At 73.4% G+C, this 52,919-nt stretch carries 51 protein-coding genes; 34 read left to right on the top strand and 17 right to left on the bottom strand.

Annotated elements, in window-relative coordinates:
* Positions 1-265 precede the first annotated feature (265 nt).
* Positions 266-958, bottom strand: a complete 693-nt coding sequence (locus tag ACFYL4_RS13055) for a winged helix-turn-helix domain-containing protein (RefSeq protein WP_387518465.1) — start codon at positions 956-958, stop codon at positions 266-268.
* Positions 959-1,136: 178 nt separating this feature from the next.
* Between ACFYL4_RS13055 and ACFYL4_RS13050 the strand changes: the two genes are divergently transcribed.
* The 4 genes from ACFYL4_RS13050 to ACFYL4_RS13035 all read left to right on the top strand — a co-directional run bounded on the left by ACFYL4_RS13050 (position 1,137) and on the right by ACFYL4_RS13035 (position 5,168).
* On the top strand, positions 1,137-1,484 hold the full coding sequence (locus ACFYL4_RS13050) for a hypothetical protein (RefSeq protein ID WP_357761612.1): 348 nt from the start codon (positions 1,137-1,139) through the stop codon (positions 1,482-1,484).
* 181 nt (positions 1,485-1,665) lie between these two features.
* On the top strand, positions 1,666-2,157 hold the full coding sequence (locus ACFYL4_RS13045) for an SRPBCC family protein (RefSeq protein WP_387518464.1): 492 nt from the start codon (positions 1,666-1,668) through the stop codon (positions 2,155-2,157).
* A gap of 247 nt (positions 2,158-2,404) precedes the next feature.
* Positions 2,405-4,828, top strand: coding sequence for a Tex family protein (locus ACFYL4_RS13040; protein ID WP_387518463.1), 2,424 nt, complete (start codon positions 2,405-2,407; stop codon positions 4,826-4,828).
* 43 nt (positions 4,829-4,871) lie between these two features.
* Complete coding sequence (locus ACFYL4_RS13035; RefSeq protein ID WP_387518462.1) at positions 4,872-5,168, top strand: hypothetical protein; 297 nt, start codon at positions 4,872-4,874, stop codon at positions 5,166-5,168.
* Positions 5,169-5,187: 19 nt separating this feature from the next.
* On the opposite strand, the gene ACFYL4_RS13030 is transcribed toward ACFYL4_RS13035, so the two are convergent.
* Positions 5,188-5,928 carry a GTP pyrophosphokinase family protein gene (locus ACFYL4_RS13030; RefSeq protein ID WP_387518624.1) on the bottom strand — a complete coding sequence of 247 codons (741 nt, stop codon included), beginning with the start codon at positions 5,926-5,928 and terminating at the stop codon, positions 5,188-5,190.
* An 80-nt stretch (positions 5,929-6,008) separates the two neighbouring features.
* Positions 6,009-7,523: a carboxylesterase/lipase family protein gene (locus tag ACFYL4_RS13025; protein ID WP_387518461.1), complete on the bottom strand. Its 1,515-nt coding sequence runs from the start codon at positions 7,521-7,523 to the stop codon at positions 6,009-6,011.
* 275 nt (positions 7,524-7,798) lie between these two features.
* Between ACFYL4_RS13025 and ACFYL4_RS13020 the strand changes: the two genes are divergently transcribed.
* Positions 7,799-9,214 carry a phospholipid scramblase-related protein gene (locus tag ACFYL4_RS13020; RefSeq protein ID WP_387518460.1) on the top strand — a complete coding sequence of 472 codons (1,416 nt, stop codon included), beginning with the start codon at positions 7,799-7,801 and terminating at the stop codon, positions 9,212-9,214.
* Positions 9,215-9,381: 167 nt separating this feature from the next.
* The gene (locus ACFYL4_RS13015; protein ID WP_387518459.1) at positions 9,382-10,341 is read left to right on the top strand and encodes a zinc-binding alcohol dehydrogenase family protein; all 960 of its coding nucleotides are present in this window, start codon (positions 9,382-9,384) and stop codon (positions 10,339-10,341) included.
* A gap of 103 nt (positions 10,342-10,444) precedes the next feature.
* On the opposite strand, the gene ACFYL4_RS13010 is transcribed toward ACFYL4_RS13015, so the two are convergent.
* Positions 10,445-11,359 (bottom strand): LLM class flavin-dependent oxidoreductase, encoded by a 915-nt coding sequence (locus ACFYL4_RS13010; RefSeq protein ID WP_387518458.1) that lies wholly within the window; start codon positions 11,357-11,359, stop codon positions 10,445-10,447.
* 27 nt (positions 11,360-11,386) lie between these two features.
* Complete coding sequence (locus ACFYL4_RS13005; protein ID WP_357761635.1) at positions 11,387-11,668, bottom strand: GNAT family N-acetyltransferase; 282 nt, start codon at positions 11,666-11,668, stop codon at positions 11,387-11,389.
* Between the two features lie 150 nt (positions 11,669-11,818).
* Here ACFYL4_RS13005 and ACFYL4_RS13000 point away from each other — a divergent pair, with 150 nt between their 5' ends.
* The 4 genes from ACFYL4_RS13000 to ACFYL4_RS12985 are packed head-to-tail and all read left to right on the top strand — an operon-like array spanning position 11,819 to position 15,590.
* On the top strand, positions 11,819-12,574 hold the full coding sequence (locus tag ACFYL4_RS13000) for an SDR family oxidoreductase (protein WP_387518457.1): 756 nt from the start codon (positions 11,819-11,821) through the stop codon (positions 12,572-12,574).
* Between the two features lie 5 nt (positions 12,575-12,579).
* On the top strand, positions 12,580-13,362 hold the full coding sequence (locus ACFYL4_RS12995; protein ID WP_357761815.1) for an SDR family oxidoreductase: 783 nt from the start codon (positions 12,580-12,582) through the stop codon (positions 13,360-13,362).
* Positions 13,359-14,372 carry a phosphotransferase family protein gene (locus ACFYL4_RS12990; RefSeq protein ID WP_387518456.1) on the top strand — a complete coding sequence of 338 codons (1,014 nt, stop codon included), beginning with the start codon at positions 13,359-13,361 and terminating at the stop codon, positions 14,370-14,372. The genes ACFYL4_RS12995 and ACFYL4_RS12990 overlap by 4 nt, the downstream gene beginning before the upstream one ends.
* Before the next feature lie 6 nt (positions 14,373-14,378).
* Entirely contained in the window at positions 14,379-15,590 is a 1,212-nt protein-coding gene (locus ACFYL4_RS12985; protein ID WP_387518455.1) for an acyl-CoA dehydrogenase family protein, read from the top strand.
* Between the two features lie 124 nt (positions 15,591-15,714).
* Here the strand turns inward: ACFYL4_RS12985 and ACFYL4_RS12980 are convergent, their stop codons facing one another.
* A complete protein-coding gene (locus ACFYL4_RS12980) occupies positions 15,715-16,329 on the bottom strand; it encodes a TetR/AcrR family transcriptional regulator (protein ID WP_387518454.1) in 615 nt (204 codons plus the stop codon).
* 138 nt (positions 16,330-16,467) lie between these two features.
* Entirely contained in the window at positions 16,468-16,884 is a 417-nt protein-coding gene (locus ACFYL4_RS12975) for a VOC family protein (protein ID WP_387518453.1), read from the bottom strand.
* 75 nt (positions 16,885-16,959) lie between these two features.
* Between ACFYL4_RS12975 and ACFYL4_RS12970 the strand changes: the two genes are divergently transcribed.
* Positions 16,960-17,604 (top strand): TetR/AcrR family transcriptional regulator, encoded by a 645-nt coding sequence (locus ACFYL4_RS12970; RefSeq protein ID WP_387518452.1) that lies wholly within the window; start codon positions 16,960-16,962, stop codon positions 17,602-17,604.
* A gap of 9 nt (positions 17,605-17,613) precedes the next feature.
* Positions 17,614-18,198 carry a GbsR/MarR family transcriptional regulator gene (locus tag ACFYL4_RS12965; protein WP_387518451.1) on the top strand — a complete coding sequence of 195 codons (585 nt, stop codon included), beginning with the start codon at positions 17,614-17,616 and terminating at the stop codon, positions 18,196-18,198.
* Between the two features lie 2 nt (positions 18,199-18,200).
* Here the strand turns inward: ACFYL4_RS12965 and ACFYL4_RS12960 are convergent, their stop codons facing one another.
* From ACFYL4_RS12960 to ACFYL4_RS12935, 6 genes are all read right to left on the bottom strand, one after another.
* Positions 18,201-19,025 carry an ABC transporter ATP-binding protein gene (locus ACFYL4_RS12960; RefSeq protein WP_387518450.1) on the bottom strand — a complete coding sequence of 275 codons (825 nt, stop codon included), beginning with the start codon at positions 19,023-19,025 and terminating at the stop codon, positions 18,201-18,203.
* Positions 19,004-20,098: a FecCD family ABC transporter permease gene (locus tag ACFYL4_RS12955; RefSeq protein ID WP_387518449.1), complete on the bottom strand. Its 1,095-nt coding sequence runs from the start codon at positions 20,096-20,098 to the stop codon at positions 19,004-19,006. Before ACFYL4_RS12955 ends, ACFYL4_RS12960 begins: the two co-directional genes overlap by 22 nt.
* Positions 20,095-21,117, bottom strand: a complete 1,023-nt coding sequence (locus ACFYL4_RS12950; RefSeq protein ID WP_387518448.1) for a FecCD family ABC transporter permease — start codon at positions 21,115-21,117, stop codon at positions 20,095-20,097. Before ACFYL4_RS12950 ends, ACFYL4_RS12955 begins: the two co-directional genes overlap by 4 nt.
* 14 nt (positions 21,118-21,131) lie before the next feature.
* Positions 21,132-22,157: an iron-siderophore ABC transporter substrate-binding protein gene (locus tag ACFYL4_RS12945; protein ID WP_387518447.1), complete on the bottom strand. Its 1,026-nt coding sequence runs from the start codon at positions 22,155-22,157 to the stop codon at positions 21,132-21,134.
* A 302-nt stretch (positions 22,158-22,459) separates the two neighbouring features.
* Positions 22,460-23,611: an FAD-dependent oxidoreductase gene (locus ACFYL4_RS12940; protein ID WP_387518446.1), complete on the bottom strand. Its 1,152-nt coding sequence runs from the start codon at positions 23,609-23,611 to the stop codon at positions 22,460-22,462.
* Positions 23,612-23,693: 82 nt separating this feature from the next.
* Complete coding sequence (locus ACFYL4_RS12935) at positions 23,694-25,367, bottom strand: alpha-glucosidase (RefSeq protein WP_387518444.1); 1,674 nt, start codon at positions 25,365-25,367, stop codon at positions 23,694-23,696.
* 181 nt (positions 25,368-25,548) lie between these two features.
* On the opposite strand from ACFYL4_RS12935, the gene ACFYL4_RS12930 reads away from it, so the two are divergent.
* Positions 25,549-26,844, top strand: coding sequence for an MFS transporter (locus ACFYL4_RS12930; protein ID WP_387518443.1), 1,296 nt, complete (start codon positions 25,549-25,551; stop codon positions 26,842-26,844).
* A gap of 118 nt (positions 26,845-26,962) precedes the next feature.
* Positions 26,963-27,772 (top strand): cyclase family protein, encoded by an 810-nt coding sequence (locus tag ACFYL4_RS12925; protein WP_387518442.1) that lies wholly within the window; start codon positions 26,963-26,965, stop codon positions 27,770-27,772.
* Between the two features lie 18 nt (positions 27,773-27,790).
* Here the strand turns inward: ACFYL4_RS12925 and ACFYL4_RS12920 are convergent, their stop codons facing one another.
* Both ACFYL4_RS12920 and ACFYL4_RS12915 read right to left on the bottom strand, forming a co-directional pair.
* On the bottom strand, positions 27,791-29,005 hold the full coding sequence (locus ACFYL4_RS12920; RefSeq protein WP_387518441.1) for a PP2C family protein-serine/threonine phosphatase: 1,215 nt from the start codon (positions 29,003-29,005) through the stop codon (positions 27,791-27,793).
* Between the two features lie 354 nt (positions 29,006-29,359).
* Positions 29,360-30,460, bottom strand: a complete 1,101-nt coding sequence (locus ACFYL4_RS12915; RefSeq protein WP_387518440.1) for a TetR/AcrR family transcriptional regulator — start codon at positions 30,458-30,460, stop codon at positions 29,360-29,362.
* Between the two features lie 113 nt (positions 30,461-30,573).
* On the opposite strand from ACFYL4_RS12915, the gene ACFYL4_RS12910 reads away from it, so the two are divergent.
* The 20 genes from ACFYL4_RS12910 to ACFYL4_RS12815 all read left to right on the top strand — a co-directional run bounded on the left by ACFYL4_RS12910 (position 30,574) and on the right by ACFYL4_RS12815 (position 51,519).
* A complete protein-coding gene (locus ACFYL4_RS12910; RefSeq protein ID WP_387518439.1) occupies positions 30,574-31,584 on the top strand; it encodes an ATP-binding cassette domain-containing protein in 1,011 nt (336 codons plus the stop codon).
* Positions 31,581-32,378 (top strand): ABC transporter permease, encoded by a 798-nt coding sequence (locus ACFYL4_RS12905; protein WP_387518438.1) that lies wholly within the window; start codon positions 31,581-31,583, stop codon positions 32,376-32,378. The genes ACFYL4_RS12910 and ACFYL4_RS12905 overlap by 4 nt, the downstream gene beginning before the upstream one ends.
* A 313-nt stretch (positions 32,379-32,691) precedes the next feature.
* Entirely contained in the window at positions 32,692-33,738 is a 1,047-nt protein-coding gene (locus tag ACFYL4_RS12900) for an ABC transporter substrate-binding protein (protein WP_387518437.1), read from the top strand.
* Entirely contained in the window at positions 33,735-34,754 is a 1,020-nt protein-coding gene (locus ACFYL4_RS12895; protein WP_387518436.1) for a FecCD family ABC transporter permease, read from the top strand. Before ACFYL4_RS12900 ends, ACFYL4_RS12895 begins: the two co-directional genes overlap by 4 nt.
* A complete protein-coding gene (locus tag ACFYL4_RS12890; RefSeq protein ID WP_357761699.1) occupies positions 34,751-35,818 on the top strand; it encodes an iron ABC transporter permease in 1,068 nt (355 codons plus the stop codon). Before ACFYL4_RS12895 ends, ACFYL4_RS12890 begins: the two co-directional genes overlap by 4 nt.
* Positions 35,815-36,636, top strand: coding sequence for an ABC transporter ATP-binding protein (locus tag ACFYL4_RS12885; RefSeq protein ID WP_387518435.1), 822 nt, complete (start codon positions 35,815-35,817; stop codon positions 36,634-36,636). The genes ACFYL4_RS12890 and ACFYL4_RS12885 overlap by 4 nt, the downstream gene beginning before the upstream one ends.
* A gap of 137 nt (positions 36,637-36,773) precedes the next feature.
* Positions 36,774-37,727: an alpha/beta fold hydrolase gene (locus tag ACFYL4_RS12880; protein WP_387518434.1), complete on the top strand. Its 954-nt coding sequence runs from the start codon at positions 36,774-36,776 to the stop codon at positions 37,725-37,727.
* 180 nt (positions 37,728-37,907) lie between these two features.
* A complete protein-coding gene (locus ACFYL4_RS12875; RefSeq protein WP_357761707.1) occupies positions 37,908-38,882 on the top strand; it encodes a bile acid:sodium symporter in 975 nt (324 codons plus the stop codon).
* 231 nt (positions 38,883-39,113) lie between these two features.
* A complete protein-coding gene (locus tag ACFYL4_RS12870) occupies positions 39,114-39,839 on the top strand; it encodes an AraC family transcriptional regulator (protein WP_387518433.1) in 726 nt (241 codons plus the stop codon).
* A 279-nt stretch (positions 39,840-40,118) separates the two neighbouring features.
* The gene (locus ACFYL4_RS12865) at positions 40,119-40,934 is read left to right on the top strand and encodes an ABC transporter ATP-binding protein (RefSeq protein ID WP_387518432.1); all 816 of its coding nucleotides are present in this window, start codon (positions 40,119-40,121) and stop codon (positions 40,932-40,934) included.
* Between the two features lie 107 nt (positions 40,935-41,041).
* Positions 41,042-42,097: an iron-siderophore ABC transporter substrate-binding protein gene (locus ACFYL4_RS12860; protein WP_357761713.1), complete on the top strand. Its 1,056-nt coding sequence runs from the start codon at positions 41,042-41,044 to the stop codon at positions 42,095-42,097.
* Entirely contained in the window at positions 42,094-44,196 is a 2,103-nt protein-coding gene (locus tag ACFYL4_RS12855; protein ID WP_387518431.1) for an iron ABC transporter permease, read from the top strand. The genes ACFYL4_RS12860 and ACFYL4_RS12855 overlap by 4 nt, the downstream gene beginning before the upstream one ends.
* Before the next feature lie 51 nt (positions 44,197-44,247).
* Complete coding sequence (locus ACFYL4_RS12850) at positions 44,248-45,363, top strand: peptidase C39 family protein (protein ID WP_387518430.1); 1,116 nt, start codon at positions 44,248-44,250, stop codon at positions 45,361-45,363.
* Between the two features lie 140 nt (positions 45,364-45,503).
* Positions 45,504-46,751, top strand: coding sequence for an aminoglycoside phosphotransferase family protein (locus ACFYL4_RS12845; RefSeq protein ID WP_387518429.1), 1,248 nt, complete (start codon positions 45,504-45,506; stop codon positions 46,749-46,751).
* Positions 46,752-46,753: 2 nt separating this feature from the next.
* A complete protein-coding gene (locus ACFYL4_RS12840) occupies positions 46,754-48,085 on the top strand; it encodes a cytochrome P450 (protein ID WP_387518428.1) in 1,332 nt (443 codons plus the stop codon).
* Entirely contained in the window at positions 48,067-49,167 is a 1,101-nt protein-coding gene (locus tag ACFYL4_RS12835; protein WP_357761728.1) for a cytochrome P450, read from the top strand. Before ACFYL4_RS12840 ends, ACFYL4_RS12835 begins: the two co-directional genes overlap by 19 nt.
* A 109-nt stretch (positions 49,168-49,276) precedes the next feature.
* On the top strand, positions 49,277-49,612 hold the full coding sequence (locus ACFYL4_RS12830; RefSeq protein WP_387518427.1) for an ArsR/SmtB family transcription factor: 336 nt from the start codon (positions 49,277-49,279) through the stop codon (positions 49,610-49,612).
* A 2-nt stretch (positions 49,613-49,614) separates the two neighbouring features.
* Complete coding sequence (locus ACFYL4_RS12825; RefSeq protein WP_387518426.1) at positions 49,615-50,277, top strand: SRPBCC family protein; 663 nt, start codon at positions 49,615-49,617, stop codon at positions 50,275-50,277.
* A 260-nt stretch (positions 50,278-50,537) separates the two neighbouring features.
* Positions 50,538-51,101, top strand: coding sequence for a dihydrofolate reductase family protein (locus ACFYL4_RS12820; RefSeq protein WP_387518425.1), 564 nt, complete (start codon positions 50,538-50,540; stop codon positions 51,099-51,101).
* Positions 51,102-51,315: 214 nt separating this feature from the next.
* Positions 51,316-51,519, top strand: coding sequence for a hypothetical protein (locus tag ACFYL4_RS12815; RefSeq protein WP_387518424.1), 204 nt, complete (start codon positions 51,316-51,318; stop codon positions 51,517-51,519).
* Between the two features lie 130 nt (positions 51,520-51,649).
* On the opposite strand, the gene ACFYL4_RS12810 is transcribed toward ACFYL4_RS12815, so the two are convergent.
* A complete protein-coding gene (locus ACFYL4_RS12810; protein WP_387518423.1) occupies positions 51,650-52,573 on the bottom strand; it encodes a Clp protease N-terminal domain-containing protein in 924 nt (307 codons plus the stop codon).
* Positions 52,570-52,815, bottom strand: coding sequence for a hypothetical protein (locus tag ACFYL4_RS12805; protein WP_357761746.1), 246 nt, complete (start codon positions 52,813-52,815; stop codon positions 52,570-52,572). The genes ACFYL4_RS12810 and ACFYL4_RS12805 overlap by 4 nt, the downstream gene beginning before the upstream one ends.
* Positions 52,816-52,919: the final 104 nt, after the last annotated feature.

Below are 52,919 nucleotides of genomic sequence, written 5' to 3'. Positions count from 1 at the left end.
ATCGGGTCGCTGAGGCCGGGGAGGTGCGTGGGGCCTGCAGGGTGGTAGAGGTCCACGAAACGGGCACGACGGCGGGGCAGACGGGGCCCATGTGACCCACGATGCAAACAGGACCCGTGGTGCTGACGGGGCCCGTGGTCACCGGGGGCCGGGAGCGAAAGCCCCGTCAGCGCTGTGCGGCGACCCTGGAGCGGCCCCGGCCGCGTCCCCCCGGAAGACTGGGGGGACGGGATTCGCCGGTGGGGGCGGCGCGGGGCGCTTCCGGTCAGGCCTGGCCGGGCCGGTCGCCCGCAGGGCCGCCGCCCGGAGTCCCCTCCCCCGTGGCGGCGGGCGGATCGGCGAGGTGGGGGAACAGGTCGGTGTGCAGTTCCACCGCCTCGGTGTCGGGGTGGCTCGCGGCGGACCTCCCGTCGAACCGGCTGCTCCACATCTGGACGAGGTCCTGGAGTTCCTTGGCGAACTCCTCGGTCTCCTCCGGGGTCATTCGCAGGTGGGCCAGGGAGTCCTGCATGGCTTCCTTCCAGCGGAGCACCTGGGGGTCGTCGGGCCTGGTCCGCACCCGGTTCCGCCACCGTTCGAGCCGCTCCCGGCGCCCGTCGTAGTAGCGGTCCAGGACGATCTCCGCGGCCTCCCGGGTGGCGGGGTTGGCCAGGTGCCCGACTCCGCTCATGTGCCATCCGCCCCGGCGGGGCCGCCACCAGCGGTCACGGCGCCCGGTGCGCTCGGGGTCGATCTCGACGAATCCGAAGCGGGCGAGTTGGCGCAGGTGGTAGCTGGTGGAGCCGCTGCTCTCCCCCAACAGTCCCGCCAGGATGGTCGCGGTGGCGGCTCCCTGGGCGGTGAGCTCGTCCAGGATGCGGGCGCGCAGGGGGTGGGCCAGTCCGCGCAGTGCGTCCGCGCCGACCTCCATGGACGTGGGGGCCGCGTACGCCCCGTCGGCGTTCTCCTCGTCGTTCATGCTCGAACCCTACTCCAAAGATTTCTTTGCAAAAAGACCTTTGCAGAACTTCCTTTGGAGAAATTTCGGCGGGTCGCGGACATCCGGGGGCACGCCGCCCTCCGGAAAGCCGAAGCGATGGGAGACAATGGGCGGGGGCTCGTGACTGGACCCGGGATTCGAGGAGGGTGTTCACCCCATGGAACCGTTCTTCATGGTCATCGGCGCGGCCATCGCCGCCGCCGGGTACCTGGCCGGGCGGCGCACCGCCCGTCGCGAGGCCCAGCGCGAACTCCAGCGCCACCACGGCACCCCGCAGATCCCCGACCGGAGCCCGCGCTCCCCCCAGCCGGTCTGCGGGTGCGGCCACAACCTGGTCTTCCACGACCAGGAGACCAAGCGGTGCCAGACCCGGGTGGTCATCCCCGGCCGCTGGACCGGGCAGTCCGACTCCAGTTACCGCCAGTGCATGTGCCAGGGATACCGGGGCCCGCTCCCCGTCGACGAGTACTACGCCCCCGACTACCTCGACGGCACCGGCCCCTGATCCCCGGTCGCACCGCACTCCGGGAGCCCTCCGCGCGGGGGCGACCCCGAACCGACCCCGTCGGCGCCACCGGGAGACGGCACGAACGCGCAGGTCACCGCTGTCCTTTCACGACGGTCCGCCTAACATGGGGCGAGGCGGCACGCGCGTGCCGCACCTCGCACACCCGGAGCCCACCGCCATGAAGTACACCGTCTCGATCGAGGTCGCCCTCCCAAGGGAGAGGGTGGCGCGGCTACTGGCCGACCCGGCACACGTGGAGAAGTGGCTACGCGGCCTCGTCCTGCACGAGCCGGTCGACGGCGAGCACGGGCAGGTCGGCACCACGTCCCGGGTCGTGTTCCAGACGGGGAACCAGCGGATGGAGTGCACCGAGACCGTCACGCGCCGGGAGCCGGCGGACCTGCGCCACATCCCCGAGGGGGGCGTGGTCCGCTTCGACCGCGAGATCGTCGGCGCGGGCATGTGGAGCGTCGTGCGCGACCGGCTGACCCAGGCCGGGCCGGAGGCGACGCTCTGGGCGAGCGAGAGCGAATACCGGTTCGACGGCCTGTTCATGCGGCTCGTGGGGTTCCTGGCACCAGGGGCCTTCCGTAAGCAGTCGCTCCGGCACATGCTGGACTTCAAGGCCTTCGCGGAGCGGGGAACGGACGTCCGCGAGGCGCACGGCTGACCGACGCCCGGCGCGCCCTCCCCGGGACCTGCGGCTGTCGACACGACGGCGGACCGAGTACGGGGACCTCTCCCACGAAAGGTGCGAAACCGGACTCCTCCCCCTCCGCCCGGACACGCCCCCGGTCCGGACACGACCGGCGGTGCGGCAACCTGGGAGGGCGGACGGCGACGCGCCGGGATGACAACGACCCCGCGCACCGCGAGAATGTCCGCGCACCGAACAGCCAGAGAGTGGACGTTTACTCGTGACGACCCCTGTGACACCCACGATCGACCAGCGCATCGCCGAGGAGCTCGGCGTGGGCGCGCATCAGGTCAGTGCCGCCGTCGACATGCTCGACGCCGGGTCGACCGTGCCCTTCATCGCCCGGTACCGCAAGGAGGCCACCGGAGCGCTGGACGACGCCCAGCTGCGCGCCCTGGAGGAGCGCCTGCGCTACCTGCGTGAACTGGCCGAACGCCGGAGCGCGATCCTGGAGTCGATCCGTTCCCAGGGCAAGTTGGACGACGCGCTGGAGGCGCGGATCAACGAGGCCGACTCCAAGGCCCGCCTGGAGGACATCTACCTCCCCTTCAAGCCCAAGCGCCGCACCAAGGCGCAGACCGCCCGCGAGGCCGGTCTGGCACCGCTGGCCGAAGGCCTGCTCGGCGACCCGGAACAGGACCCCCAGGAGGCCGCGGCCGCCTACGTGGACGCCGACAAGGGCGTGGCCGACGTCAAGGCCGCCCTGGACGGGGCCCGGGCGATCCTGGTGGAGACCTTCGCCGAGGACGCCGACCTCACCGGCACCCTGCGCGAACGCCTGTGGGCGAAGGGGCGCCTCGGTTCGTCGGTCCGTGAGGGCAAGGAGGAGGCCGGGGCCAAGTTCGCCGACTACTTCGACTTCTCCGAGCCCCTCACCGCGCTGCCCTCGCACCGCGTCCTGGCGATGTACCGGGGTGAGAAGGAGGAGGTCCTCACCCTCAACCTGGAGCCGGAGGAGGTCCCCGAGGCGAACGCGGACGGCGGTGTCCCGCGCAGCTCCTACGAGAACGCCATCGCCTCCCACTTCGGGATCGTCGACCGGGGCCGCCCCGCCGACCGCTGGCTCCAGGACACCGTGCGCTGGGCCTGGCGCACCCGTGTCCTGGTCCGCCTCGACATCGACGTGCGCATGCGCCTGTGGCAGCAGGCCGAGGACGACGGCGTCAACGTGTTCGCCGCCAACCTGCGCGACCTGCTGCTGGCCGCCCCCGCAGGAAGCCGTTCCACCCTGGGCCTGGACCCGGGTCTGCGCACCGGCGTGAAGGTCGCCGTCACCGACCCCACGGGCAAGGTGGTCGCCACCGACACGGTCTTCCCGCACGCCCCCCGCCGGGACTGGGACGGATCGATCGACCGGCTGGCCAAGCTGTGCTCCGCGCACGACGTGGAGCTGGTGGCGATCGGCAACGGCACCGCCTCGCGTGAGACGGACAAGCTCGCGGGCGACCTCATCAAGCTCCACCCCGAGCTGAAGCTGACCAAGGTGATGGTGTCGGAGGCGGGCGCCTCGGTGTACTCGGCCTCGGCCTACGCCTCCGAGGAACTGCCGGACCTGGACGTGTCCCTGCGCGGGGCCGCCTCGATCGCCCGGCGCCTCCAGGACCCGTTGGCCGAGCTGGTCAAGATCGACCCGAAGTCCATCGGCGTGGGCCAGTACCAGCACGACCTCGCCGAGGCGAAGCTGTCGCGCTCCCTGGACGCCGTCGTCGAGGACTGCGTGAACGGCGTGGGCGTGGACGTCAACACCGCGTCCGTACCGCTGCTCACCCGGGTGTCGGGGGTGACCTCGACCCTGGCCCGCAACATCGTCTCGCACCGCGACGCCAACGGACCGTTCCGGACCCGTGAGGCACTGCGGTCCGTGCCCCGGCTGGGCCCCAAGGCGTTCGAGCAGTGCGCGGGCTTCCTGCGGGTACCGGGCGGCGACGACCCGCTGGACGCGTCGGCGGTGCACCCCGAGGCGTACCCGGTGGTGCGGCGCATCCTGGACCGCTCCGGCACCGACCTCGCGTCGTTGATCGGCGACAAGAAGGCACTGGCGGCCGTGCGCCCCCAGGACTTCGTGGACGAGAAGTTCGGGCTCCCGACCGTCACCGACATCCTCAGCGAACTGGAGAAGCCCGGCCGCGACCCGCGTCCCGCCTTCACCACCGCCACCTTCAAGGAGGGCGTGGAGAAGCTGGACGACCTGGAGCAGGGCATGATCCTGGAGGGCGTGGTCACCAACGTGGCCGCCTTCGGGGCGTTCGTGGACGTGGGCGTGCACCAGGACGGACTCGTGCACGTGTCGGCGCTGTCCCACAAGTTCGTGGAAGATCCGCGCGACGTCGTCAAGCCGGGTGACATCGTCAAGGTGAAGGTGCGCGAGGTCGACATCCCGCGCAAGCGCATCTCGCTCACCATGCGTCTGGACGACGAGGCGCCCGCGCCCGGCGGCCAGGGCGGCGAGCGCGGCGAGCGCGGCACCCGCTCGGGCGGCGGGAACGGCGGCGGCCAGGGCCGAGGCGGTTCCGGCGGACGCCAGGGCGGACGCGGCGGCGAGCAGCGCCGTGGCGGCGGTCGCGGCAACGGCGGACGGGACTCCGCTCCGGCGCCCTCGGGCGCCATGGCCGACGCGCTGCGCCGCGCCGGTCTGGGCACGTAGCCCGTAACCCGTTGCCCGCCGGACCACGGGTCCGACAGGGTCGGTGAGGTGTGGGGTTCCCGACTGGTCGGGGACCCCTTCTCCCTGTGGGGCGACCGGCGCGGGCCGGATCACCCTGTGGCTCCTGGCGTTCTTCGTCCCCCTGGTCGCGGTCCTGTTGGGAGCGGCCGTCGTCGACGAGGTGTGGGTGCCCGAGGAACGCGTCGAGCTCCGGGACGAGGTGGTGTACGCCTACGTCGTCCAGAACGGCAGCCAGTTCCTCACCGTGCTCACCGCCGACACCCGGGAGAAGCGCGTCCTGCTCTCCAGCGAGGTCGTCTCCCGCACGGAGGCGTCCTGACCTCGGGTTCCACCCGCCGTCAGTCGGAGCGTTCGGAGTTGACCCGGTCGGCCAGCGCCCGCAGCAGTTCGTCGGCCAACGGCAGCTTGCGCAGCTCCTCCGGGCCGGGCAGCGGCGCCCTGGAGCGGTCGCCCTGCTCCCGGACCTCCCCGTGCAGGCGCTCCATGGTCACGTCCAGCTGGTTGGCGGTCTCGGCCGCCTCACGGATCTCGTCCAGCAGCCGGTCCGGGACCGATTTGGCGTACTTGTAGTAGATCTTGTGTTCCAGGCTGGCCCAGAAGTCCATCGCGATCGTGCGGATCTGGATCTCCACCGGCACGTCCTCGGTACGGTCCGACATCCGCACCTGGGTCTCCACCAGCAGGTGCAGACTCCGGTACCCGTTGGGCTTGGGCGAACGGATGTAGTCGCGCTCCTCCATCACCCGGATGTCCTCGTGCCCGGCCAGCATGTCCCGGATGGCGTAGGTGTCCGAGACGAAACTGCACGTCACCCGGATACCGGCGATGTCGAGGATGGACCCGCGGATCTCGTTGAGGTCGTAGGGCACCCCCCGCCGCCGCGCCTTCTCCATGATGCTGGCCGGGGTCTTGAGCCGTGAGCTCACGTGTTCGATCGGGTTGTGGTCGTGGGTGTAGCGGAACTCCTCGTTGAGGATGTTGACCTTGGCCATCACGGTGTCGATCGCGAACTTGTACGACAGGAGGAAGCGCGCGACGTCGTCGCGTGCGGCCAGCAGCGCCTCCGGAACGTCATCCACCACGCATCGACCCCCGTCGCACCAGTACGCGTCCCCGTGTCCGATGTTATCGACCACCGGGGCCCCCGGGGGCACGGGAACTACTTCGGGGCGAACGCCACCCCGGCCCACAGGTCCCTCAGCGGGGACCTCCCGTCGGTCACCAGGGAGTCCTCCAGGTCCCACACCCGGGCCGTGGTCGCACCCGGCCGGACCGGCTCCCAGCCGGGGTCCCCGACGGCCGCGAAACCGGTCCAGGCCGCCCTCATCCGCTCGGACAGGGCCAGGTACTCGGGGCCCGGGTCGCCCTCGCACAGGAACCGCGCCAGGTCGCAGTCCGTGTTCCCGAAGGCCAAGGGCAGCTCGAACGCGTGACAGGCGCCCAGGGCTCCGCCCAGGACCCGGCTGCGCGCCGCGAACCGGAAGAAGTGCGCGCTCGCGCCCGCCGCCGCGTGCGCCTCGGCGACACGGGTGGAGTACTCGCAGAACATGGCGTCGCCGCGGATCTCGTCGTAGAGACGGGTGAGGGAGGCCCCGGGGTGGGCCGCGCGGTAGACCTCCACCGCGTCCTCCCCCAGGCCGAGACGACTCGCGGCCACTGCCAGCGCCGCCTCACCGTCGATCTCCACCCGCTGCCCGAGGCCGGTGAAGAGCGTGAACTCGTCGGTGTTGTGTCCCACCAGCAGGTCCACGTCGGCGGCGGCGCCCCGGGCGATCGCCTCCAGGGGCGGTTCGGGCAGCTCGGGACCGCCGACCACGGGCCCGTAACAGGTGAACGCCCTGGTCCGCACACCCTTGCTGGTCCTGCCGGTACCGGCCAGCACGGTGTCGGTGGCGGCCAGGAGCCTCTCGGGGGGAACCCCGGCCAGGGCGTCGGCCTCCAGGGGCACCCCGATGACCCCGGCGATCCCCTCGGCCAGCAACCGGGCGGTGCCCACGGTGAGCATGTCGCCGGGAACGCTGTGCGCGACGGCGCGGCGGAACAGGCCGCGCGCCGCGGGCGAGGCCATCAGGCAGACCACGGAACCGGCGCCCGCGGACTCCCCCGCGACGGTGACGTTGCCCGGATCGCCGCCGAACGCGGCGATGTTGTCGCGGACCCAGCGCAGGGCGGCGATCTGGTCGAGCAGGCCACGGTTGTCGGGACGGCCCGGGACGTGGCCGAAGCCCTCGAAGCCCAGGCGGTAGTTGACGGTGACCACGACCGTCCCGGCCTCGGCGAGTCGGGTCCCGTCGTAGGTGGCCTCGGCCCCGGAGCCGACGATGTAGGCGCCGCCGTGAATCCACACCATGACCGGGGAGCCCGCGCCGTCGCCGCCGGTCGCCGGTCCCGGGGACCACACGTTGAGGACGAGGCAGTCCAGGGAGGTCTCGGAGTCCCAGGGTTCGGTACCGATGAACCGGGCGCTCTGGGGCGCGGGCGGTCCGGCCTCGACGCAGTCGCGGACACCGTTCCAGGCGGGCGGGGGCGCGGGGGCGGCGAAGCGGCGTTCGCCGAAGGGGGCCGCCGCGTACGGGATGCCCAGGTGGGCCGTGATCCGCCCGTCCTCGGACCGTGGGGACGGGGCGCCGCGCACCGGTCCGTTCCGGGTGTCGACGATGTACTGGGCGTTCACGGGTGCCTCCTGGGGGGATCGGTCGGGGCACCCCTACCTAACAACGTTAGGTAGGGCGGCGCAAGGCCGGACCGGGCCCGACCGCCGCGAGGGGCCCGGGGCCGGTGCCCACGGGAGCGTCCCCCACGCCGGGGAACCCGGAGGAGTGCGCCTCCGTCGAAACCAGACGATAGGTTTTCTGCTGGATTCTCCCGAATTCTCCCCGCTGCGCAACCAGCCGACTGGCACCCAACCGACCCGCCGCCCCAGGGCGACAGCGCCGGAAAGGCCCCCACATGCACGCACCCCTGTTCACCGCGCCCGTGTTGCTGGTCGAGCAACCCCGCCGCCTGTTCTCGGCCGAAGGACACTACGAGGTCCTCAGCGAGCACGGACAGCCGCTCGCGTACGTGAACGAGCACATGACCGCGTGGACGCACTCGCACCGGCGCAGCTCCCAACTGCCCCACCGGTTCACGATCTACGCGCCCGACGGGCACCCGCTCCTGAGCCTGGACAAGCCCTGGGACCGGGGCCGCCCCTACATCCACGTGAGCGGCCCGCACAACGAGCCCTACGGCAGCATCGTCCAGGACCGCTCCTTCATGGGATCGCGGTTCCGGCTCAACGACCCCCGGGGCCACACCGTCGCCGAGATCCGCGGCGACTGGAGCGGCTGGGACTTCACCGTCCTGGACCACGCCGGGATCGAGATCGCCCGGATCGGCAAGGAGCACCCCGGGCTGGGCGGCCAGTTCTTCACCACCGAGGACCGCTACGCGCTGGAGTTCGCCTACGACCTGCCCTGGCCGCTGCGCCGCCTGGTGATCGGCGCCGCGATCACCATCGACGTGCTGCTGCACGAGCGCGAGCCGGAGTTCTACCACTCCCACTACGCGGACTTTCGGCGCTACCCCGAGTACGGCTACGAACCGCGCCACCACTGGCACCACCCCCGGCGCGGGTACGTGGTCAGCCGGCGCCAGCGCCCGCCCCTGGTGGTGCACACCTTCCGGCCGGTACGCCGTCGGAGCACGGCCCCCCGTGACCGCGTGGGCGGTTCACGGGGCTCCTACCGCCCGCTCTCCAGCCGCTCCGAGGCACCCGCACCTCGGGCCACCCGCACGCCGCGCGTGGAGCGCCGGGGCGGAGGCGGGTTCGCCTCGCGTTCGGAGGCCCCCTCCAGCGGGTCGACCTCCCGCCGCGAACGCCAGGGGCGCTCCCAGAGCGGCGGCACCTCGCGGGCGGCCGGGTCCCGGCGCGACTCGTCGCAGAACCGGACGGCCCGACCCGCGCGGGACGGGACGACCGGGAGCCCGGGAGCCGCGTCCTCGGGTCTACCCATGGCGAGCGGACGTCCCCCGGCCAAGGGAGCGTCCACCTCACGCGGGGCCTCGGCGGCCCGGGGAACCTCCTCCCGGGGGAGCGCGTCGTCCTCGCGCGGCACCTCGTCCTCGCGCCGGTCCTCCTCCGGGGGCTTCTCGTCCCGGAGCGACTCCGGCCGGAACGGGTCCGGGAGCGCTTCGGGAGGCTTCCGCAGCTCCGGCGGCAGCGCTTCCGGTCGCTCCTCCAGCGGCCGTTCCAGCGCTTCCGGACGCTCTTCCAGTAGCCGTTCCAGCAGTTCGGGCCGCTCCTCCAGCAGCCGTTCGAGCGGTTCGGGCCGCTCGGGCGGTTCCCGGCGCTCCGGCGGCGGTTCCTCGCGTCGCAGGTAGGTCCTGCGCTTCCGTACACGGGCCCCTCGACCCCGGCGCACCGCCGCGGCGAGGGGCCCGTCCGCTTCGCGGCGCCACACGCCCGTGGGACAGCGGGTCCACCACACATACCATCTGGTCGGTATGATGTCCGCCCGACACCGCTCCACCACCGGGAAGGGCCCACCATGCGCGCCATCCAGATCACCGAGTTCGGCGGACCCGAGGTCCTCGTACCCACGGACCTGCCGGAACCGGAGCCCGGCCCCGGCCAGATCGTGGTCGACGTGGCCCTGAGCGGGGTGAACTTCGCCGACACCCACCAGGCGGAGAACAGCTACCTCTCCCCCTCGTCCCTGCCGCTGGTTCCCGGCAGCGAGGTCGCGGGGCGCACCCCGGACGGTCGCCGGGTCGTGGCCCTGCTCAACGGCGGCGGCGGGTACGCGCAGCGGGCGGCGGTCGACCCCAACCTGGCCTACGACATCCCCGACGACGTGACCGACGCGGCCGCGCTGTCCCTGGTCGTACAGGGCGCCTCGGCCTGGATGCTGCTGCGCAAGACGACCCGGGTCGAGCCCGGGGAGTCGGTCGTGGTGCACGCGGCGGGCGGCGGGGTCGGCACGTTGGCCGTGCAGCTCGCCAAGCGGTTCGGCGCGGGCCGGGTGATCGCCGTGGCCAGCACCGGTGACAAGCGCGACCTGGCCCTGGGGCTGGGCGCGGACGCCGTGGTGGACTCCGCCGCACCCGACATGACCGCCGCCCTCATCGAGGCCAACGAGGGCCGGCGGGTCGACGTCGTCCTCGACATGGTGGGCGGCCGGGTCACCGACGAGAGCGTGCGGGCGCTGGCCCCCTTCGGCCGCCTGGGCTTCTACGGCATGGCCTCGCGTGAGCTCCCCGCCCCCGTGAAGCTGCCCAACCTCATGCGCCACTCCACCATCGTCGGCGGCATGTGGCTCCCTCACGCGTTCCTACTGCCGGGCGACGTGGTGAGGCAGGCGATGAACGAACTGTTCGCGCTGGTCTCCGAGGGCGCGCTGCGGCCGGTGCTCGGGACCATCTACCCCCTGTCCGAGGCGCACCGCGCCCACGAGGATCTGCGCTCGCGCGGCACCGTGGGCAAACTGACCCTGGACCCTTCGGCGTAACCCGTACCGGACACGCCAGGAGCATCACCTTGACGATGTAGATTCACATTTGTCTGATTCCTCCGTTCCGGACCCTTTCGCCCGGAACGGAGGAAGACCCGCCTCAGGCCCGGGCCGCCTCCACCGCCGCCCGGACCGCGGGCACCACCTCGGCGGCGAACACCTCCACCTGGGACGCCGCCCCCTCCGCCGGACCGAGCACGAACGTGTCCATGCCGTGCTCCAGCACGAACCCCGTGACCGCCTCCACCCACGCCTCCACCGGACCGCGCAACGCCTCCCCGGAGTCACCGCCGACCCCGTGGCCGGTGATGGTGCCCCACAGGTTGTAGACGCGTCGCACGTGCGCCGGTTCCCGGCCCGCCTCCGCGGCGCCCTCGTCGATGCGCGCGTGCATCCCCGGCAGCGCCTCCGTGCCCAGGTAGGGATGGGAGACCACCCACCCGTCGGCGGCGCGCCCCACCGCCCCCAGCAGCCGCGGACCGCTCACTCCGAGCCAGATCCCCATGTCGTGCGCCGGGGCGGGACCGGGTTTGACCCCTGCCAGCCGGTAGTGGTCGCCCTCGAAACGGACCGACCGCTGGTCCGACCACATCAGACGGATCACCTCCATCGCCTCCAGGAGGGCGTCGGCGGCCTCACGCGGCGTGCGGCGCCGACCGCCCATGGCCTCGATCGCCTCCCAGAACGCCCCGGCGCCCAGGCCCAGCTCGAACCGGCCGCCGGAGAGCACGTCGAGCGTGGCCGCCTGTTTGGCCATGACCGCCGGGGACCTCAGGGGGAGGTGGGCGACGTCGGGAAAGACCCGCAGCCGCTCGGTGCGGGCCAGCACCGTGGCCATCAGGCTCCAGGCGTCCAGGTGGCGGCGCTGGTAGGGGTGGTCCTGGAACCCCGCGAGGTCGAGCCCGCCGCGTTCGGCCGCCTCGACCACCGCCCAGGTGCGCCGCAGGGCGTCCGGGGCGGCGTCCGGCGAGGGGAAGACCCCGAAGGCGATGTCGCGCCCGTAGTCGGTACCCACTCTGCTGTCTCCTTTCGGTGCGGGGTCTCAGCGGTACACGAGGTCGGCGTACTCGCGGTGGCGCCCGATCCACTCCTTGACGAAGGGGCACAGGGGGAGGACGGCCAGCTCGCGCCCGCGCACGTCGTCCAGGGCCTCCCGCACGAGGGTGCCGCCCAGCCCGCGCCCCTCGTAGGCGGGGTCGATCTCGGTGTGCGTGAAGGTGATGAGCCCGTCGGTGAGGATGTACTCGGCGAACCCGGCGACCTCACCGTCGGCTCTGACCTCGTAGCGGCGGCGGTCGGGGACGTCGGTGACCTCGGTGGCCATGGTGGAACCTCCTGCGTCGGGGGCGCGGACGGTCGTGCCCGCGCCCGGGCCGCCATTCTCCCCCGGCCCGCGCCTGGTCCCCTTGCGGCACGCGCCCTCGCGGACGTAGAGTCTCCGTGACATACCGACCAGTCGGTCTAGGGAGTACGCATGACATCGCGGTTCATCGGGCGCACCGCCATCATCACCGGCGCCAGTCGCGGCATCGGCCTGGCCATCGCCCAGCGGCTCGTCTCCGAGGGCGCCCGCGTGTGCGTCACCGCGCGCGGGGCCGAACCCCTCCGTGAGGCCGTCGAGGCGCTGGGCGGCCCCGAGCACGCCATCGGCGTACCCGGTCGGGCCGACGACCCCGAGCACCAGGACGCCGCGATCGCCGCCACCCTGGAGGCCTTCGGCGGTCTCGACCTGCTCGTCAACAACACCGGCATCAACCCCGTCTACGGCCGTATGGTCGACCTCGACCTGGACGCCGCCCGCAAGATCTTCGAGGTCAACGCGCTCTCGGCCATCGCCTGGGTCCAGAAGGCCTACCGCGCGCGGCTCGCCGAACACGGCGGCGCCATCGTCAACGTGTCCTCCGTGGCCGGAACCAAACCCGCCCCCGGCATCGGCTTCTACGGTGCCACCAAGGCCATGCTCACCCACGTCACCGAGGAACTCGCGGTCGAACTCGGCCCGGGCGTCCGCGTCAACGGGGTCGCCCCCGCCGTCGTCAAGACCCGCTTCGCCGAGGCCCTGTACGAGGGGCGGGAGGAGAAGGTCGCCGCACAGTACCCGCTGGGCCGACTCGGCGTCCCCGAGGACGTCGCCGGAGCGGTGGCCTTCCTCCTCTCCGAGGACGCGGCGTGGATCACCGGCCGCACCCTGGTGCTGGACGGCGGGGTCACCCTCACCGGAGGGATGTGAGCACCATGGACCCCAACGGGATCGGCGCCGTCGTCACCGGCGGCGGCAACGGGATCGGCGCGGCCCTTGCACGAGGCCTGGCCCGGGGCGGTGCACGGGTCGTGGTCAACGACCTGGACGCGGACGCCGCGCACGCGGTGGCCCGGGAGGTCGGCGGCACCGCCGTTCCCGGCGACGCCGCGACCGAGGAGGGCGTGGCCCACCTGGTCGCCCGGGCCCGGGAGCACCTGGACGAAATCGACCTCTACGTGGCCAACGCCGGGGTCGGCGTCCACGGAGGCCCTGAGGCGCCGGAGTCCGACTGGGACCTGTCCTGGCAGGTCAACGTGATGGCTCACGTGCGTGCGGCCCGCCTGTTGCTTCCCGGATGGCTCGAACGCGGCCGTGGACACCTGCTCACCACCGTGTCGGCCGCCGGGCTGCTCAGCATGCTGGGCAGCGCTCCGTACTCGGTGACCAAGCACGCGGCTCTGGCCTTCGGCGAGTGGATGTCGGCCACCTACGGGGACCGGGGCGTCACCACCCAGTGCCTGTGCCCGCTGGGCGTGCGCACCGACATGCTCGACTCCACCGGACCGGAGGGCAGGGCCATCCTGGAAGGGGAGGCCATCAGCCCCGAGGAGGTCGCCGAGGCGGCGCTCGCCGGACTGGCCGACGGACGCTTCCTCATCCTGCCGCACCCCCGCGTCGCCGACTACTACGCGGCCAGGGCCACCGACACCGACGCCTGGCTGGCCGGGATGCGCCGCATCCAGGCCCGGGTGTTCACGACCGAGGAGCGGACATGAGCGAGGCGCTGCCCGGCCTGGACCTCGAACGGCTGCGCGCGTACCTGGACCGCGCGGCGCCCGGCCTGGTCGCGGGGCCGCTCGGGGGCCGGATGATCACGGGCGGCAAGTCCAACCTCACCTACACCGTCACCGACGGCACCGGTTCGTGGGTGGTGCGCCGCCCGCCCCTGGGGCACGTTCTGGCCACCGCCCACGACATGCCCCGCGAGTACCGGGTCATGAGCGCGCTGCGCGGGACGGACGTCCCGGTGCCGCGCACGCACGTCCTGTGCGAGGACCCCGACGTCCTGGGCGCGCCGTTCTACGTCATGGAGCACGTGGCGGGCACCCCGCTGCGCACCCTGGACGAGATCGCCCCGTTCGGCGCCGAGGGCGTCCGCTCGATCGCCAGCGCGCTGATCGCCACGCTCGGCGCGCTGCACGCCGTGGACCCCGAGGCGGTGGGCCTGGGCGACTTCGGCCGCCCGGACGGGTTCCTGGAACGCCAGGTGCGCCGGTGGAGCCGACAGCTGGAGGCCTCGCGCAGCCGTGACATCCCCGGCGTCGACGAACTCCGCGACCGGCTCGCCGCCACGCTCCCCGAGCAGGGAGCGCCCGCGATCGTGCACGGCGACTACCGGCTGGACAACGTGCTGGTCACCGGGGACGGGCGCCTCACCGCCGTCCTGGACTGGGAGATGGCCACCCTCGGCGACCCGCTCGTCGACCTCGGCCTGATGCTGGTCTACCGGGAACAGCCCGTCATCGGCGGGGCCCGGCCGGCCACCTCCGCCGAGGGGTTCCCCGACTCCGCCGAACTGGCGCGGGCGTACGCGGCCGCGACCGGACGGGACGTGTCCCGGATCGGCTGGTACGTGGCCTTCGGCTGCTTCAAGCTCGCGGTGATCGCCGAGGGCATCCACTACCGGCACACGCGCGGACTGACCGTGGGGGCGGGCTTCGACGGGATCGGGGACGTCGTCGCCCCCCTGGTCCGTCGGGCGCGTTCCGTTCTTGAGGAGGACTGAGGAGCGATGGACTTCGCGTACGACGCCCGGACCGAGGAGCTGCGGTCCCGGCTGCTGGACTTCATGGACGAGCACGTCTATCCCGCCGAACCCGTGTTCGCCGCCCAGCTGGCCGAGCGCGCCAGCCCCTGGTCGGCGCCGCCGGTCGTCGCGGAGCTGCGGGCCGAGGCCCGCCGCCGGGGGCTGTGGAACCTCTTCCTGGCCGGGCACCCCGAGCACGGCGGGCTGCCCAACCTCCAGTACGCGCCGCTGGCCGAGATCACCGGGCGCAGCCCCCAGCTGGCCCCGGTGGCGCTCAACTGCTCCGCCCCGGACACCGGCAACATGGAGGTGCTGGCGATGTTCGGCACCCCGGAACAGAAGCGGCGGTGGCTGGAGCCGCTGCTGGACGGGCGCGTCCGCTCCGCCTTCGCCATGACCGAACCGGAGGTGGCCTCCTCCGACGCCACCAACATCACCACCCGGATCGTCCGTGAGGGCGACGAGTACGTGGTCAACGGCCACAAGTGGTTCATCACCGGCGCGCTCGACCCCGCCTGTGAGGTCCTCATCGTGATGGGCAAGACCGACCCCGGGGCCGAGCGGCACCGGCAGCAGAGCATGGTTCTGGTACCCCGTGGCACCCCGGGGCTGCGGATCGAGCGCGGCATGCGGGTGTTCGGCTACGACGACAGCGACCACGGCGGCCACGCGGAGGTGTTCCTCGACGACGTCCGCGTACCCGCGGACCACCTCGTGGGCGGGGAGGGCGACGGGTTCGCCATCGCCCAGGCCCGGCTGGGACCGGGCCGCATCCACCACTGCATGCGCTCCATCGGCATGGCCGAGCGCGCCCTGGAGCTGACGTGCCGACGGGTGTTGGACCGGGTGGCGTTCGGCCGTCCGCTGGCCGAGCAGGGCGTGGTCCGCGAGTGGATCGCCGAGGCCCGGGTGGCGATCGAACAGCTGCGTCTGCTGGTGCTCAAGACCGCGTACCTGATGGACACGGTGGGTAACAAGGGGGCGCACACCGAGATCCAGGCCATCAAGATCGCCACGCCGCGCACGGTGGAGTGGATTCTGGACCGGTGCGTGCAGGCGCACGGCGCCGCCGGAGTCAGCCAGGACACCCCGTTGGCCGGATGGCAGGCGGGGGTGCGCTCACTGCGGTTGGCGGACGGCCCGGACGAGGTGCACCTGCGCTCGCTGGCCCGCGCCGAGCTGCGCAGGTACGCCTAGGCCGTACAACACGGTCTGGCGGGCGCGGTCGCCGCCGGGGCCGGGGCCGGGCGCTCCGGCCCCGGCGCCGCTCGGCGGGGGCGGGCGAAACGGGTTCCGGGCCCGTGAACGCGGCGCGTGTGGCTCAGGCCAGCGGGCGCAGGCCCGCGACGAGCAGGTCGGCGAAGTGGCGGCCCACGTCGTCGCCGGTGAGCTCACCGTCGTGCCGGTACCAGGTGCCCAGGTGGTGCACGGAGCCGAAGAAGTAGTCGACGACGAGGTCGGCGGGGACGTCGGTGCGGAAGACCCCCTCCTCCTGGCCCTGTTCGACCATCGCCCGGAAGAGTTCGTGGTACCGGCGGCGCTCGGCCCGCACGTCACGCTGCTTCTCCGGGGCGAGCTGGTGCATGGACCGGAAGAAGATCTTGGTGTCGTCCATGTTGGCGACGCTGGTGACGATGACGTCGGCGGCGGCCGCGTGGACCCGTTCGGCGACGGGTTCCTCCCGGGAGGAGATCTCCACCAGGTGGTCGGTCTGCATGCGCAGGACACGCGCGTAGACCTCGTACAGCAGGTCGTCCTTGGAGCCGAAGTAGTGGTACATCGCCCCCTTGGTGACACCGGCGGCGGCCACGACCTCCTGGACCGAGGTGCTCTCGAAGCCCTTCTCCGCGAAGAGCCGGGTGGCCGCCTCCAGGAGCCGTTCGGGCACGGTCCCGCGCCCGGCTCCGACCTCGGCCGTCCGCTGTTCTCGCGCCATGTCCCGCCTCGTTTCGTGCCCCGGGTCTCCCCACGGCGGGGCTCCTGACCACCGCCCCGGCCAGCATACCGACCGGATGGTACCCCGCGCGCACGGGGCGTCCGGGTCCGGCGGCGGGGCGGTGGGCTCCGGGGCGTCTCAGTCGAGGAACTGGTCGGCGTACTCCTCGGAGGGGTCGATCGGAGTGATGACGTCGACGAGGGCCCCCGCGGGGTCGGCCACGATGAAGTGCCGCTGCCCGAAGGCCTCGCTGCGCAGCGTGAGCACGGGCTCCAGCCCGCCGTCGACGACCAGGCGGCGCCACTCGGCGTCGACGTCGGCGACCTCGACGTTGAGCAGTACCCCCTGCGCGGCGGCGGTCCGGTACCCCTCGGGCAGGGTCGGGTGGCCCGCCGCCACCAGGGCGAGCTCGTGGTCCGGAGGACCGGGCCTGCGCAGGCTGACGTACCAGTCCGCGACGAAGGTGTCCTCGAAGCCGAACCACCGCGTGTAGAAGTGGTGGCTCTCCTGGAGACGGGGTGTGCACAGTACGGGATAGAAGCTGGTGAGGCGCATGGCGTTCCTTTCGCATACCAACGGTATGTTGAGCTACGCTATTCACGTACCGTCGGTATGTCAACAGGGGGGTCGATGACCAGGGACACGGGCGCACGGGCCGAGCAGCGAGCCAGGACCAGACGGACCCTTCTTCGCGAGGGGCGGCGCCTGTTCGCCGAGCACGGGTACGCCGGGGTGGGCCTGGCCGGGATCGTCGACGCCGCCCAGGTCACCAAGGGCGCGCTCTACCACCACTTCGACGGCAAGGCCGACCTGTTCCGCGCGGTCCTGGCCCAGACCCAGGAGGAGGTGGGGGCCGCCGTGGCCGCCGCCGCCGACGCCCACACCCACCCCTGGGACCAGCTCACCGCCGGGTGCCGCGCCTTCCTCACCGCCAGCACCGCCCCCGACGTCCGCCGGATCATGCTCGTGGACGGCCCCGCCGTCCTGGGCTGGCGTGAGTGGCGCGCCCTCGACGAGGCCTCCTCCGCCCACCACCTCACCGAGTCGCTCACGGCGCTCGTCGACGCGGGCGTCATCTCCCCCCGGCCCGTGGCCCCCCTGGCCCACCTGCTCTCGGGAGCCATGAACGAGGCGGCCCTGTGGCTCGCGGACACCGGTGGCGACGGGGACCTGGAGGAGGTCTGGACGGCCCTGGCGGGGCTGCTGGAACCCCTGCGCCGCACCTCTCGCGCCCGTCCGGCGGAACCGGAGAGGGGGCGCCCGTCCGGGCGCTAGGGTGGCCCCATGACGCAGGGTGCACGGGAGGAACGGGCGTTGGACACCGTGGAGGCGGACGGTGGCGAGGTCGGCGCCGAGGAGTTCCGCGACGACTTCGTCGGGCGCTTCGCCGCCTACTGGCAGTCCCAGGGACGACCCAAAGCGGAGGGGCGCATCGTGGGCTACCTGCTGGTGGCCGACCGGGACGCCGTGAGCGCCGAGGCCGTCGCCGAGGGCGCCGGAGTGAGCCGCGGATCGGTCTCACAGTCGGTGCGCCGCCTGCGCGAGCTCGGGTTCGTGACCCTGGTCGACTCCCCCGACAGCCGTTCACGACTGATCAGCATGGACGAGGACGTCTGGGGCGGGTTCCTGCGCAACGAACGCGGCTACCTGCGCCAACAGCGCGACCTGGCCGCCTCCGCGCTCGAACGCCTCCCCCACCTGGGTCCGTCCTCCCGCACCCGGCTGCACAACATGTACGACTACATGACCTGGCTGGACGGCTACCACGACGTTCTGCTGGAGCAGTGGGAGCGGTACAAGGCCGAACGCCCCGAGCGGCACACGACCGAGCCGCCGGAGGAACCCGGCCCCGGTCCGGCGCACGCCTGAACTCAGGCCCCCGTGCGCGCCCGCTCGTGCGGGACGACCAGCGGAGTCCCCGTCCGGGGGTCGGGCACCACGTCGCACGCCAGCCCGAACACCCGGGCCACCCGCTCGGCCGTGACGACCTCCTCGGGCGCGCCGTCCGCGACCACCGCTCCCCCGTCCATCATCACCATGCGCGTCGCGAAGCGGGCCGCCTGGGCGAGGTCGTGCAGCACCGCCACCACGGTGCGGCCGCGCCGGTGCAGGTCGGCGAACAGCTCCAACAGGTCGTACTGGTGCGCGATGTCCAGGTAGGTGGTGGGCTCGTCCAGCAGCAGCGTGCCGCTGTCCTGGGCCAGCACCATCGCCACCCAGGCGCGCTGGCGCTGCCCACCCGAGAGCGAGCCGACCCGCGCGTCGGCCAGTCCGGCCAGCCCGGCGAGTTCCAGGGCTGCGGCCACCGCCGCCTCGTCCTCCGGCACCCACTGGCGCAGCAGGGTGTGGTGCGGGAAGCGGCCGCGCGCCACCAGCGCGCGGACCGTGATGCCCTCGGGTGCCAGCGGGCTCTGCGGCAGCAGCGCCAGCCGGCGGGCGACCGCCTTGGGCCGCTGGGAGCGCACGTCGCGCCCGTGCAGCAGCACCCGGCCCGCCACCGGCCGGTTCACCCGGCCCAGCGCCTTGAGCAGCGTGGACTTGCCGCAGCCGTTGGGGCCCACGATCACCGTGAACTCGCCCTCGGACACGGTCAGGTCCAGGTCGCGCACGACCGGATCGGCCCCGTAGCCCAGGGTGAGCCCCTCGGCGGACAGGACCGGAGTGGTCTCACGGCTCACAGTCTTCCCCTTCGCCATTCACGGATGAGCAGGTAGCCCAGGTACACGCCGCCGATCGCCAGGGTCAGGACCCCCACGGGCAGCCCCTCGGCGACCGGCGCGTGCTGCACGGCCAGGTCGGCCGACACCAGCAGCAGCGCCCCGACCAGCGCGGAGAGCGCCAGGTTGGGGCCGGGGGCCGCGCTGAGCCTGCGGGCGATCTGCGGCGCGGTGAGGGACACGAACGCGATCGGCCCGGCCACGCTCACCGCCGCGGCCGAGAGCACCACCGAGAGCACGACCGCGGCCGTCCGGGTGCCGGACGCACGGGCCCCGAGCCCGTCGGCGAGCTCGTCACCCATCTCGTTGAGCGCGACCGGCCCGGCCAGGACCACGAGCAGCGGCACCGCCAGGGCGAGGGCGAGCCACACGGTGGCGGCGTGGTCCCAGGACCGGGCGCCCAGACTCCCGTTGACGTAGGCGGCCAGCACGGCGGCCTTGTCCCGGGCCATCACCGACACCACGAAGTGCGTGAAGGCCTGGGCCATGGCGGCCACGCCGATGCCCGCGACGATCAGCCGGCCGGGGTCGCGCAGCCCGGTCCCGGTCACGGAGGCCACCACCGCCACGGCCAGCGCCGCACCGGCCAGGGCGCCCATCGGCACGGGCACGATCCCGGGGAGCATGAGCGCGGCGAAGGCCGCGCCCGCCCCGGCGCCCGCTCCCAGGCCGATCACGTCGGGGCTGCCCAGCGGGTTGCGCGTGACCGACTGGAACAGCGCGCCGGCCAGTCCCAGGGCGATCCCCGTCCCCGCCGCCACGGCCAGCCGGGGGCCGCGCAGCCGTTCGAGGGCGAACAGGTGGGTGGCCTCCCCGCGTCCGGACAGGACGGCGGGCAGCTGCGTGAGGGGCACGCCCAGGCGGCCCAGGCTGAGGGTGGCGGCGGCCGCCGCGCACAGGAGTACCAGCAGCGCCAGGCCCACGACCAGCGAGCGCCGGTGCAGCGGTAGGGCGACGAACCGGCCCAGCCGCAGGACCGGGAACGGAGGCGACGCTACCGGGGTCCCGGGGGTCGCGGAGGACACCGGCGCGGATCGGACTCCGAGGTTCATGTCCCCGCCCTCGACCTTCGGACCACGTACAACAGCACGGGCGCCCCCACGAAGGCCGTGACCACGCCCACCATCAGCTCCATCGGGCGCACCAGGGTGCGGCCCACGACGTCGGCCACCAGCAGCAGGGAGGGACCGACCAGCAGGGCGAAGGGCACCTGGAGCCGGAAGTCCACCCCGACCAGTCCGCGCACCACGTGCGGGACGGCCAGGCCGACGAAGGCGACCGGTCCCGCCGCCGCCGTCGCCCCCGCCGCCAGCAGGGTGCCCCCCAAGAGTCCGCCCGAGCGCGCCAGGAACACATTGGCGCCGGTGGCCACCGCCGCCTCCTCCCCCAGGGCCAGGGCGTTGAGCGACCCCGTGACCAGCAGTGCCAGCAGGGTCCCCGCGCCGAGCACCGGCAGGACCGCGAGCACCACGTCGAACCCGCGGCCGGCCAGCGATCCCACCACCCAGTAGCGGTAGCTGTCGAACACGTCCGGCATGCTCAGCGACACCGCCTGCACGTAGGCCGTGAGCACCGCCGAGACCACCGCACCGGCCAGGACCAGGCGGACCATGCCTCCGTCTCCGCCCCGGGTGCCCACCGTGTGGGCGGCCAGCCCGGCCAGTACCGCCCCGGGCAGCGCCCACCAGACGGTGGCGGCGGTGGAGGCCGGTCCGAGCAGGGCGGTGGCGGTGACCACGGCGGCCGCCGCCCCGGCGTTGACCCCCAGCAGCCCGGGGTCGGCCAGCGGGTTGCGGGTCACCCCCTGCATGAGGGTGCCGGACAGGGCCAGCGCGGCTCCCGCGACGATCCCGAGGAGGGTGCGCGGGTAGCGGCTCTCGACCACGGCGGTGGTGTGCGGGTCCGCCGTACCGGCGAACACCTGCCACACCTCCGCGGGCGAGGTGGGCTTGCTGCCCGCCACGAGGCTGAGCAGGACCGCTCCCGCCAGGACCGCCCCGGCCGCGCCCAGGGCGAGCGCGGCGCGGGCGGGCCCGGTGCGGTGCGGCGCCGCGGCTGTCTTCACGATCACGTCGCCGGTCCGCCTCAGTCGTCCAGTGTCCCGGCGGCCTCCTCGATGAGGGGGACGTACCGGTCGATGACCCACGGCACCGTGAGCGGGTTGATCAGGGAGGAGGCGGTGACGAAGGAGTTGTCGTCGCTGGTGACCACGGAGCCGCGCTCGATGGCGGGGATGGAGCCGTAGAGGTCCTGGGACTCGATCTCGGCGCGCGTCTCGGCGTCGGTGTAGAAGGTGAAGACGAGGTCGCTGTCACCGAACCGGTCGGCGTTCTCCAGCCCCACCAGGGCGGAGTCGGTGCCCTCGGTCTCGGGGAAGGTCTCCACGACCGGGTCCACCTGGAGCCCGAGGCCGCGCACCATGGCCACGCGCTGTTCGTCGGGGAGGAAGACGCCGAGCGTGCCGGGGCCGTCGGTGTAGACGTAGGAGAAGGTGAGGTCGGCGAAGTCGGGGTTCTCGGCGGCGGCCGCCTCGAACCGGCCCTCGATCTCGGTGACGAGCTCCTCGGCCTCCTCGGGCTGGCCCAGCGCCCGGCCGATGATCTCGATCTGCTCGTCCCAGTCGGTGCTCCAGGCGAGGTCGGGGTAGGCGACCGTGGGGGCGATGTCGGTGAGGATGTCGTACTGCTCCTGGGTCACCCCGGACCAGGGGGCGAGGATGACGTCCGGGGCGAGTTCGATGATCGCCTCGAAGTCGATGTCGTCGGCGCCCGCGAACTGTTCGGGGAGTTCCTCGCCGGATGCGGTGACGGCCTCGTGAATCCACGGCAGGTACCCGGTGTCGTCGCTCCCCCACTCGTAGCTCTCGATACCGACCGGCACGGTGCCGAGGGCGATGGCGGTCTCGGCGGAGCCCTGGCCGAGGGTGACGACGCGTTCGGGCCGCTCGGGGATCTCGGCGGTGCCGAGGGCGCTCTCGACGGAGACGGGGAAGGGGCCGTCCGCGTTCGCCTCCGAGGGGGTGTCCCCGGTGTCGGTGCCGCAGGCGGCCAGGCCGAGCGCGAGGGCCGTGGTGAGGGCGATGCCGCCGCTTCGGCGCAGGGTGGAGTGCATGTTCACTGCTTTCTTCGTCACGGGGAGCGGCCGCGTCGCTGTGGGCGGGCCGGTTGCGCGTGCGGGGGGTGGCCTCGGTGGAGGGCAGCACGAAGGAACCAACAAAACGGGAGAACCCCGACATCAAGCAAGGTTAGTCTAACCTCACTTCGGCGAGTTTCAAAAAATCTGAACCTCCCGGGCGGCTCCCCTCGCGGCCCTCGCGGACAAGGAACTCCTCAGGACACGAGAAAGTCGCCCGATTCCGTGAATCGGGCGACTGGAGTGCGCTGAGGCGCTGGTGTTGTTCCTGGGGCAGCTTTTCAGGGACGGCGACCGGTGAGGACGTTGCTCACCCCGCCCAGATAGCCCACGAACTGTCGGGTGACCAGCGAGTCGATCCGCTCGGCCCCCAGGAACCGGGGTGCGGGCAACCGTGTGAGGGCCTCCGCACCCGAGGCCAGCGACGCCAACCGCACCGGCCCCCGGCGCACCGACTCGTACCGGCGCAGCGCGGCGGCGGGGTCGGCTCCGACCCCCTCGCCCGACAGCGCCAGGGTCAGCGCCCACGCGTCCTCCAGGGCCTGGTTGGCCCCCTGCGCGCTGGAGGGCGGCAAGGCGTGCGCGGCGTCGCCCAGCAGAGTCGCCCCGCCCTCGCCCCAGACCCGGGGCACCCGGTGGCGCGCGTGCTCGAACAGCGTGAGGTCCTCGTCCTCCACGTGCTCCAGGACGGCGCGCACGTCCGGGTCGGTCCAGTCCCCGAACAGGCGGCGCAGCACACCGACCGGTGAGGCGGGCCGGGGGATGTCCGGTCGCCAGCGCACGTCGAACCACCACTGCACGAGCCCGTCCCCGGCGGGCGCCATCCCGCACAGGCCCTGGCGCCCCTGGACCACGGCCGCGACCGTGCCCGCCGCCAGGTCCACGGGCACCCGGGTGAGCCCGTGCCAGCTGGCCCAGCCGGTGGGCCGGGACCGGTCTCCCTCCCACAGGTCGCGCCGGGCCGCCGAGCGCACACCGTCCGCGCCGACCACCACGTCGCCCGTGGAGCCGGTGCCGTCCCCGAAGAGCGCGCTCACGGTGCCGTCGGGATTGACGCGCACCCGGGTGCACACGCGGCCGTGGCGCACGGTGCCCTCCGGCAGCCCCTCGGCGATCAGGTCCAGGAGGGCGCGCCGGGGAACGGTCCGGCTCCCGGACCCGTAGTGGTCGCCCACGGCGTCCACGTCGAGCGTGTGGCGAAGCCGCCCGGAGGGGTCGCGGTGCTCCACCCCGTCCAGGCGCCGTCCGACACCCGTGGTGTCCACCCCCAGGTCCAGCAGGGCGGCGGTGCCGTTGGGGTACAGACCGACTCCGGCCCCTTCGGCGCGCGGTTCGGGCGCGCGTTCGTGCACCTCGACCTCGTGGCCCCGGCCGGTGAGCCCCCGCGCCAGGGCGAGCCCGCCCACACCGGCTCCGACGATGACGACCCTCATGTCAGCCCCACTCCCGCTCGATCGGCTGCCCCACACAGTACTCACGGGCCGGGTGCGGGCGCGGGTCCGGTGCTCCGGAGCGTCAGCGGCCGAGGTGGACGCGGGCCTCCCACGGGCGCAGAGGGTCCAGGACCGACCCGGGATCGGGCAGGTTGCCGATGAGCAGCTCCGGTTCGGGCCCCACCACGTCCTCGGGCAGGTCCACCGCCGCCTCCCGGTCGCTCCAGTTGGCCAGGACGAGCAGCGTCTGGCCGTTGTAGGCCCGGGTGTAGGCGTAGATCCTGGAATCCTCCTCCAGCAACGGCGCGAACCGCCCGCGCGCGATCACCGCGTGCTCCTTGCGCAGCGCGATCAGTCGGCGGTAGTGGTGAAAGACCGACCCCGGGTCGGCGACGGCCGCCTCGGCGTTGATGCGCGTGTGGTTGGGGTTGACGCCGATCCACGGCGTCCCGGTGGTGAACCCGGCGTTCTCTCCCGCGGTCCACTGCATGGGGGTGCGCGCGTTGTCCCGGCTCATCCGGGCGATCGCGGCCATGGCGGTCGCCTCGTCGACCCGCCCGGACCCCACCACGGCACGGTGGTGGTTGAGGGTCTCCAGGTCGCGGTAGTCGGCGATGTCGTCCATGTGGGCGTTGGTCATGCCCAGTTCCTCGCCCTGGTAGACGTAGGGGGTGCCCTGCATCATGTGCAGCGTGGTGGCGATCGCGGTCGCCGACTCCACCCGGTACCGCCCGTCGTCGCCGAAGCGCGAGACCACCCGCGGCTGGTCGTGGTTGTTCCAGTAGAGGCTGTTCCAACCGCGGTCGTCGAGCCCCGCCTGCCAGCGGTTGAGCGAGGCCCTGAGCCGGGCCAGGTCCAGGGGGCGCGGGTCGAACTTGCCGCCCGGGCCGTGGTCCAGGTCCACGTGCTCGAACTGGAACACCATGTCGAGTTCGCGGTTGACCGGGTTGGTGTGGACGCGTGCCTGGCCCACGCCCACCCCCGGCATCTCACCGACCGTGAGCACGTCGCGTCCGGTGAACGCGGTCTCGTGCAACTCGTGCAGGAACTCGTGCAGACGCGGCCCGTTCACCGCGTGCCGGGTGAAGTCACCGTACTCACCGCGCACCGGCCCGTCCGGCAGCGCCGGGTTCTTCGACACGAAGTTGATGACGTCCATCCTGAACCCGTCCGCGCCGCGCGCCAGCCACCACAGGGCCACCTCGTGCACGGCCGCGCGCACCTTCGGGTTCTCCCAGTTCAGGTCCGGCTGGGAGGGGCTGAACAGGTGGAGGTAGTACTCGCCGCGCCCCTCGTCGTAGGTCCAGGCGGGGCCGGAGAACACCGACCCCCAGTTGTTGGGCGGGCCGCCGTCGCGACCGGGACGCCAGAAGTAGAAGTCGCGCTTGTCCTCGTCGCCCGCGCGTGAGGCGGCGAACCAGGGGTGGCGGTCGCTGGTGTGGTTGACCACGAGGTCCATCACCAGGCGCATGCCCCGCTCGTGGAGCCCGTCCCGGAGCCGGTCCCAGTCCTCCAGGGTGCCGAACCGGGGGTCGATACCGGTGTAGTCGCTGACGTCGTATCCGTTGTCGTCCCAGGGCGAGGGGTAGACGGGCGACAGCCACACCACGTCGACCCCGAGGAGCTGGAGGTAGTCCAGCTTCTCGATGACCCCGGGGATGTCGCCGACGCCGTCCCCGTCGCTGTCCTTGAAGCTGCTCGGATAGATCTGGTAGACGACGCTGGACTTCCACCAGTCGGCGCTGGGTTCGGGCATGGGTTCCTTCTCTTCTCGTGGACGGCCCACCATTCAACCGCTCCGGGTGCCCCGTTGGGGAGGAGAATCGCGGCGGTGTCGGCGGTGTTTCCCAAGGCCGTCAGCCCCTGGAGGCAACTGGTCTGGACCGGTAGGGTGCACAGGCCCCCGCGACCGGCGCGGGGGTGACGGAGGGTGCCCCATGGAGCACGGCCAGGCAGGGGAAGAGCTGGACCGGGAGCCGCCCGGAACACCGGCACCACTGCGGGAACCCGGTCCGCGCGTGTGGACACGGGACTTCACCCTCTTCTTCGCGGCGCGGGCGGTGGCCAAGACCGGTGACGGCATGCTGCCGGTGGCGTTGGCCGCGGGCCTGCTCGCCCACGGGATGGGCGCGAGCGGGGTCGGTCTGGCGATGGCCGCCTTCACCGTGTTCTTCGTGGGGTTCGTGGTCTTCGGCGGAGTGTTCTCCGACCGTTGGGGGGCGCGCTGGATGATGGTCGGCGCCGACCTGGTGCGCGTGGTCACGCAGGGAACGGCGGCCGTGCTGTTCCTGACCGGCCACGTGGTGCTCTGGCAGATCTGCCTGATCGGGGCGGTCAACGGGATCGCGGCGGGGGCGTTCCAGCCGGGGGTGGCCTCGGTGGTGCCGAGGGTGGTCCGGGACGTGCAGGGGGCCAACGGGGTGATCCGCACCGCCGAGGCCCTGGCGATGCTGGTCGGTCCGGCGGTGGCGGGGGTGCTGGTGGCCACGGTGTCGGCGGCCGGGGTGTTCGCGGTACACGCCGGAACCTACGCGGTGGGGGCGCTGCTGCTCGGGCTGATCCGGGTGCGCGAGCCCGCGCGGCGGCGCGGGGAGGGACCGGGGTACCTGGCCGATCTGGTGGAGGGGTGGCACGAGTTCCGCTCGCGGACCTGGATGTGGTCGGTGATCCTGCTGTGGATGGTGGTCATGGTGACCCTGTGGGGGCCCAAGATTCCGCTGACCTCGTCGGAGATCATCCTCGGGCACGGGCCGCAGGTGTACGGCCTGGTCAGCGCGGCCCTGGGCGGAGGCACCGCGTTGGGCGGGGTGCTGGCCATGCGCGTACGGCCGCGTTACCCGCTGCGCGCGGGGGCGGTCGGGCTCTTCGGGGCGGGTGCGTACTCGGTGGCGGTGGGCCTGGGGGCGGCGGTTCCGTGGCTGGCCCTGGGCGCGGCGGTGAGCGGCGCGTGCGTGGGGTTCTGGGGGGTGATGTGGATGACCAGCGTGCAGACGCGGGTACCGGGCCCGGTCCTGGGCCGCATCCACGCCTACGAGGTGGCGGGGTCGGTGGCGATGCTGCCGGTGGGTCAGGCCCTGGCGGGCCCCGTCGCCGAGGTGCTCGGGACACGGACGGTGCTCCTCGCGGGCGGGGCCGCGGCCGTTCTGGTGGGAACGGCGCTGCTGGCGCTGCGGCCGGTCCGGAACCTGGCCGCCGCCACGCCCGCGACCTCCCGGGTACCGCCGCCCTCCTGAGGCCGACGCGCTCCCGAACCGCCGCCCTTGGCTGGCCCGCGCGCGCGAGGCCTGGGAGAGTGATCCCCACACACCCGCGCGGGCGCCGCCCCGAGGGACCCACGACGAAGGGGACGCCATGTGCCTGCACGGAACCGGCGAGACCGTGAGGGCCCGAACCGGGCACGGCGGACCCGCCGCGCCCGCCGGACCGCCGACCCCGCCCACCACGCCGCGCCCCTGGCCGAAGGGCTTTCGCCGGGTGGCCGACCTCAGCCACACGATCGCCCCCGGCATGGCCTCCTGGGACGACGAGAAACCGGTGCGGGAGACCGTCGTACCGCAACCGGCCGAGGGGGAGTTCGGGATCTACCTCCAGAGGTGGAGCCTGACCGAGCACACCGGCACCCACCTGGACGCGCCGGGACACGTGATCGGGGGCGGACGGCTGGTACCCGACATCGACCCGTCCGAGCTGGTCGCCCCGGCCGCGGTGATCGACATCCGGGCCCGGGCCGCCGAGGACCCCGACACGACGGTGACCGTGGACGACGTCCACGCCTTCGAACGCGTCCACGGGCGCATCCCGGCCGGGGCGGCGGTCCTGATGTGTTCGGGGTGGAGCGCCCGCTGGGCCGAGGGCGACGACCGGGTCCGGGGCGTGGCCGCGGACGGTTCCTGGCACTTTCCCGGGTTCTCCCCCGAGGCCTGCGAGTTCCTGGTCGCCGAGCGGGCCATCGCCGGAACGGGTGTGGACACGCTCAGCACGGACCCGGGCGCGTCCACCGACTTCGCCGCCCACGAGGTGGTGGGGCGCGCCGACCGGTGGGGGCTGGAGTCCCTGACCGGTCTGGAGCGGCTGCCTCCGAGCGGGGCCCTGATCACGGTGGGCGTCCTGCCCGGCCTGGACGCCTCGGGCGGCCCCAGCCGGGTGCTCGCCCTCTGGTGAGCCGCCCGACGCCGGGGGTCAACCCCGCCCCGTGGCGTCGGGGGTCCACTCCAGCAGCATGATGGTGGCGTCGTCGGTGAAGCTGCCGCGCTGGTGTTCGTGGATGTCGTGGATGAGCCGGCGCAGCGTCTCGGGCGCGGGTTCGTCGGCGGAGGCGGCCCGGATGACGAAGTCGGCGAAGCGCTCCTGCCCGAACATCCGCCCGTCGCTGTCGTGCGCCTCCGTGACGCCGTCGGTGTGGAGCAGGACCTGGTCACCGGGTTCGAGGGCGGTCCGGTGGACGGTGCGCGGGGTGGTGCCGGGCACCACCCCGTCCAGGCCGAGCGGAAGCTCGGGCGTGCGTTCCAGGGCTCCCTCCACCAGGCGCTGGCGACGGATGAGCAGCGGAGCGGGGTGGGCGCAGTTGGCCCACGAGAACACGCCGGTGGACAGGTCCAGGGTGGCGAAGATGGCCGTGCAGAAGCGTTCGGGGAGCCAGGTGACCAGCGCGCGTTCGACGTTCTGGGTGAGTTCGGCCAGGTCGGCGCCGTTGCGGCGGGCGCTGCGGGCCCCCGCCATGGCGACCGACGCGGTGAGCCCCGAGGCGAGGTCGTGGCCCATGGCGTCCAGGATGACCGCGTGCAGGGTGTCGCGGGTCAGGGAGTGGTCGAAGGCGTCCCCGCCCAGTTCGTAGGCGGGTTCGAGGACGGCGGTGGAGACGCCGCGCCGGGTCCCGAGGGTTCGAGGCGGGAGGAAGGCGCGCAGCATCTCGGTGCGTAGCTGTACGTCACGGGCGCGGGTACGGCGGACGTAGGTGTCGCTGTAGGCACGTTTGGACGTGATGACCAACGCCAGCAGCGCGGCCAGGGTCTGGCAGCGGCGGAGCGTGGGTTCGTCGATGCAGGGGGTCCTGATGTGCACGACCCCGATGCGGTCGGCACCGTCCTTGAGGGGCAGCCACAGGCTGAGGGCGTCGGCGCCGCCCTCGACGAGCCGCAGGGTGTCCGTGCGGTAGGCCTCCCCGGCGACGGTGGTCTCCACGTCGAGGATCGGCCCTCCGGTGAGCGGCACCAGGAGCCGTTGTTGCAGGTCCACGAGGTGGACGGTGATCTTGCCGAGGCCGATCGAGGCTCCGTAGCGGTCGGCGGCCTCCAACACCTCCACGGGTCCGCTGTCGTGCACGGACCTGACGAGGCTCTGGAACAGGAGTTCGCCCTCGCCGAGCGGTCCGGCCGGTTCGCGCCCCTCTGCCATGCCCACCCCCCGCTCGTGGCCGGGCGGGGGTCTCCGGCGCCTCCCAGTGTCGCACCGGGGGCGCGCCTGTCCCAGTCTGTGTGTGGCGTGTCCCGCAGCAGGCCACAGCGGTGTCGTCGGCACTTCGAACCATCACGAGTCAACCGAGGTTGACTTTTCGGCGAAAGTCAACTTAGGTTGACTTCATGGTCGGCCGATCCCGCCGACCCGAGCACCCGAACCTCGACACCGCCGACGCGGGAGGACCCCATGGCACGCGCCGCCGACGCCCGAGCACCCGCTCCCGGAGCCCCGCACGCCTGGACCGCGACCCCATCGCGGCCGGGCCCCGGCGGAGAGGGGCCCGGCCGCCACCTACCGCGCCGCCCGACCCCCCGCCGATCCGCGCCCTCCGCTTCCGGCGGGCACGAACGCTCCCACCGCGTGCGCGGCGCCCCGCCCCTCGGCCCGGGCGACGACCCGCCCCCCGTGCACACGGAGGGCCAGTTCGAGGTCGTCATGGGGATCGGCCGCACCGGCCGCGAGGGCCAGCCCGGGGTCGAGCACGAACACCGGCCGCGCCCAGCACCGCGCGGGAAACGCCGGAACCAGGCAGGTCCGCAGCTCGGCCAGCGCCAGCCGGACCAGCGGCAGGAGTTCGGCGGGTTCGGTGGTGACGGGCACGACCGTCACCGGGGCCCCCTCGGGAGCGGCGCGCAGGGCCTCCTCCACGGCCTCCAGTCGGCGCAGCCCCACCACCGCCACGACGCCGTCGTCGACCGTGGTCGCCTGGCCGCGCAGGACGTCGACGCCCGTGGGAGCGGACCACGGTTCGTCCACGGCGCGGGCGTCGGGGAGGTGGTCGACGTACGGGAGGGGCCAGGCGTCCTCCAGGTCGAGTCCGGCCAGGCGTTCGCAGGAGCGGATCACCGTGAACGGGTCGGCGAACCCCGGCGCCGCGACGGCCAGCTGCGCGGCTCCGTGCAGGGTGGTCAGGACGCTCCGGGCCGTCCGGACGCGGCGCCGACCGGACTCCGACCCGGCCTCCAGGTTCTCCAGAGCCAGGCCGAGCAGGATCGCCTGGAGGGCTGTGAGCTGGGAGAACACCGCACCCACCCGTGGGTCTGCGGCCACCTCTCCCATGAGCTCGGCACCAACGCGCTCCTCGTCGCCGGTCAGGGGCAGGCGGGCCACCCAGGCACGGGCGAAGGCGCCCAGGGCCTGGGCGGGGTCAGCGCCGAACGCGGGGGCGTGGCCCGGTTCGGCGCGGGCGGCCGCCTCGGCGAGCACCGCGAAGTACAGGGCGCGCTTGCCCGGGAAGTTGGAGTAGACGGCCCCCCGGGTGAGGTCGGCCCGGTGGGCGATGCGGTCGATCTTGGCGTCGCGGTAGCCGCGTTCGGCGAACTCCTCCCGGGCGGCGGCGAGCACGCGCGCCCGGTTGCGTTCCTGCTGCTGCGCCCTGTTGAGCCGGACCATCTTCCTCCTCGTCTCGGTCCCCCCATCCTACGTTGAGATGCCACGAGCACTCAGATACTCTCAACATCCAAATGACAACATCATCTGAATCTTCCGGAAGGGCGAAGCGAGCCATGCATGAGTACGCGTTCCAGGCCCGGGGCCTGGTCAAACGGTTCGGACGCACGACGGCGCTGGCCGGGGTCGACCTCGCGGCCCGCCCCGGATCGGTGCTCGGGGTCCTCGGCCCCAACGGAGCCGGCAAGACCACGGCCATCCGCGTCCTGTCCACACTCGCCCGCCCCGACGAGGGCACCGCCACGGTCGGCGGGTTCGACGTGGTGCGCCGGGCCGCCGACGCGCGTCGCCTGATCGGGTTGACCGGGCAGTCCTCGATGGTCGACGACGAGCTCTCCGGCCGCGCCAACCTGGTACTCCTCGGCCAGCTCCTGGACCTGCGCCGCAGTGAGGCCCGGGCCCGCGCCGACCAGCTCCTGGCCCGCTTCGGGCTCTCCGAGGACGCCGCCCGCCCCGCCTCCACCTACTCAGGGGGAATGCGGCGCCGACTCGACCTGGCAGCCAGCCTGGTGGGGCGCCCCAGCGTGGTGTTCCTCGACGAACCCTCCGTGGGGCTCGACCCCGGGCGGCGCGAGGACCTGTGGGGCATGGTCCGCACACTCACCGACGAGGGCACCACCGTCCTGCTGACCACCCAGTACCTGGAGGAGGCCGACGCCCTCGCGGACCGGATCGCGGTGATCGACCGGGGCCGCGTGATCGCCGAGGGGACACCGGCCGAACTCAAACGCGTGGTCGGCGGACAGGCGGTGTCACTGCGCACCGCCGACCCCGACCGAACCGGGCGGGCCGCCCGGATCATGGAACGGGTCGCGGGCCGACCCCCCGAGAACACCCGGCACGTCCTGTCGGTCCCGGTCGGCGGTGACGCCGACGCCTGGGAGGTGGCCGACGCGCTGCGGGAGGAAGGCATCGCGGTGACCGAGTTCTCGCTCCACCTGCCCAGCCTCGACGAGGTGTTCCACGCCCTCACCGGAACGGCCCCGAGCACCGGGACCGACAACGACGACGACATCGGCACCGGCACCGATGACGACACCGACGCCGCGAAGGAGCACACCGCGTGAACAGCACCGAGACCGACCGCCCCACCCCGCGCCCCGCACCGCTCCTGCGCCACGGCCTGGTCCTGGCCCGCCGGAGCCTGGCCAAGTCACTGCGCGACCCCGGTTCGCTGGTGAACGGCGTGGTGACCCCCAGCATGTTCCTCGTCCTGTTCGTGTACCTGTTCGGCGGGTCCGTCTCCGGCTCGACCGGCGCCTACCTCCAGTACCTCTTCCCCGGGGTCCTGGTCATGGGCGCGGGCGTGGCCGGGATGCTCTCCTCCGGGCTGACCATCAACATCGACGCGAAGAAGGGGGTCTACGACCGCTTCCGGAGCCTGCCCATCAGCCGTTTCGCCCCGCTGCTCGGCTCGGTCCTCGCCGACCTGGTGCGCTACGCGATCACCGTTCTCGTCCTGCTCGCGATCGGACACCTGATGGGGTTCCGGGTGGAGACCGGTCCCGGGCAGGCGTTGGCGGCGTGCGCGCTCGCCGTCGGTTTCGGGTTCGCGTTGAGCTGGGTGATGGTGTTCGTGGGGGTACTGCTGCGCGAGGAGGGCGCGGTCATGGCGCTCACCTTCGTCGCGATCATCCCCCTGCTGCTGGGTACCAGCATGGCCGCGCCGGTGGAGACGCTGCCCGGGTGGTTGCGGGCCTGGGCGGGAGCCAACCCGGTCACCCACGCCATGGACGCCGCGCGTGCCCTGCTCACCGGCGCCCCCGCCGGTGACTCGGTGGCCTTGGCGCTGGTGTGGTCGGCCGCCCTGGTCGCGGTGTTCGCGCCGCTGTCGGTGTGGGCCTTCGGTCGCGAGCGCTGACACCTCCACCCCCGGGCCTCAGGGAACGCCGCCGGGGGCGACGGACGCCCCACGGCCGCCGATGACCGGACCGGCCCCACCCGGCTGGCCAGGGAGTTCGGCGCCCCCGAGTGGCGACGGGCACGACTTATAGGTTAGCTTTACCTAAATCGGGCACCGGGGTGTTCTTCGGGCACCCCGGTGCCGTCGTGCGCCCTCCGGGACCACGGGCAGCACGGTGACGGACCCGTGCGCGGCCGAGGCCGCCCCGCGCTCCGCCTCCGCCCTCCGGGGAACCGCCCGTGGCGACCTCATCAGCGATCAGAGGATTCCCTTGTCCAGAACCACCACCCTCACCACGGCCCTCGTGGCGGGAGCGCTCCTGCTCACCGGCTGCGGCACCACCGGCACCTCCGGCACCGGCGACAACCAGTCGAACGTGGCCGCGGGCCAGGAGGGTTTCCAGGACGTCCGCGAGCTCGCCGCCCAGCTGGGCACGGACGCCGCCCCCGGCGAGTTCCCCCGTGTGGTCGACAACCTCGTCGCCAACGGCGAGATCGGACAGACCGAGATCCCGGCCAAGCCCGAGCGGGTCGTCGTCCTCGACACCGGTGAGCTGGACAACGTGCTCTCCCTGGGCATCGAGCCCGTCGGGATCGCGCACCCCGCCGACGCCGGGATCGCCCCCGACTACATGGAGGTCGGCGACGCGGTGGACCTGGGCGCCTACGACGCGCTCGACCTCGAACAGATCAAGAACCTGGAGCCCGACCTCATCCTGGGCACCACGCTCCGGATCGACGACGACGGGCTGAAGGAGCGCCTCCAGGACATCGCCCCGACCGTCCTGGCACCCCGACCGGGCGTGCTCTGGAAGGAGAACTTCCTCCTCAACGCGGACGCCCTGGGCGAGGAGGAGCTGGCCCGCGATCTCCTCGACTCCTACGAGGAGCGCGCGAGCGAGGTCGGCGCGTCGATCGTCGAGGCCAACGCGGGCGAGGTCCCCACCGTGTCCATGCTGCGGTTCATGGCCGGGCGCACCCGCCTGTACGGCAACGACTCCTTCATCGGCGTCCTCCTCCGTGACGTCGGCCTGGACCGTCCCGAGGCCGAGGACATCGACGAACTGGCCCTGGAGATCTCGCCCGAGGAGATCACCCTCGCCGAGGGCGACTGGGTGCTCTGGGGCACCTATGGCGAGGCCGACTCCACCGAGCAGGCCAACGTCGTGGACGGCCCCCTGTGGGGCGAGGTACCCGCCGTCGCCGAGGACGGCCTGGTCCGGGAGATCCCCGACGAGACCTGGTACCTGGGGCTGGGCGTGACCGGCGCCGAGCACGTGCTGGACGACCTGGCCGAGATCGCCGACAGCCTCCGGTGACACTCCGCTCCCTCACGCCGGGCAGGACCGCGCCCACCGGCACGGTCCTGCTCGGCGCCCTCGTCCTGCTGGTCGCCGCCGCCCTGGTCAGCCTCGCCGTCGGCACGCGCGTGCTGTCCCCGGCCGAGACGCTCCAGGGGCTGTTCGGCCGTGAGGGGGTGGCCTCGACCGTCATCTGGGAGATGCGCTTCCCCCGGACCCTGCTGGGCCTGCTCGTCGGGGCGAGCCTGGGCGCGGCCGGGGTGCTCGCCCAGTCCGTGACCCGCAATCCCCTCGCCGATCCCGGGCTGCTGGGCATCTCCGCCGGGGCGGCGGTCGCCGTGGTCACGGGCAGCGCCCTGCTCGGCCTGGGCGCGGGCCTTCCGCGCGTGCTGCTCGCCCTGCTGGGAGCCGCGCTGGCCACCGCCGCGGTATACACGTTCGCCCGGCGCTCCCCTGAGGGCCTCACCCCCGTCAACATGACCCTGGCCGGCGCCGCCACCACCGCGTTCCTCGGCGCGGTGACCTCAGCGACCGTGCTGCTGAGCGCCTCGACCATGGACCAGTACCGGTTCTGGGTGGTCGGGGCGCTGACCATGCCCGGAGCCGGGGTGCTGCCGCCCGCCCTACCCTTCATGGTCGCGGGAGCCGTGCTGGCCCTGCTGGTCTCCGGCTCGCTCAACGCGATGGCGCTGGGCGACGACACCGCCGCCGCCCTGGGGGTCCGGGTCGCGCGGACCCGTCTGCTGGCCGGTGCGGCGGTGGTCCTGCTCTCGGGCACCGCCGTCGCCCTGGCGGGGCCGATCGCCTTCGTGGGCCTGGTGATCCCGCACATCGCGCGGGCGCTGGTCGGCGCAGACGTCCGACGGCTGCTGCTCTGCGCAGCCCTGCTCGGCCCGCTGCTCCTCCTGGTCGCCGACGTCGTGGGGCGGTTGGTCGCGCGTCCCGGCGAACTCCAGGTGGGGGTCGTGACCGCCCTGGTCGGAGCCCCCTTCTTCATCTGGCTGACCCGGCGTACCAAGGAGCGTGGCCTGTGACCGCCACCGTGCGCGGAGGCCGTCCTCACCGCGCCCTCGACCTGCTTCCCCGACCCCGGCCGCGCGTGCGCGTGGTGGCGGCGACCCTGGCCACGGCGGCCGTGGTGGTGGTCGCCGCGCTCGTGGCCCTGAGCCTCGGGGACCGGCCCACGGCCCCGGCCGAACTGTGGGCGGCGCTGCACGGCCGGGGCGCGGAGAACACCGTCTACGCGGTGCTGGAGGTCCGGCTCCCGCGCGTGGTGCTCGCGGTGCTGGTCGGCGGGGCTTTCGGTCTGGCGGGCGGGCTCAGCCAGAGCGTGCTGCGCAACCCGTTGGCCAGTCCCGACGTCCTCGGGATCAGCGCGGGCGCCTCCGCCGCCGCCGTCGGGGTGATCGCCGTGGGAACGCTGGGCGGCCCCGTCGGCGTCGTCCCGATCCCGGTGGCGGCCCTCGCCGGGGGCCTGGGCGCCGCCGCGCTGATCTTCCTGCTGTCCAAAGACGAGTCGCTGCGGGGTCGGCGGCTCCTCCTGGTCGGGATCGCGCTGTCGGCGGCGCTGACCGGGTTCACGCAGTACCTGCTGACCGTGGTGGAGGTGCACGACGCCCAGCGCGCGGCCGTGTGGCTCACCGGCAGCCTGAACACGCGCTCCTGGGACGACGCCCTCCCGGTCGGCCTCGGCCTGGCGGTGCTGCTGCCCGCCGCGCTGGTCATGGCGCACACCAACCGCGCCCTGCTGTTCGAGGACGACGTGGTCGCCGGCTGGGGCGTGCGCACCGGGCGCGCCCGGGGGACGCTGCTGCTGGTGTCGGTGTGCCTGGCGGCGCTCGCGACGGCGGCGGCCGGGCCGGTGGCCTTCGTCGCCCTGGTGTCGGGCCAGGTCGCCCGGCGGATCGCCGCCGTGCCCGACATCCCGCCCCTGTTGTCCGCGCTGATCGGCGCCGCCCTGGTGCTGGTGGCCGACACGGTGGCGCGCACCGCGCTGCCCGTGCAGCTCCCGGTCGGCGTGCTCACCGCGCTGGTCGGCGCCCCGTACCTGCTGTACCTGTTGCAGCGACGCCGTGGATCGAGAGGTACCGCCCGATGACCGAGACCGAGAACCGGGGCGGGGGGCGGGCCACCCGTCTGGAGGCCCGCGACCTCCGCCTGGGCTATGGCGGGGAACCGATCGTGCCGGGCCTGTCCCTGGAGGTCCCCGACGGCCTGGTGACGACCGTGGTGGGCGCCAACGCCTGCGGCAAGTCGACGCTGCTGCGCGGACTGGCCCGGCTGTTGGAGCCCTCCGGCGGCACGGTGCTCCTGGACGGCAGGGACCTGGCGAGGACCCCGTCCCGCGAGGTCGCGCGGGTGCTGGGCATGCTGCCGCAGTCCCCCACCGCCCCCGAGGGCATCACCGTGCGCGACCTGGTCTCCCGGGGCCGCCATCCGCACCAGAGCTGGTGGCGGCAGTGGGGCGAGGACGACCACGCGGCCGTGGAGGACGCGCTGCGGGCGACCGGCACCGACCAGCTCGCCGACCGCGACGTGGACGAGCTGTCCGGCGGCCAGAGGCAGCGGGTGTGGATCGCCATGGCGGTGGCCCAGCGCACCGACCTGCTCCTGTTGGACGAGCCCACCACCTACCTGGACATGGCGCACCAGCTGGACGTACTGGAGCTGGTCGCCGACCTCAACCGCGAGCGGGGCAGCACCGTGGTGATGGTGCTGCACGACCTCAACCTGGCCTGCCGGTACGCCCACCACATCGTGGCCATGCGGGCGGGCCGGATCGTCGCCCAGGGGCCGCCGTCCGAGGTGGTGACCGAGGACCTGCTGCGCGAGGTGTTCTCCGTGGAGGCCGCGGTGCTCACCGACCCGGTGTCGGGCACCCCGGTGATCGTCCCCCAGCGCACCGTCCGGACCTGATCGGGGGGCGGCACCGAACCGGAGCGGGCCCGAACCCGGCGGGCCCGCTCCGGTGAGCCGAGCCCGACCTCCCCGCTCCCCTAGGCTGGCCCCGCCGGACCGGTCCGCCGCCCCCTCGGGGCACGAGAGGAGTCGTGTTGAACGTCAGGCACCACCGCGTCGGGGTGAACGGCCTCGGCCTGCACGTCGCCGAGCAGGGTGAGGGGCCGCTGGTCCTGCTGTTGCACGGCTTCCCCGAGAGCTGGTACTCGTGGCGGCACCAGTTCGACGCCCTCGCCGACGCCGGATACCGGGTGGTCGCCCCCGACCAGCGCGGGTACGCCCGCAGCGACCGCGCTCCCTCCCCCGAGGAGTACGCGCTGCCCCACCTGGTGGGCGACGTCACCGGGCTGATCCGTGCCCTGGGTGCCGAGGACGCCGTGGTGGTCGGCCACGACTGGGGCGCGGTGGTCGCCTGGACGGCGGCGCTGCTCCGGCCGGACCTGGTCCGCGCGGTGGCGGGGCTGAGCGTGCCCCCGGTGCCGCCCGCGGGGGTGCCCTCGATCGCGTCGTCCCGCCGCGCCTACGGCGAGGGCTACTACCAGGTCCGCTTCCAGGAGCCCGGGCGTGCCGAGGCGGAGCTGGCGGCGGACCCGGCGGCGTTCCTGCGGCGGATGCTGGTGGGGGCCTCCGGGGCGCACCGGCCCCGGCCCTGGGTCGTCCCTGAGGGCGTGGGGCTGCTGGACAGCCTGCCCGAGCCCGATGAGCTGCCCGGGTGGCTCACCGCCGAGGACCTGGCCGTGTTCGCCGAGGACTACGCGGCCCCGGACGCCTTCACCGGCCCTCTCGGCTGGTATCGCAACATCGACCGCAACCAGGGGCTGATGGCGGCCTTCGAGGGGCTGCGGATCGAGGTCCCGGCCCTGTACGCGGTGGGTGACCGGGACATGGTGACCACGCTGCGCGGTGTGCCCGAGCTGCGCGCGTCGCTGCGCCGGATCGTCCCACGGCTGCGCGCCGACCTCACCCTGCCCGGGTGCGGCCACTGGACCCAGCAGGAACGCCCCGAGGAGGTCAACCGGGCGTTGTTGGACTTCCTCGCCGCCCTGTGATCGGGCCCGCGCGCCCGGGCCCGCAGCGGCGGCTCGACCTTCCAGTCGACTCGAAGGCCCACCGTGTGCGCCTGCACGCGTCCCTCCACCCCGACCACCGTCCCGACCCCGGTTCCCCCGCCGGGGAGGCCGCCCTGATCCCGGGCGCCCTCGATCCCGCCGCCAAGGAGCACTGAACCGATGTCGATCGCCGAACGCCTCCAGAGTCTGTTCGTGGCCCTGGCCGCGGCGGCGGGACTGGTCGCGGGCCTACTGCTGCCGATCGGCCCGGCGGCCGAGCACGTGGTACTGCCCGCCCTGCTGGTGATGCTCGCCGCGGTGTTCGTCCAGATGGACGCGGCCCACGTGGGCGAGGCGGGGCGGGCGCGGACCCTGGTGGCGGCCAGTCTGGTGCTGAACTTCGTGTTCACCCCGGCGCTGGCCTGGGCTCTGGGCGCGGGACTGCTCGGCGGGCAGCCGGACCTGCGCATCGGCCTGCTGTTGCTGCTGGTCACCCCCTGCACGGACTGGTACCTGGTCTTCACCGCGATGGCACGGGGGCACACGGGTATCGCCGCCGCCCTGCTGCCCGTCAACCTCGTCCTCCAACTGCTGTTGCTGCCGGTGTACGTGCTCCTGTTGGGCGGCCGGGCCGCCATGGTGGACGCGGGCACCCTCGCGGAGGCGGTGCTGCTGGTGCTGGTGGTGCCGTTGGCGGTGGCGATGCTGGTGCGGTGGGCGTCGGCCCGGTTCGGGGACGCCGACTGGCGCGAGCGCCGTGTGACAGGACCGGCCGGGAACCTGGTGTTGCCGCTGCTGTACGTGGCCGTGTTCGCGATGTTCGCCTGGCAGGCGAGGACGGTCGTGGACCACCTCGGTGCCCTGGTGGCCCTGCTGGCACCCCTGGCGGTCTTCTTCGTCCTCCTGCCGCTGGTCGCGACGGGGCTGTCCCGGGCGCTGCGGCTGCCCGCCGACCAGCGGGTGACGCTGACCATGGTCACGGTCGCCCGCAACTCCCCCATCGCGCTGGCCATCGCGGTGGCGGCCTTCCCGGACCGCCCCCTGATCGCGGTCGCCCTCGTGGTCGGCCCGCTCGTGGAACTGCCGGTCCTGGCCCTGCTGGCCCAACTGGTGCGGGTGCGCCCGAACACCGGGCAGGGCGCCGCCGTCGGCTGAGCCGGGCGCGCCCCGTGGGCGTGGACACGAGCCCCCGCGTGCGATGACCTGGGACGATTCGGATATTTTTGCGGTGTCGGGTGGTACGCGGAGCGAGGGGCTGGGGGGCGCGTGCGTGTGACCGGGTCGGCGGCGCCCTCGGAGGGTGCCGGGCGGGGGGTCTGGCGGCGTGAGCCGAGGACACGGCTACGGCGGGCCTCCGCTCTGCCCGAGGGAACTCCGTCGCCCTTCGTGATCGTCTCCGAGTCGCACGCTCCGGACGGCCCCACCGAGTGGGAACCGCACGCGCACCCGGCGCACGAGCTGGTGTGGGTGCGCCACGGGGCACTGACCGCGCGGGTGGGAGACCGCCTGTTCACCGTCTCCGAGGGATGCGGCCTGTGGGTTCCCGAGGGGCGGGTGCACGCGGGTCGGTTGACGGCGGGGGCCGGGCTCCACAACGCCTTCTTCGCTCCGGAGCGCACACCGCTCGCGTTCGGGGAGCCCACGGTCATCGCGATGACCCCTCCCCTGGAGTCGCTTCTGGTCCACCTGTCCCGCACGGACCTCGACGCCCAGGCGCGTGCCCGCGCGGAGGCGGTCGTGTTCGACCTGTTGGAGCCCGCCGCTCCGCAGCTGGCGCTGCGGATGCCCGGCGACCCCCGGGCTGACGCGGTCGCCCGGGCCCTGATGGCCGACCCCTCCGACGACCGTTCCCTGGAGGAGTGGGCGCGGGACCTGGGCACGAGTCCCCGTACGGTCAGCCGCGCGTTCCGGGCCTCCACCGGCCTGTCCTTCGCGCAGTGGCGGCAGTCACTGCGCATCCACCGGGCACTGGTGCTGCTCAGCGAGGGGCACGAGGTACAAGAGGCCTCCGACCTGCTCGGCTACGCGCAGACCAGCACGTTCATCGACGCGTTCCGGCGGGTGATGGGCACGACTCCGGGGTCCTTCGCGGGGAGCGCGCGGGGGCGCTGACCGGTTCTCCGTATCCGGTGTCCGGAAGTCCTGATTGCGGCCAGGACACCGCCGATCCTATTCTGAGTGAGTGAAGGCTAACCTAACTTCCTCTGGCGTCGGCCCTGCTCACACGTGTCCGACCGTGCCCCGTGCCCGAAACGGCCACGAGGGGCCGGGCATCGCCGACGCCCCCGCGCACCGCTCCGGCCCCGGCCGCACCGTGCGAACCGGAGGCGTGATCGTCCCTGCGGACCCCATCCGCACCGACCCCTCGGCGCGCCCGGCGCCGCGCCACCCGTGAGCGCCCTGCGCGGCGAGGGGCTCGTCCTGAGCCACGGCGGAACCACCGTCGTCCACGGCACCTCGCTGACCCTGACCTCCGGCCGGGTCACCGCCCTGGTGGGCCCCAACGGCAGCGGGAAGACCACCCTCCTGCGCTCGCTCGCCCGACTCCACCGCGTCGACGGCGGCCGGGTGACGCTCGGAGCCCCGGACGGAGGGCACGAACGGCCGGTGTCGCTGCTCAGCGCGCGCCGGTTCGCCCGGGAGGTCACCCTGTTCTCCCAGTCCCGGCCCGTACCGGAGGGGCTGACCGTCAGCGAGATCGTGGCCTTCGGCCGCCACCCGCACCGGCGCGGGTTCGCGGGACCGAGCGCCGAGGACCGGGACGCCGTCGGGCGCGCCATGCGCGCCACCGGGGTGGCGGACATGGCCGACCGCGCCGCCGGGGCGCTCTCCGGCGGCGAGATGCAGCGGGTCTGGCTCGCCGCCTGCCTGGCACAGGACACCGGTGTGGTGCTGCTCGACGAACCCACCAACCACCTCGACCTGCGCCATCAGGTCGAGACCCTCGACCTGATCCGCGACCTGGCCGAGGACCACGGGGTCGCGGTGGGGGTCGTGCTGCACGACCTCGACCACGCCGCGCGGGTCGCCGACCGGGTGCTGCTCCTGAACGCCGGTCGCGCGCACGCCGAGGGCCCTCCCGCCGAGGTGCTCACCACCGACCACCTCAGCGAGGTCTACGGCATCCGGATCGAGGTCAGCGAGGACCCGGTCACCGGCCGCCTGCGCATGGACCCGGTCGGCCGACGAGCCGAACTCCGCCGGTAGACCGCGCCCAACGGACCGTCCGCCTCTCCGGCGGCCCCGCCCCCCACGCCTCCACCCACCCCCTCGACAGCAGTCTCCAGAGCAGTACAGAGCAGGGAGAACCCACCATGACCAGCGCCACCCGACGCGCGGCCCTCGCCGCCGCGGCTCTCGCCCTCACCGCGGCGGGGTGCGGCACCACCACCGTCGACGAGTCCGCCTCCGATGCCCCGGCCGCCCCCGCGTCCGAGGACTGTGCCCAGGACACCACGGCCACCTCCGGCGACCCGGTCGCGCTCACCGACGGCGTCGGCCGCGAGGTCGAACTCGACCAGCCCGCCGAACGCGTCGCCGTCCTGGAGTGGCAGCAGGTCGAGGACGCCCTCACGCTGTGCGTCACCCCCGTGGCCGTCGCCGATCCCGAGGGCTACAGCACGTGGGTGAGCGCCGAGGAGCTTCCCGAGGGCGTGACCGACATCGGTAGCCGCGAGGAGCCCGACCTCGACACCCTGTACGCGCAGGACCCGGACCTGATCATCGTGGAGGCCGCCTCCCCCGACGACGAGATCATCTCCCGGCTGGAGGAGCGGGGTGTGCCCGTGCTGGTCACCCGGGGCGCCGACCCGGCCGACCCCATCGGCAACATGCTCGACGTGTTCGGGATGATCGGCGAGGCCACCGGGCGCACCGAACGCGCCGACCAGGTCACGCGCGAGTTCGACGACCACCTCGCCGAGGCCCGCGAGCAGGTGGAGGGGGTCGACCTGCCCACCACCGACTTCCTCTTCTTCGACGGCTGGCTCCAGGGCGGGAACCTCACGATCCGCCCCTACGGCCAGGGCGCGCTGTTCACCGCGCTCGGCGAGGAGCTGGGGATGACCTCCGCCTGGACCGACGACATCAACGACGCCTACGGTGACGGCGGCGTCGACCCCTCCTACGGGCTGGCGCAGACCGACGTCGAGGGCCTGACCGCAGTGGGCGGGGCCAACCTCTTCTACGCCAACGACGAGGGCGTCGGCGGTTACGTGGAGGAGCTGGGCAAGAACCCGATCTGGACCTCCCTGCCCGCCGTCAAGGAGGACCGGGCGCACGCCTTCCCGCCGCGCGTGTGGGGGGCCGGGGGCCCGCGTTCGACCGCGCAGGCGATCGACGCCTTCGTCGACTCCCTCACCGGGGCATGAGCGACCTCCGCGCCGCCGGGCCCCGGACGGCCCCGCCGCGGGGGCCGGGTCCGCGCGGCGCGGCCGCCGGGGCGGCGGTGGTCGCCGTCCTGGCCGTCGCCGTCGCCGCGCTGGGCCTGTGGCACCTCACGCAGGGCACCTCGGGCGTGGGGTGGTGGGACCTCGTGCGGTTCCTCGCCGGGGAGCGCGCCGAGGTCGGCGGGGTGCCGGTCGCCCACGTGCTGGAGGGGTCGCGGGTCCCCCGCCTGTTCGCCGGTGTGGCGGTGGGTTTCGCCCTGGGTGTGGCCGGTGCGCTGCTCCAGTCCGTGACCCGCAACCCGCTCGCCTCCCCCGACACGCTCGCCGTCACGGCGGGCTCCTACTTCTCGCTCACGCTGGTCGCCGCGTTCGGCCTCGCCGTCCCTCTGTGGGCGTCGGGCCTGGTGGCCTTCTCCGGGGGCCTGCTGGCAGCCGCGCTCGTCCTGGCGCTGGCCGGAAGCGCCGCCGGGACCGCCACCACGCGACTCGTGCTCGCCGGTTCGGCGTTGGCGCTGGCCCTGGACGCGGCCACCGGCATGCTGTTGATCCTGTTCAAGGAGAACACCACCGGCCTGTACGCCTGGGGCAGCGGTTCCCTGGCCCAGCTCAACGCGGACGCGTCGCTGCGCGCGCTGCCGCTCGTCGCGGCGGTGCTGGTGGTGGCGCTGCTGTTGAGCCGACGGCTGGACGTGCTCGGCCTGGGCGAGGACACCGCGGCGTCCCTCGGCGTGCCCGTGCGCTCCACCCGGATCACGGCGGTGGTGTGCGCGGTGCTGCTCACCGGAGCCGCCGTGACGCTGGCGGGACCGATCGCCTTCGTCGGTCTGGCCGCACCCGTGTTGACCCGCCTCATCGCCGCCCGGGTACCCGCCCTGCACCGACACCTGCTCCTGGTGACGGTCTCCGGGCTGCTCGGCGCCGCCCTCATCCTCCTGGCGGACGCGTCCCTGCGGGCCCTGGTGGGCGCCGAGGGCGCCGCGTCCATCCCCACCGGGGTGCCCACGGCGGTGCTCGGCGGCGTCCTCATCGTCGTCCTGGCCCTGCGCCTGCGTGACGCCGGAACGCTCCGCCGACCGCCCGGGGCACGGACCGGCCCCCGCACGCCTCGGCGGTTCCTCGGTGTCCTCCTCGCCACCGCCGTGCTGCTGGCCGCGGCCGCGCTGGTCGGTGTGCTCGCGGGCAGCCTGTGGCTGCGGCCCGGGGACCTCGTGCCCTGGTTCCAGGGCACCGCTCCCGACCTGGTGGGCCGGGCACTCGACGAACGGTTCCCCCGGGTGGCCGCGGCGGTCCTCGCGGGCGCCGCGCTCGGTCTGGCCGGAAGCGTGGTCCAGGGCACGGTGCGCAACCCCCTGGCCGAGCCGGGCCTGCTGGGCATCACGGCCGGGGCGGGCCTGGGCGCGGTGCTCGTCGTGACCTCCGGTGCGGTCGCCGGGGCCCTCACGCTGACGTCGATGGCCGTGCTGACGGGGCTGGCCACCTTCGCGCTGATCTGCGCGCTGGCGTGGCGGGGCGGGTTCCGCCCGGACCAGTTCGTCCTGGTCGGGATCGGGAGCGGGTACGCCCTGAGCGCGGTGACCACGTTCCTGCTGCTGCGCGCCGACCCCTGGCAGACTCCGCGCATCTTCACGTGGCTGTCGGGGACCACCTACGGCCGTACCCTGCCCGACGTCCTCCCCGTGGCCGTGGCCCTGCTGGTGGCGACGCCGCTGGTGCTCGGGGCGAGCCGTCACCTGGACCTGGTGTCGGTGGACGAGGACACCCCTCGTGTCCTCGGGGTGCGGGTGGGGCCGACCCGGCTGGGCCTGCTGGCGGTCGGCGCCGTCCTGGCCGCCGTGAGTGTCGTCGCGGTGGGCGTGGTGGGCTTCGTCGGCCTCATGGCGCCCCACCTGGCGCGCGCCCTGGTGGGGGCCCGGCACGGCCGCCTGGTTCCGGTGGCGATGCTGCTGGGCGGGCTCCTGGTCTGTGTCGCCGACACCCTCGGCCGCACGCTGATCGCCCCCTCCCAGGTACCGGCCGGGTTGATGATCTGCCTGGTCGGCGGCCCCTACCTGATCTACGTCCTGCGCCGTTCGCGCGCGTGAGACGGTGCGGCGCCGCTTGGGGGCCGCGCCGGTGAACCCCCGGAGCACAGCATGTCCGCAGACCGTCGGAGCCCGTCCGAGAACCGCGTGGTCGTCCCGTTCGACCCGGCCGCCCCACCACCGGAGCTGGAGCGTGTCGTCCCCTCCGACGTGCGCGAACGCTGGGCCGCACCGGACCGGTCCACCCACTCCCCCGTGGTCGTGGCCGTCGTCGACCGGCCGGGCGGCGCGTGGACCGGTGCCGCCCTGGTGACCTCCCGCCCCGGTGCGGCCTACGCCAAGATCGTGGACGTGGCGGGCGACCGCGCGCGCACGGTCGCGGCCGTCGTCGACCTGGCGCGGGAGCGGGGGCACCCCCAGGTCGTGTGGGAGGGCTGGACCGTCGGCGCCGACGAGGCGGCCGCCGTCGGGTTCGCCCCGCTGCGTTCCCCGCGCGGCAACGTGGACGACCCCGGCCAGCCCGCCACCGGCTATGTGCGCTGGCGGGACGGCGCCGGGGTGGCCGCGCCCCCGTACTACCGGCAGACCACCACCTTCACCTGCGGGGCGGTGGCCGCGCTGGCCGCCCGGGCGCACGCGGGGGCGCTGCGGCCAGCGGACCTCGACCGCCCCGCCGAGCTCGCGCTGTGGCGCGAGGCCACCAACTTCCCCGCCTGCGAACCCGTCGGGTTGGGCCTGGCCGCGCACCGCGCGTGGCCGGACGCCTCCGTCACGGTACGCCTCGACACCGACGCACCCGTGCTGCTCGACTCCTACGACGGCGACGAGCGCGCGTGGCGGGCCGTGCTCCAGCGGCGGTCCCGGGAGGACGCGGCCCGGGCCGGACTCCCGGTCGACCCCCTCCGGCTCTCCACGGAGGAGATGCGCGCGGTCGTGGCCCGGGGCGGGCAGGTGCTCCTGCTGGTGTCGCTGGCCGCGATGCAGGGGTTCGACGTGCCGCACTGGGTGCTCTGCCACGGCGCGGTGCCGGGGGCCCTGGTGGTCGAGGACCCCTGGACCAACACCGCCACGGGCGACACCTGGGTGGACGCCCACCTGCTACCCGTCGCCGACGCCGTGCTGGACGCGATGTCCGCCCTGGGCCCGGGCGGCCCGGACGGGTTCCGGGGCGCCGTACTCCTGGAGCACCACCTCCTGGAGCACCCCGACGTCCCCTTGGCGCACTGACCTGTGAGGGGGCCCGGAGGGGCCCCGCGCGCGGGCGGCCCAGACCGGCCGCGTCTCCCGGGAAATCCGTGGACACCCGGAGGCCCGCGACGATGGAATGAGCGGGACCGCACCGCCCGACCGAGGAGGCCGACGCCCCGATGACGCAGCCCGCTCCACCCGAGCCGCCCCCGATCGACACCGAGCTGGTCCGGCGGCTGGTGGACGACCGGTTCCCCGAGTGGTCCGGGCTGCCGCTGCGGCCGGTCCGCCCCGGAGGACTCGACCACGTGATCCACCGTTTGGGCGACGACCTGTCCGTCCGTCTCCCCCGCCACGCCGAGGCGGCGGGTCAGGTGGATCGGGAGTCGCGGTGGCTGCCGGGCATGGCCCCGTGTCTCCCCCTGGCCGTCCCGGAGCCCGTGGCCGTGGGCGAGCCGGGGTTCGGCTACCCGTGGCGCTGGTCGGTGAGCCGCTGGCTGCCCGGGGACACCGCTGCGGTCGAGACCCTCGCGGACAGCGCGGCGCAGGCGCGCGGACTCGCCCGGTTCCTGGTCGCCCTCCAGCGGAACACGCCGCCTCGGGTCCCGGAACGCCTGGTGGGAGAACCTCTGGCCCTGCGCGGATCGGACCTGGAGGCGGTCGTCTCCCGAGTCACCGGCGTCTTCGACCCGGGGGCGCTGACCTCGCTCTGGGAGGAGGCTTTGGACGCCCCCGCGTGGAACCGCCCGCCGGTGTGGTTCCACGGCGACTTCCACACCGGCAACCTGCTGACCAGCGGCGGCGAGGTGAGCGCGGTCATCGACTTCGGCACCCTCGGCGTGGGGGACCCGGCCCGCGACCTGACGATCGCGTTCACCCTGATGTCACCGGCGGCCCGGGCCGAGTTCCGGGCCGAACTGGGGGCGGGGCTCGGGCTGGGGGGGAGCGCAGGACGACGCCCTGTGGGCCCGCGGCCGCGGCTGGGCCCTGATCACGGGGTTGCAGGCGTACGCGGCCCACGCCGAGGCGCACCCGGCCGTCGCCGCGCAGACCATCCGCCAGATCGAACAGGCGCTCCTCGGCTGAACCGGGGTCCGGGTGCCGGAGTGTCGGAGACGAACGGCGCGCACGGCTCGCGACCGCGTCCCGTGGTGGCCCTGGTCACCGGCCCGGCGCGAGACGGTTCCGTACCGGTGCCGCGCCGAACGGCCGCCACGGGGGCGCCGCCCTCCCTCACGGGACGTACGCCCACGGCCTCGCTGGTCAGCGCACCGTCGCCCGGTTTCGGCCCCGGTGTCCGAACCGGACCGGACACCTGCCGACCACACAACACCGCTGGGGCAGGCGATGCAGGAGTGGCACAAGGTGTAGAAAGTGCCAGAAGTTTCACTAGACTGGGCGCTTCGTCGCCTCCCAGGACAGGATGACCGTGGCCCCCCGTTGCCCCTACGCCGAGCTGCACTCCGCCGAATTCACCAACGACCCCCACGGGGTCAACCTGCGCATGGTGAAGGAGCACGGCCCCGTGTTCCCCGCCGAGATCTTTCCGGGGATCAGGGCCTGGGTCGTGGCCGACTACGCGCTGATCACCGCCTGGTGCCGGGACACCCGTACCTTCCGCCGCGACTCGCGCCTGTGGCTCGACTGGCGTGAGGGCCGCATCCCCGACGACGCCCCGGTCGTGGCGATGATGATGCACCGCCCCAACCTCCTCTTCTCCGACGGCGACGAGCACGCCCGCCTCAAGCGGGCCGTGATCGACTCCCTGGGCCGGGTGCCGGAGAGCCGCATCGGGGAGATCACCCGCAAGCACGCCGACATCCTCGTCGACGCCTTCTGCCAGCGCGGCCAGGCCGAGATCGTCTCCGAGTATGCCCGCCTGCTCCCCCTGCTGGTGCTGTGCGAGATCTTCGGCTTCTCCCGCGACGTGGGCGAGCGCGTCCTCAACTCCCTCAGCGCGCTGTGGGACGGCATCGACGTCGTCAAGTCCAACGGCGAGTACGAGCGCGCCCTGTCCGACGCGATCTCCGCCAAGCACGCGCAGCCGGGTGAGGACATCACCTCGTGGCTGATGGAGCACCGCGCCGGACTCAGCGACGAGGAACTACTGCACCAGCTCGTGGTGACCATCGGCGCCGGCGCCGAACCCACCGCCAACCTCATCTCCGGCACCGCCCACACGCTCCTGGCCGACGACGAGGTCCGGCAGGCGTACCGGGGAGCCCGGGTGGGGGTCGGCGAGGCGATCGACCAGCTGCTGTGGATCGACCCCCCGGTCAACAACTACCCCGTCCTGTACCCGGTGCAGGACGTGCGGGTCAGCAACGGCACGGTGATCCGGGCCGGTGAACCGATCCTGCTCGGGTACGCGGCCGCCCACGCCGCGATGGCCGGAAGCGGCCCGGACATCGAGCAGGGCAACCGCGCTCACCTGGCCTTCGGCGTGGGACCGCACCGGTGCCCCGCACAGGGCTTCGCGTACGCCATCGCGCAGGTCGGTGTGGAGACCCTCACCAAGCGCCTGCCCGACCTCCAGGCGAACAAGGAGAACGTCCAGCGGCGACCCGCCCCGTTCGCGCTGGCACTGTCACAGCTACCCGTCACGTTCACCCCCGTCTCCCCGAAAGGCACCACACCCCCATGGCAACAGACATCCCCGTCCTCCACCCCTACGACCTCCACCGACAGACCGCAGAACTCCGCTCCCGAGGCCCCGTCGTCGAAGTTGAGATCGCTGGTGGCGTGGTTGTTCGGGCGCTGACCGGGCACGACGTGCTGATGGAGGCGCTCGCCCACCCGGGGGTGCGCAAGGAGGTCCGCCACTGGCGCCCGTGGACCGAAGGCGAGATCCCCATGGACTGGCCGCTCATCTCCTGGGTGGCCCCGGACAACATGCTCACGGCCGACGGCGACAAGCACCGGCGGCTGCGCGCACTGGTGTCACAGGCGTTCACCCCCCGCCGGGTGGAGGCGCTGCGTCCGCGCGTGGAGGCGATCACCACGCGGCTCCTCGACGCCGCCGAGGCGGACGGGCCGGGCCCGGTCGACCTGCGGGCCGCGCTGGCGCTGCCGCTGCCGATGACGGTGATCTCCGAGCTGTTCGGTGTCGGCGAGGAGCACCGCGACACCCTGCACACGCTGATCCACCGGGTCTTCGACGCGACCCTCACTCCCGAGATGGCGGCCCGGACCAACGAGGAGCTCCAGGCCTTCCTCGGCTCCCTGGCCGAGGAGAAGGCGAAGAACCCGGGCGACGACATGACCAGCGCCCTGCTCGACGCGCGTGCCGAGGGCGACGAGCGGCTGTCGCAGTCCGAGCTGGTGTGGACCCTGATCCTGATGATCGGCGCTGGCTACGAGACCACGATGAACCTCATCGGCAACGCGGTCCACGCCCTGCTGACCCACCCGGACGAGCTGGCCCTCATCCGCTCCGGGGAGGCGACCTGGGCCGACGCCGTGGAGGAGACCCTGCGCTGGGACGCGAGCGTCCAGTACATGCCCCTCCGCTACACGGCCGAGGACGTCACCCTGGGCGGTGTGGAGGTGCCCGCCGGAGAGGCCCTGCTGATGGGGTTCGGTGCCGCCGGCCGTGACCGGGGCCAGCACGGCGAGGACGCGGACACCTTCGACCTGCGCCGCGCCCGGAACTCGCACCTGGCCTTCTCGCACGGACCGCACTTCTGCCTGGGGGCGGGGCTGGCCCGGATGGAGGGCGTGATCGCCCTGGAGCAGCTCTTCACCCGGTTCCCGGACCTGCGGCTCGCCGAGGGCGAGGAGTTCCCGCAGACCCCGTCCATCGTCTCCAGCGGGCTCGACCGCATCCCCGTCGTCCTGCGCTGACCCCTCCACGAGCCCCGCGTTCCGCCCCGGCGGGCGCGGGGCTTCGTCGTCCCCCACCCTCCTCACATCAGCCTCTCCTTATATAAGCATGGATTGATATACTGTGGTCATGCACGCCTTCGACGTTCTCGGCGACCCGGTCCGACGACGGCTCCTCGAACTGCTCTCCACGGGCGAGCTCAGCTCCGGCGAGCTCACCACCGTGGTACGCGAGGAGTTCGGCATCAGCCAACCGGCCGTCTCCCAACACCTGCGGGTGCTGCGCGAGCACGGCTTCGCCACGGTGCGCGCGGACGGAAACCGGCGGATGTACTCCGTCGACGCCGACGCGCTGCGCCCCGTGGACGACTGGCTGGACCCGTTCCGACGGTTCTGGGCACCTCGCCTGGCGGCGCTGGAGACCGAGATCGCCCGGGGGAAGCGACAACGACGCGAGCAGGAGTGACCATGAGTGAGCACACACCCGTCGACGTGGACGGGCAGATCGAGGCCGTCTCCCGCAGGTTGGACACCGGCGAGCGCGACGGAAGACCCACGCTGGTGTCCACGATCAGCCAGCGCTACGCGACCACGGTCGAGGACCTGTGGGACGCGTGCACCTCCACCGAACGGCTCCCCCGCTGGTTCGCCCCGGTCACGGGCGACCTGCGCCAGGGCGGCCACTACCAGGTGGAGGGCAACGCGAACGGCACCATCGAGACCTGTGAGGCGCCGCGCTCCTTCTCCGCCACCTGGGAGTTCGGCGGGGGTGTCAGCTGGATCGCGGTCCGGGTGGACCCCGACGGCGACGGCGCGCGACTGACCCTCGAACACAGCGCCCCCGCCGACATGGAGGCCGAGTTCTGGAAGCGGTTCGGTCCGGGCGCCACCGGCGTGGGCTGGGACATGGCCCTGCTCGGGCTGGCCCAGCACCTGCACGCGGGGGCGTCGATGCCCCAGGAGGTCGACGGCTGGGAGCGCACCGACGAGGGCCGCCGCTTCGTCACGGCGAGCAGCGCCCGCTGGGGCGAGTGCAGCGTGACCCTCGGGACACCGCGGGGCCAGGCGGAACAGGCCCGGGACCGGACCACCGCCTTCTTCCTCGGCGAGCAGCCGCCCGCCGAGGACTGAGCCCCGCCGTGAGGGAGGCCGCCGCGAGGGAGGCCGCCGCGAGGGAGGCTCCGTGAGGGAGGCTCCGTGAGGGAGGCCGCCGCGACTCCGTTGTCGTGGCGGCCTCCTGGCTGTGGAGCCTGTCACCGCCACCGCGCCGGATCAATCCTCCTCGCCGCTCGGCGTGTTCCCGCGCGCCCAGGCGCGCCCCCCGGTTCCGTCCGAGCCCGGTGGTACAACATGCGGGACAGGCCGCACCCCAGCAGACGAGGTAACCGACCATGCGCCAGCTGATCGTCTCCGCGTTCGTGTCCGTCGACGGCGTCATGGAGGCCCCCGGCGGAGAACCCGGCTACCGCAACTCCGGGTGGACCGTGAGCTCGGTCGAGATGGACGAGGCGGCCTACGAACTCAAGGGCAGCGAACAGGAGGAGGCGGGCGCCCTGCTGCTCGGGCGGCGCAGCTACGAGGCGTTCGCCCCGGTGTGGCCGCACATGGCGGAGTTCGCCGGGATCAACGCCAAGCCCCGCTACGTGGTGTCCACCACCCTCGCCCACGAGGACCCGGGCTGGCCCGCCACCCTCCTGCGAAGCCTCGACGAGGTCGCCGAGCTGAAGGAGACCGAGGGCGGACCGCTCCTGGTACAGGGCAGCGCCACCCTGGGTCGGGCCCTGGCCGACGCCGGGCTGGTCGACCGCTACCACCTGCTCGTCTTCCCGGTACTGCTCGGAGCGGGCAAGCGCCTGTTCAGCGACACCGACCAGGACCTCACCAAGCTGCGCCTCGTGGATCACCGCGTGTACGCCAACGGCGTGCAGAAGCAGGTCTTCGACGTCGTCCGCTAGCCGGGCGCGACGGCCACCGAACGGGCGCCGCCCCTGGCGGGCGGCCCACACCCCGGGGTGTCGTCGAAGCGGCGGCGTCTCGACACGTGACTCCCTTCCCGGCCAATCGACTCCGCATTGTTACCATGTGTCGCGTCGCAACCACCATAAGTGGCTACCAGTGGCGTCTCCTTCGCCCGAAGCAGACCACCGGCGGCCACGGACGGGAAGATTCATGTACGACGACACCAAGCGAGGCACGGTCACGCCCAGGCGCGCGGGCCGAGTCCTCGGAGCGATCCTGACCACGACGGCCGTCGCCCTGCTCGTCGCGGGCTGCCCCGCGGGAGGCGGTGGTGGCGGAGGCGGCGGCGGTTACGGAACCGTCGACGGGGAGACCAAGGCCGAGAAGACCGCGAACTCCGTGCCCGCCGAATAACAGTGACGCACCCCGCCCCCGGGTCCCGGCGCCCCTCCGGGCCCGAGCCCGGGGGCGGCCACCGGCGAGAGTCCGCGTGAGGCACCCTCCGCCAGCGAGGGGTTCGGCCCGCCGCCGCGAACGACCGAACCTAGGCGGCGACCTGGGTGATGACCTGGATCTGAATCCGCATCTGCTTGCGGACGAACCAGCGCAGGAGCCGGTTGGCGATCCGCCTGTGGAGGATGGCGCTCGGCCAGCGCTTGTCCAACCGCAGCCGGGCTCGGTCGCCGAGCGGCTCGACCGTGACCCGGAGTTCCTGCCGGTGCTCCCCCGAGCTCCGGGACCAGGTGAGGTCCCGGCCCTCGCTCCAGAAGGTGAGGGTCTCCCGCAGGGGCGGCCGACCCGGCGAGACGAGTTCCACGACGCCCTCACCGACCACCCGCGCCTCCATCCGGGCCGGGTCCCACTCCCCCCGGCGTTCCGGGTCGCGGACCAGGGCCCACAGGCGGTCGGCCGAGACCGGGACCTCCGCCTCCACGGCGATACCGTCCCACCCCTCCGGTACCGCGCCCGGAACCGGCTCGGCGGCCACCAGGGGGGCCGGGGAAAGGCCGTCCAGACCGGCGCGCAGCTGGTCGGGGTCGGTTCCCGCGTGCTCCAGGAGACGCCGGACCCGGCCGCCGCCGTCGTCGATGAGCGCCGCGATCAGGGCGACGTCACCTCCCGACCAGGGGCAGTCGACGAGAAGCTCGCTCACCCGCTCGGACCGGGGAAGCCCGACCGTCTCGTCCCCACCCGCCGGAAGGGTCGTCGCGGACAGGTCGATGTCCAACAGGGCCAGGTCCTCGCGCAGCACGGCGTCGATCGCCGCCCGCGCCCCGGTGAGATCGAGCCCGGCGTCCATCAGGAGTCGGGCGCCCGGGCCGCCGATGACGAGCGCGCCGAGGAGGAGGTGCTCGAACCCCACTTCGGCGTGGCCCGCGCGGGCCGCCTCCCGCTCCGCCGCGAGTTCGATGTCGGCCCGGTGCCCGCCCATGCTCAGCAGGCCCTGTTTCGCGGACTGTTCCTTCATGCTCGGCCCTTCTCGGTGGGGGTGATGTGGCGCAGTCTCTTCCCGTACTTCTTGTGGACGGCCTGTCGGGTGACCCCGAGGGCCGCCGCGATGGAGGTCCAGGACTCCCCGGAGCGCAGGGCTTCCTCCACCTGTCGCAGTTCGAGGGCGTCGACCACGCCGCGCAGCGAGGCGACCGCGCGCAGACCCTCGACGGGGGTGGAGGTGTCCGAGGCGGTGGCCGCCAGTTCCATCGCGTCCATGCTGTCAACCTAGTGTTCTGAGTCGTTAATTCGATGAAGATATGCGGCGATGGTCTCGAAGATCTCCTCGGCCGTCTTGGTCCATACGAACGGCCGAGGATCGT

The organism is Nocardiopsis sp. NPDC006938, assembly GCF_042869555.1.
Lineage (GTDB): Bacteria > Actinomycetota > Actinomycetes > Streptosporangiales > Streptosporangiaceae > Nocardiopsis.
The sequence above is the reverse complement of the archived record's forward strand: the minus strand, read 5'-3'. Positions and strand labels throughout refer to the sequence as shown.

Excerpts from the sequence above, each read along its gene's own strand:
- ACFYL4_RS12930 (WP_387518443.1), top strand. The coding sequence starts at position 25,549 with ATGGAGCACGGCCAGGCAGGGGAAGAGCTGGACCGGGAGCCGCCCGGA.
- ACFYL4_RS12945 (WP_387518447.1), bottom strand. The coding sequence starts at position 22,157 with ATGCACTCCACCCTGCGCCGAAGCGGCGGCATCGCCCTCACCACGGCC.
- ACFYL4_RS12995 (WP_357761815.1), top strand. The coding sequence starts at position 12,580 with ATGGACCCCAACGGGATCGGCGCCGTCGTCACCGGCGGCGGCAACGGG.
- ACFYL4_RS12955 (WP_387518449.1), bottom strand. The coding sequence starts at position 20,098 with ATGAACCTCGGAGTCCGATCCGCGCCGGTGTCCTCCGCGACCCCCGGG.
- ACFYL4_RS12925 (WP_387518442.1), top strand. The coding sequence starts at position 26,963 with ATGTGCCTGCACGGAACCGGCGAGACCGTGAGGGCCCGAACCGGGCAC.
- ACFYL4_RS13050 (WP_357761612.1), top strand. The coding sequence starts at position 1,137 with ATGGAACCGTTCTTCATGGTCATCGGCGCGGCCATCGCCGCCGCCGGG.
- ACFYL4_RS12975 (WP_387518453.1), bottom strand. The coding sequence starts at position 16,884 with ATGCGCCTCACCAGCTTCTATCCCGTACTGTGCACACCCCGTCTCCAG.
- ACFYL4_RS12910 (WP_387518439.1), top strand. The coding sequence starts at position 30,574 with ATGCATGAGTACGCGTTCCAGGCCCGGGGCCTGGTCAAACGGTTCGGA.
- ACFYL4_RS12970 (WP_387518452.1), top strand. The coding sequence starts at position 16,960 with ATGACCAGGGACACGGGCGCACGGGCCGAGCAGCGAGCCAGGACCAGA.
- ACFYL4_RS12915 (WP_387518440.1), bottom strand. The coding sequence starts at position 30,460 with ATGGTCCGGCTCAACAGGGCGCAGCAGCAGGAACGCAACCGGGCGCGC.
- ACFYL4_RS12855 (WP_387518431.1), top strand. The coding sequence starts at position 42,094 with ATGAGCGACCTCCGCGCCGCCGGGCCCCGGACGGCCCCGCCGCGGGGG.
- ACFYL4_RS12935 (WP_387518444.1), bottom strand. The coding sequence starts at position 25,367 with ATGCCCGAACCCAGCGCCGACTGGTGGAAGTCCAGCGTCGTCTACCAG.
- ACFYL4_RS12810 (WP_387518423.1), bottom strand. The coding sequence starts at position 52,573 with ATGAAGGAACAGTCCGCGAAACAGGGCCTGCTGAGCATGGGCGGGCAC.
- ACFYL4_RS12825 (WP_387518426.1), top strand. The coding sequence starts at position 49,615 with ATGAGTGAGCACACACCCGTCGACGTGGACGGGCAGATCGAGGCCGTC.
- ACFYL4_RS12990 (WP_387518456.1), top strand. The coding sequence starts at position 13,359 with ATGAGCGAGGCGCTGCCCGGCCTGGACCTCGAACGGCTGCGCGCGTAC.
- ACFYL4_RS12830 (WP_387518427.1), top strand. The coding sequence starts at position 49,277 with ATGCACGCCTTCGACGTTCTCGGCGACCCGGTCCGACGACGGCTCCTC.
- ACFYL4_RS12850 (WP_387518430.1), top strand. The coding sequence starts at position 44,248 with ATGTCCGCAGACCGTCGGAGCCCGTCCGAGAACCGCGTGGTCGTCCCG.
- ACFYL4_RS12940 (WP_387518446.1), bottom strand. The coding sequence starts at position 23,611 with ATGAGGGTCGTCATCGTCGGAGCCGGTGTGGGCGGGCTCGCCCTGGCG.
- ACFYL4_RS12860 (WP_357761713.1), top strand. The coding sequence starts at position 41,042 with ATGACCAGCGCCACCCGACGCGCGGCCCTCGCCGCCGCGGCTCTCGCC.
- ACFYL4_RS12805 (WP_357761746.1), bottom strand. The coding sequence starts at position 52,815 with ATGGACGCGATGGAACTGGCGGCCACCGCCTCGGACACCTCCACCCCC.
- ACFYL4_RS12965 (WP_387518451.1), top strand. The coding sequence starts at position 17,614 with ATGACGCAGGGTGCACGGGAGGAACGGGCGTTGGACACCGTGGAGGCG.
- ACFYL4_RS13020 (WP_387518460.1), top strand. The coding sequence starts at position 7,799 with ATGCACGCACCCCTGTTCACCGCGCCCGTGTTGCTGGTCGAGCAACCC.
- ACFYL4_RS12920 (WP_387518441.1), bottom strand. The coding sequence starts at position 29,005 with ATGGCAGAGGGGCGCGAACCGGCCGGACCGCTCGGCGAGGGCGAACTC.
- ACFYL4_RS13005 (WP_357761635.1), bottom strand. The coding sequence starts at position 11,668 with ATGGCCACCGAGGTCACCGACGTCCCCGACCGCCGCCGCTACGAGGTC.
- ACFYL4_RS13045 (WP_387518464.1), top strand. The coding sequence starts at position 1,666 with ATGAAGTACACCGTCTCGATCGAGGTCGCCCTCCCAAGGGAGAGGGTG.
- ACFYL4_RS13015 (WP_387518459.1), top strand. The coding sequence starts at position 9,382 with ATGCGCGCCATCCAGATCACCGAGTTCGGCGGACCCGAGGTCCTCGTA.
- ACFYL4_RS13055 (WP_387518465.1), bottom strand. The coding sequence starts at position 958 with ATGAACGACGAGGAGAACGCCGACGGGGCGTACGCGGCCCCCACGTCC.
- ACFYL4_RS12980 (WP_387518454.1), bottom strand. The coding sequence starts at position 16,329 with ATGGCGCGAGAACAGCGGACGGCCGAGGTCGGAGCCGGGCGCGGGACC.
- ACFYL4_RS12960 (WP_387518450.1), bottom strand. The coding sequence starts at position 19,025 with ATGGCGAAGGGGAAGACTGTGAGCCGTGAGACCACTCCGGTCCTGTCC.
- ACFYL4_RS12845 (WP_387518429.1), top strand. The coding sequence starts at position 45,504 with ATGACGCAGCCCGCTCCACCCGAGCCGCCCCCGATCGACACCGAGCTG.
- ACFYL4_RS12885 (WP_387518435.1), top strand. The coding sequence starts at position 35,815 with ATGACCGAGACCGAGAACCGGGGCGGGGGGCGGGCCACCCGTCTGGAG.
- ACFYL4_RS12875 (WP_357761707.1), top strand. The coding sequence starts at position 37,908 with ATGTCGATCGCCGAACGCCTCCAGAGTCTGTTCGTGGCCCTGGCCGCG.
- ACFYL4_RS12985 (WP_387518455.1), top strand. The coding sequence starts at position 14,379 with ATGGACTTCGCGTACGACGCCCGGACCGAGGAGCTGCGGTCCCGGCTG.
- ACFYL4_RS12815 (WP_387518424.1), top strand. The coding sequence starts at position 51,316 with ATGTACGACGACACCAAGCGAGGCACGGTCACGCCCAGGCGCGCGGGC.
- ACFYL4_RS13000 (WP_387518457.1), top strand. The coding sequence starts at position 11,819 with ATGACATCGCGGTTCATCGGGCGCACCGCCATCATCACCGGCGCCAGT.
- ACFYL4_RS12820 (WP_387518425.1), top strand. The coding sequence starts at position 50,538 with ATGCGCCAGCTGATCGTCTCCGCGTTCGTGTCCGTCGACGGCGTCATG.